The organism is Succiniclasticum sp. (genome assembly GCF_056977735.1).
Genome location: NZ_DBMCWA010000004.1, coordinates 115,344 through 157,082 on the forward strand (window position 1 = coordinate 115,344; position 41,739 = coordinate 157,082).

The window sequence follows — 41,739 nt, forward strand, 5'->3', positions numbered from 1 at the left end:
AGCGCCGACCTGGTAGAACTGATTGCCGACACCATCGACAAATACGAATTGAAAAACGTCGTCATCGACCCGGTCATGGTCTGCAAAGGCATCGACACCATCATGGTGCCGGAAGCCGCAGCCGCCATCAGGGAACTGCTGGTGAAACGGGCCCTGGTGATGACGCCTAACCTGCTGGAAGCCGCCTACCTGGCGGATATGCCGGCCATCACATCCGTAGAGGAAATGAAACAGGCAGCCGCCGTGATCCACGACAGAGGCTGCAAAAATGTGATCATGAAAGCCGGCGACCGCCTGCCCGGCGCTGACGCGATCGAGCTGGTCTACGATGGCAGGAACTTTATGGAGAAACGTCATCCGAAGATTCCCAACTCCTACAACCATGGCGCGGGCTGCACCTTCTCCGCAGCCATCACCGCCTGCCTGGCCAAAGGCCTGCCCATTACGGAAGCCGTGAAGACAGCCGAAACGGTGATCAACGCCGCCCTGCGGGGTTCTTTCCGTCTGAACCGGTGGTCCGGCGCCCTGAAGCACTGCGCCTGGAGGGAATGACCGGATGTCATTCCGCCCTGATGCCGGCCTTGCGCTTATAACAGACGGACTGTATACTGAAGAATAACCGGCAAAGTAAAAGCACGCAACGTTCCATTACAGAATGCTGCGTGCTTTTTTATTTCCTCTGGTGTTTTAAATTATATAAGGAAACCCATTGAATCAGCGTCTCCACCAAAAACGATCCTTGCACTATTCACGTACCATACAGATTTTCCTATCCCGTATAACTTTCATCAAAATATTTGTGGATGAAGAACGGTACCGTCAGGTTCATCATCAGCAGTCGTACGATCTGGTACGTCAATATAAGGGACACGTCAGCCCCCATGCTCATGCCGGCCAGGCACATCTCCGCCACACCGCCGGGTGCCATGGCCAGAAATGACGTAACGATTGGGATCCCGTAATACCGTGATAAAAGCTCTGCCATCACCACACTGCCCCCGATGATCAGCAGCGTGCCGACGATAGCGTAAGGCAGCAGCAGCCGGGTCCGGAACAGCCGTTCCTTATCCAGCATACAGCCCATGTACAGTCCGATGTTCATCTGGGCGATGTTCATCAAAATAGGCGGCGCCTTCTGCAGTTCTGCATCGAACACGATCGAAACGATCGCCGTGGCCATGATGGGTCCGATCAGCGCAGAAGTCGGCATTTTTATTTTCTTTGCCAGAAACGCTCCCGCCTAGGCAATGGGAAACAGCACCAGCCAGTGCATCCCGGGGTTTGCACCCGGATTACTCAGCAGCCCCCGGGCTGAAACGGAAGCGCCCAGCAGGTGGATCACCAGAAACGGCACGGTGATCACCACGCCGAACAGACGGATGGTCTGTTGCATGACTACCACGTTGGCATCTACCCTGGGGTCTTCATCCGCCATAAGCATCATCTGGTTCAGCCCGCCGGGCAGCATGCCCATGACACAGCTTAACAGATTGGCAAACGTGTATTTATACGTTACCCAGGCAACCAGCAGGGAGATGCCGATGGCCACAAAGGACGCGCCGAACACTCCGACAAGCTGTTCCGACATGCGCACCAGGGTCTCCCGGGTAAAATCGTGCCCGATTCCGTAACCGGCTACCATCAGCCCCGCATTGCGCCAGGATATGGGCCAGCGCATATCTTTCCAGATACAGAACTTTAAAAAAGAAGCCGCAATGATGCCGCTCAGCATGAACGGTATGGGAATACGGAAACAGAAAAGCAACAGGCCTGCGACCAGCGCAATAAGAAGACCCACACACCGCTGTTTCATGATACCGACTCCCATCGCTTATTCATCCGATCCGCCCCTGACCGGCGGCACAATCAGGAAGAAAGGCACCCCTTCGTTCCTGCCCTTACCCATCAGACAAAAACACCCTCTGCCGCATTTTTACGACAGGGGGTGTTGCCTTTTCCAATGTCATTCTATTCATTCCGGCAGTTTCCTGCAGCAACCTTCCCGCAAACCCTTGCCGGAATATCCTGTTGCTTCTTACAGCTTGTACTGCGCTTTGATCTTCCCGATAAACTTGATCAGTTCCGGTTTGCAGTTCGCCTTTTCTACAATAGCCCCCTGCTTGTCGTTCAGCATCAGGTAAAAATTGGTAGGCGTTTCATAAATGTGACGCAGCTGCACGTACTTGTAGGCGGCACGGCCCATCTTGTTCACTTCTTCATAGTGGTCAAGATAGAAGGTCATATTGCTGGGCGTACCCTCGAGACGGCTCTTGGCAAATTCTTTCTCCGCTGCGCGGCGCACGTTATGGGGAATTACATATAAAAATACAGCAAACCCGGCTGCCACCATGGCTGCCGCGGCAATATACCAGGCATTATACAGGCAGATGGCGATAATGACCACAAGGATCGCCGCAATGATATACTGCGCTTTCCTAAACTTGCTGTCATGCTTCTGGATCTCCAGATTCATCTTGCCGAATTCCACAGCGCTGTAGGTTGTATTGGTTTTGTAAATGATTCGCATTGATACTTCTCTCCCTTTGCTCTCGTTGCGTGTAAGGGTCACAGATCCCCCGCGTTACATCCCTTGCGGACATATCGCGCATACAAACCGGACCGGCAGCTCCATTACCGCTCATTGTTGTATTGTACCACATCCCACGCAAAATGCAAACAGGAAAATCAGAAAAATAAAAACCGGAGCAGAACTCTGCGATTCCACTCCGGCAAATTACAGTATTACGCTGCGTTTTTCCGTTCACTCTTATCTACTACACAGCAAACGGCACCGTCACCGGTGATGTTGACACAGGTACGGAACATATCCAGCACACGGTCGATACCGGCAACCAGAGCCAGGCCTTCCATAGGCAGCTGCACTGCCTGCAGTACCATAGCCAGCATGATGAGGCCGGCGCCGGGAACACCGGCGGTACCGATGGATGCCAGGGTACCGGTGAAGACGATCATAATCATATCGGAAGAAGTCAGGTTCACGCCAAAGGCATTGGCCACGAACAGGGAGCATACGCCCATGTACAGCGCCGTGCCGTCCATGTTGATGGTGCAGCCCAGCGGCAGTACGAATGAAGTTACTTCACGGGACAGGCCCAGTTTTTCCTGGCAGTTCTTCATGTTAACAGGCAGAGCCGCTGCGGAGGAACAGGTGGTGAAAGCCAGCATCATGGCTTCAGACATGCCGCGGAAAAATTTAATCGGGTTCACACCGCCCATTGTAGAAGCCAGCGTGGAATAAACCAGGATGCACTGCAGGGCGCAGCCGATGGCAACAGCCAGAATTACGCTTAACAGCGGGAGCAGCACCTTGGGGCCGTTTTTGCAGACAACCGGCAGCAACAGCGCAAACACGCCGATGGGAGCAAACTTCATAACCATAGCGATGATCTTGTAGCATACTTCCGCGCCCGCATCATATAAATCCATCAGGAAACGGGAACGCTTTTCATCCAGCTGGGTGATGCCGATACCTACAAGCAACGCAAAAACAATGACGGGAAGAATCTGGCCTTTAGCCATAGCGTCTATCGGGTTGGTAGGCACCATGTTCACCAGAACCTGCATAAAGGTCGGTGCTTCTTTCACCTTAGGCGCAACCTTTCCGGCAATATCCAGTCCTACACCGGGTTGGATGATGCCGGCCACGGCAAAACCAAGTACAATGGCCACGGCGGTGGTAACCAGATACAGGCAGATGGTCTTGGCGCTGATACGGCCCAGCTTTTTGCTGTCGCCGCCCAGGCTGGTAACGCCTACGATCAAAGAGCAGGTAACAACTGGTACGATCATCATCTTGATGAAGTTGATGAAGATGGTACCAATGGGCGCGATCCATTTGTTAACGAACGGCAGCCCTTCCGGGCCGATAACCAGACCGGCGCCGACAGATAAAATCAAAGCAATCAGAATTTGGACAGATAAGTTCATAAAATCCCCCTCGTTTCTTTAGATTTGTTGCTATTTTACCATTATTTCACAAATGAATCTATATTTTGGAGCAATGTATACACGTATACTTTTTAAACCTACAGTCCCGTGTTATAATTAAACAGAAGGTTTCTATATAATCAGGAAAGCAAAACAAGCGCAACAGATTCTTATACGCAAGGGGGAACGAATTATGAACAGCCCGGTTATCGGCAAAAACGCAGCAGCCAATATGTGCGAACGGATCAACAAGCTGATCAGGAACTTTGAAAAGAGCCTGGCCCCGGATGAAGTGGCCGCCATGAGCCTGGCGTCCTTCTCCAACCGCCCCGTCATCATCAAGCGGCTGGGGTACTGGAATCCCGACCTCATCGTCCTGTACGGATTCGACCCTAACACAGGGGAAGCCCTGAAGATGATCCAGCACATCTCCCAGTTTACCCTGTGCCTCATAACACTGAAGAAGCCGCCTCAGGATGAGGAAGTTCCGGAAGAAGAGGACACGGATAAAAACACCCGCCGCATCGGGTTTATTGTGAACGAGGAAGAATCCTAAATAAAAAGCCTAAATAAAAAGCGTCGGTGAAAGTTTCGCAAAACCGAGCCCGTTCGCTATTTCATGGACTCATTCGCCTGTGGCTTCGAAACTCGGGGCTTTGCCCCTCAGACAGTCTCGCCACGACGGCGAATTTCATCTCATGAAATTACGCAAACGATCTCGATGTTTTGCTTAAACTTACACCGACGCTTTTATTTTTCTTTTTACATTACTTCCTCCGGCGGGTCGTCAAACCCGACGAGCCAGGTTGCGGTAAAGCCTGCCAGATAGGCAATGAAAACACCGGCCAGATACAGCAGCACGTTGTTGGTAGCGGCAGCCAGCGGAATGCCGGAAATGCCCAGCGCATAGGAACCGATGCCGTGATACGCCTGCCATGCTCCCCCAAAGGCGCCGCCGACGCAGGCACACACAAAGGGTTTTCCCAAAGGCAGTGTGACACCGTAAATCAGCGGTTCGCCGATGCCCAGCATACCCACCGGCAACGAACTTAACACGGTACGCCGCAGGAACCTGTTTTTGCTTTTCAGATACACGGCAAAGGACGCCCCTACCTGCCCGCAGCCGGCCATGGCCGCAATGGGCAGCAGGATCGTCATGCCCATGGAGGCCAGCATGTCCGCATGGATCGGCGTCAGCCCGTGATGCACCCCTACCATGACGATGGGCAGGAACAGACCCCCGATGACAAAACCGGTGACCGCGCCTCCGGTCTGGATCGTATGCACAGTGTAATTACTCAGGAAGTCGGAAAGGATCCCGCCCAATGGCTGGAAAATGAACAGCCCTGCGAGGGATACGACCGCAATCGTCAATAGCGGCGTCAGAAAAAGGCTGGCGGATTCAGGAATGCGTTTGCGCAGCCTTGTTTCGATGAACGCTGTAGCCGCGCCGGCCAGCAGGGACGCAAAGATACCGCCCCGGCCGGGAATCAGTGGGCCGCCCATAAAACTGATATCCGCAAGGCCCGGTGCTGCCAGCAGCGCCGCCATGGCGCCGCCCAATGCCGGAGTGCCGCCGAACTCCTTACAGGCGTACAGGCCGATAAAGGCGTTCAGCACGGTAAAGATGGAATTGCCCGCCAGCTTCAGATACTGGACATAGGAATTGCCCGCCAGCTCCGGACAGACCTTCAGCAACAGGCTGATAAGACCCGTCAGCAGGCCGCAGCCGATAAAGGCCGGGATCAGGGGAATAAAGATGTGACCTACACGCTGCAGCATCCGCTTCAGTGCCGACTGGCTGTTGCGTTTTTTAATAGAAGCATGCAGTTCTTTGCCGTCGCCGATTTTGCCTTTGGGTATTTGTTTTACTGCAGGAGCCTGTGCGGACTTTTCGGTAACTGCAGATGCACTGACGGAACCGTTCCCATCAGCATCCCGTGAAGCCGGCACATTTACACCTGCCCCGCTTACCGGGTCTGACGCCTTCGCCTTCGTCTTTGCCCCTTCTGCCAGCAGCCGCCTGCATTCTTTTGCCACGTTTTCCGCCTTGCCGGGGCCCAGCACGATATGGACCTCCCCTTCGTTCATGATGACGCCCTTCACGCCGGGAATCTTTTTCAGCTCTTCTTTGGTAACCGATACTTCTTTTACACGCAGCCGCAGCCGGGTCATGCAGTTATAGGCTTCTGTTATGTTTTCCAGCCCAACCGCGTCCAGGACCGATTGGGCGATTTGTTGATTATCCATAGTTAAAACCTCAGGCCAGATCTGTTCCTGATTTTACAGAAAACGGCTGTACTGCAGATGCAGCAGTGCAGCCGTTCATCAGAACTTATGATTCTGTATTCCATTACTTTTTATGCGCCCGGTTTCCGTACCACAGGCATCCGGACACCGGTATTTTTAACAGCAGGAGCAGCTGAAACAGCAGCCGGCTGATTTGCTGCAGGCCGGGTTGCAGCCGGAGTGGCGGATACCGCAACAGGCTGTTTCACTGCCGGTACCGCAGCCGGCTTATTTGTTACAGGCGGATTCGCTGCCGGTGCCGATGCGGAAACAGGCTGTTTAACAGCCGGGGAGGATGTCGGTGCCGATTTGCTTTCAACGGGCACCGGTGTCCTCACCGCGGTACCCGGCCTCTTCACGTGCGGCATCCGTTTCGGATCCGTCTTCGCAACCGGTTCAACAGGAACCGTCCCTTTCCCTCCTACGGAAAAACCGTAGTCTAAGAGCTTCCTCGCATCCGCAAAGCGGGTATCGTGATCCTTTGATTTCAGGACGATGGCAATCAGTTCCACATTGCCGCGTTTTGCTGAAGCGGCTACACAGCCTTTGGCCGCGTTGGTCCAGCCTGTTTTGATACCGTTGGCACCCTCATAACTGCCCAGCAGCTCGTTCGTCGTCTCCGATTTATAGGTTCTGCCCGAAGGGGAAGCCCAGTGTATCACGGACTTCTGATGGTTCACAAGTTTCCGGAAATCCGGATTCTTCATACAATAAGTTGCGATCTTTGCCATATCCCGGGCCGTAGTATAGTGCCAGCGGGCCGTCAGTCCGTGGGGATTGCTGAAATGGGTCTTCCGGCAGCCCAGCTCCTTCGCCTTTTCGTTCATCCGGTCTGCAAACTTCAGGATGCTGCCGGACACGTTCTGGGCAATCACCACCGCAGCCCCGTTATCCGATTCCATCATCATTTCCCGCATCAGTTCACCGGAGAGGAGACGGTCCCCGCCCTTCATCTCCAGATAGGAATCTTCCGTGGCCGCCGCAGCCTGTGTGACTTTACACTCCGCATCCAGCCCTTTGGCTTCCAGACCCAGGATGCAGGTCATCATCTTGGTCAGACTGGCCGGCGCACGCCGCACATCCGCATTCTTTTCATAGATCACCGCGCCGGTACCGGTATTGACAAGGATAGCGGATTCCGCCAGCACAGAAGGCGCAGCCAGCGCCTGCATACTGTGAAAGATCACAAAGGCAGCCGTCAGTGCCGCACATCGAAACGAAAATAACTTTGCCATCACGGCACACCCGGGAAGTTATCGACAAACTGGATCTTGATATCCGGGAAGTTGTCAACGAACTGGATGGTAAAATCCGGGAAGTTCTCTACAAACTGCCATTCTCCCACCTTGTTGGGGAAGTTACTTACCTTCTTCACTTTCAGGTCAGGAAAATTCTTCACCACCTGCACTTTGAGGTTGGCAAAGTTCTTCACCACTTTCACCTTGCCGGCCAGACGGATGCCTTTAAAATAGCCGTCCTTGCTGACCGCGCCGTACGGGATCAGCTGTTGCGGCGCCTGTAAATCAGGTACGGTCACATGCTCCGAAGCGAACGCGGAAGCGGAGAACAGGACGGACGCAGCCATAACCGCGAGAGCAATCTTCTTTTTCATACAGGTTACCTCCCATCATACCAGATTTTTCCTTGTACTTTGAATTGTAACTCTTTCTTGTGTCTTAAAAATGGCAAAGGCAACGCAAAGCCACTTACTTTACACTGTGTAACTTCGCCACGCAGCCTCTGCCTCTGCACAGTAAAACTACGCTGCGCAGCCTCTTACTCTTCCCAGTGGATGCGGGCCGGATCGAACCGGTCAATGATCTTGCCCTCGCCCCGGGGATACCCCACCGGCAGCACGGCAAACACTTCCAGGCCTTCCGGCAGGTTCAGCGCTTCTTTAGCCGGTTCCTGCCGTTCCTTATGGGGCGCAAAGGAAAGCCACACAGACCCCATATCCAGCGCCGCCGCCTGGATCAGCATGTTTTCGCAGCAGCAGCTCATATCCAGCAGGGTCATCATGGGTTCAAAGACGTCTTTGGTACGGTAGCAGGCCACGATGGCAACCGGCGCACTGGCCACAGGCCTTGCATAAGGGGTGCAGGTTGCCAGTTTGGCCAGCGTCTCCTTATTTCGGACCACATAAAACTCCCAGGGACGCTGGTTCTTGGCGGAAGGGGCCGCCATGCCGGCCCGTATAATCTGCTCCACCGTAGCGTCATCCACATCAATATCCAGATACGTGCGCACGCTTTTGCGTTTGAAAATAATGTTCATGGTTTCTCTTCCTTTCCAAAAAAATAATTAACAATATTTATTATATCATATTTCGCAAAAAAGTTTTTACAAATCTATAGAAGGAATTCTTAAAAAAAAGTAACATTATCAACAGTTTTATGGTAAAATATTAGAAATGTCTTCCACGTATAAAATACTGCTTCCTTCGTATGCGCGATACCCAGTGTTTTCAGCAGCGAAGAAGAAGCAACATCCATCGGAGACCGGCGGAATGGCTTACAATCAGTTTCGTTATACAGTACAGCTGAATATGGAAAACCGGCGTTGCGCCGTCATCGGCGGTGGCAGCGTGGCCCTGCGCAAGATCCGGTCCCTGCTGGAAGCCGGTGCAGCCGTAACGGTCATTGCACCGGAGATCCTTCCGGAGATCGGTGCGTTGCAGGAACAGTGCCCTGCGCTGACCCTGTACCGGCGCGGGTATGAACCGGGCGATCTGGACGGCGCCTTTCTGGTGATCGCGGCTACGGACGACCGCAGCATAAACGCGGCGGTGGCACAGGAAGCACGGAAGCAAAACTGCCTGTTAAATGTAACCGATGACCCGGAAGCCGGCAATTTTTCCGTAGCAGGTACCTATGACAACGGCAGCCTGCACTTTTCGGCCGCTACGGGGGGCAACCCCCGCCTCACCCATCTGCTGCTGGAAGATCTGCAGCAGCAATACGGGGATGACATGGCCGCCTTCTGCGCGTTTCTGGACGGGCAGCGGAAAACAGTAAAACAAAGCCTTCCAAATGCCCGGGCAAGACAGGATTTCTGGAGACAGACTCTCACACTACAACTGCTGCAGGATGTCAGGCAAGGCCGCCTGCAACAGGCAAAGGAGAATATTATAAATGCAGTTAATCGTATTAGGTCTGAATCATAAGACTGCCCCTGTGGAAGTACGCGAGAAATTTAATTTTTCCCGCAGCCGTATCAAACATATCCTGCGGCTCTTCCGGGAGTCCGATGATTTTTCCGAAGCCGTTCTGGTTTCCACCTGCAACCGCACCGAGCTGTATCTGGTAGCGCAGGAACCGGACGACGGCATGGAAGCGCTGCACGCGGCCGTAAAACGCATCGCCGGCAGTTCCTTCAACAAAGAGTACTTTTACACGCTCACCGGAACCCACTGTGTGCGCCACCTGCTGCAGGTCGCCAGCAGCCTGGATTCCCTCATCGTAGGCGAAGGACAGATCCTGAGCCAGATCAAAGACGCGTACCATCTGGCCCGTACCTCCGGCACCACTTCCATCATGTTCAACACGATTTTCAACCAGGCGATCTCCACCGGCAAAAAGATCCGTACCAAGACCCAGATCGCCTACCGCAGCGTCAGCGTGTCTTCCGCTGCCGTGGATCTGGCCATGGACGTAGTGGGCGATCTTTCCTCTGCCGATATACTGGTCATCGGCGCAGGCAAGATGAGCGAACTCACCGCCCGGCACCTGCTGGACAAGGGCGCCCCTTCCATTTTCGTCACCAACCGCAGCTATGAACATGCGCAGGAGCTGGCCTCCAAATTCAGCGGCTCTGTCATCCGGTTTGATGAGTTTATCGACCATGCGGTGAATGCGGACATCGTCATCACCTCTACCGGTGCCCCCCACTACATCATCCAGCGGGACCGGCTGGCGCTGGCCCTGGAAGAACGGCTGAAGCCCAACCCCCTGGTGCTGATCGACATCGCTGTGCCCCGTGACGTGGACCCGGAAGTGACGGAGCTGGACAAGGTCGTCCTGTACAATATCGATGACCTGCAAAACGTGGTGGATACCAACAAGGAACTGCGCAACCAGGACGCGGAAGCGGCCAGATTCATGATTGAAGAAGATATTGTCGCGCTGAAGGAACGGCTGCGGTATCTCTCCATGCGGCCTGTTATGGTGCGCCTCCACGACAAGTTTGATTTCCTCCGGGAACGGATCCTGGCCAAGACACTGCGGAAGATGCCGGAGCTGACGGAAGAACAGCAGCATAAGATTGAAGTGATGAGCCAGAAGCTCATGTACAAATTCCTGCGGGACCCCATGATCAACCTCAACAAGGCCGCCGGCACGGAGGAAGAAGAGCACGTCAAAACAGATATCACCCGCTTTTTTATGTTAGATGACAAAGACGAGGAAAACCCTGACGATGAAAACAACTATAACTATTGGAACTAGGAAAAGCCTGCTGGCCCTCTGGCAGAGCAATTACATCAAAAGCTGTCTGAAAAAGGAATATCCGGACTGTGAGGTACGGTTGCAGAAGATCGTAACCAAGGGAGATAAAATTCTGGACGTCCCCCTGTCCAAAATCGGCGGCAAGGGACTCTTTACCAAAGAAATCGAAACCGCGCTGCTGGACGGCGAAGTTGATCTGGCCGTCCACAGCCTGAAGGACATGCCCACAAAGCTGCCGGAGGGACTCTGCCTCACCGCCATTACGGAACGCGCTGTTGTGGGCGATGCTTTTGTCAGCAACAAGTACAGTTCGTTTGCAGAGATGCCTGCGGGCGCGGTGCTGGGCACTTCCAGCCTGCGGCGGAAAGCGCAGCTTCTGGCGAAGCGCCCCGATCTGGATATCCGGGACCTGCGGGGAAATGTGGACACCCGCCTGCACAAGCTGGACGAAGGCCAGTACGATGCCATCATCCTGGCAGCGGCCGGCCTCACCCGCCTGGGTTACGGGGACCGGATCAAAGAGACCCTGCCCTGCGACTTCTGTATCCCCGCTGTGGGTCAGGGCGCCCTGGCCATCGAATGCCGCACGGATAACAAAGAAGTCCGCGCCATGCTGGAGTTTCTGAACCACCCTGACACCAAAAGCTGCACCGACGCGGAACGCGCCTTCCTGGGATTGGTAGAGGGCGGCTGCCAGGTACCTATCGGTGTACATGCGGATGTAACGGAACAGGGCATGCACATCACGGCCATCATCGCTTCGTTGGACGGTTCTACCCTGCTGCGGGATGAGATCGACGGGGATGCGAAGGATGCCGTTGCGTTAGGGCAGACGCTGGGAAAACGCATGCTGGAGAATGGCGGCAAAGCGATATTGGATGAAATACTTTGACGAAAGGATTAATTATATGGAACAAAAAGGTAAAGTGTATCTGATCGGTGCAGGCCCCGGCGACCCGGGCCTGCTGACGTTAAAAGGCCGTGACTGTCTGGCCGCTTGCGACGTGGTAGTGTATGACAGGCTGGCCGATCCCCGCATCTTAAGCTGGGTGAACCCGGACGCGGAACGCATCTATGTGGGCAAGGCTTCCAGCAACCATGTGATGAAGCAGGAAGATATTTCCAAATTGTTAGTCAAACTGGCTTCGGAAGGCAAGACCGTAGCCCGTCTGAAAGGCGGCGATTCTTTCGTCTTCGGCCGGGGCGGTGAAGAAGCGCTGCTCTTAAAAGAGAATAACCTCCCCTTTGAATTTGTCCCCGGCATCACCAGCGCCATCTCCGTACCGGAATACGCCGGCATTCCCGTTACCCACCGGAAGGTAGCGGCCAGCTTTGCCGTCATCACCGGTCACGAAGATCCGTCCCGGGAAAAATCCGGCATCAACTGGAAAGGCCTGGCTACCGGCGTGGATACGCTGGTCTTCCTCATGGGGGTAGAAAACCTGAAGAACATCGCGGCCAAACTGATTGAAAACGGCCGCCCGGCTGATACCCCCGCTGCCCTGATCCGCTGGGGCACCCACCCGGAACAGCGCACCCTCGTTACCACATTGGGCAACGCCTACGAAGATGTGGTGCGCGCCAATATGAAACCGCCTGCGATCTTTATCGTTGGCGAAGTGGTAAAACTGCGCGATTCCCTCAGCTGGTTTGAGACCAAGCCCCTCTTCGGCAAAACCTTCGTGGTGACACGGGCCCGAGCCCAGGCTTCCGCGCTGACGGGAAAACTTGAAATGGAAGGCGCCAAGGTTATGGAAGTGCCTGCCATCAAAATCACCGATCCGGAGGATTTCGCTCCCCTGGACGCGGCGCAGAAAAACCTGGCTTCCTACGACTGGGTCATCTTCACAAGCGCCAACGGCGTGGACCTGTTCTTCGACCGCCTGTTACAGAACGGGAAAGATGCCCGTGCCTTTGCCAATAATAAAATCGCAGCCATCGGTTCCGCCACGGCCGACATGCTTACTGCGTACGGTCTCACCGCCGACCTGATCCCCGCTTCCTACAAAGCGGAAGATCTGGTGGATACGCTGCTGCCCCAGCTTCACAAAGGCAGCAAGGTTCTTTTGGCCCGGGCCAAAGAAGCCCGCAACGTACTGCCGGACGCCCTGAAAGAAGCCGGTGCCGATGTAGACGTGGTTGCGGTGTATCAGACCGTCAGCGATTGTGAAAACAAGGAAGAACTCCTTGACGCCTTAAAGAATAAAGCCGTGGACTGCATCACCTTCACCAGTTCCTCCACTGTCACCAACCTGTTAAAAGCGCTGGACAGCGACAAAGAACTGCTGAACGGCGTCACCCTGGCCGCTATCGGACCCATCACGGCCAAAACCATGGAAAAGAACGGACTGAAACCGACCGTATGCGCCGAAACCTACACCATCGACGGACTGGTGGAAGCGCTGAATAAATTTTACAGATAAGGAAGTGTTTACATCATGACCGGATTTCCCATTTACCGTCCCCGCCGCCTGCGCGCTACCGAGAACCTGCGCAGCCTGATCCGGGAGACGAGCGTAAGCGTTAAAGACCTGATCTTCCCGTTATTTGTGGTACCGGGAACCAATGTAAAAAATGAAATTGAAACGTTGAAGAATAATTACCAGTGGTCTGTGGACCGGGTGATGGAAGCCGTTGACGAAGTTGTAGAACTGGGCATCCCCGCCGTGTTGCTCTTCGGCCTCCCCTCCTACAAAGATGAGGAAGGCAGCAGCGCCTGGGACGACAACGAACCCGTACAGAGGGCAAGCAAGGCCATCAAGGCCAAATATCCGGAGCTGGTGGTCATTACCGACGCCTGCTTCTGCGAATACACCACCCACGGCCATTGCGGCATTTTAACGCCGGACTGCGCTTCTGTAGATAACGACAAGACCCTGCCCAACCTGGCCAAGCTGGCCGTGAGCCAGGCCCGCTGCGGCGCGGACATCATCGCCCCCTCCAACATGATGGACGGATACGTGGCCACCATGCGCAAAGCGCTGGACGAAGCCGGTTACAGTCATGTCGCCATCATGGCCTACAGCGCCAAATTTGCGTCCGCCTATTACGGTCCTTTCCGCGCGGCGGCAGATTCCGCTCCGGGCAAGGGCGACCGGAAAGGCTACCAGATGGACCCGGGCAACAGCGATGAAGCCATGCGGGAGATCGCGCTGGATATTGAAGAAGGCGCGGACATCGTCATGGTAAAACCCGCCCTGGCCTATCAGGACGTGACAAGAAGAGCCCACGAAACCTTCAACCGTCCCCTCTGCGTATACAACGTCAGCGGTGAATACGCCATGGTGAAAGCAGCGGCTGAAAAGGGCTGGATCGATGAAAAACGCATCGTCATGGAAACCATGATGAGCTTCAAACGGGCCGGCGCCAAGATGATCATCACCTACCATGCATTGGATGTGGCCCGGTGGCTGAAAGAGGAAAAATAAATGAGCAACTTATCCAAATCATCTTCCGTCTTTACGGAAGCCAAACAGTATATCCCCGGCGGCGTCAACAGCCCGGTCCGTTCTTTCCGGAGTGTTGGCGGCGTGCCTCCTTTCATTGCCAGAGGCGCGGGCAGCAAACTGTTCGACCTGGACGGTAACGAATACATTGATTACGTGTTATCCTACGGCCCGCTGCTGTTAGGCCACGCCCACCCTGTCGTAACAGAAGCCGTACAGGCTGCGGCAGCCAAGGGCACCAGTTTCGGCGCTCCTACCGGCGCGGAAGTAACTCTTGCAAAACTGGTCTGCGAACTAGTTCCGTCCATGGATATGGTGCGCATGGTCAACTCCGGCACGGAAGCCACCATGTCCGCCATCCGTCTGGCCCGGGCTTATACAGGACGGGACTGCATCGTGAAATTTATTGGCTGCTACCACGGTCACAGCGACGCGCTGCTGGTGCATGCCGGTTCCGGTGCCACCACCTTCGGCGTGCCGGACAGCCCCGGTGTTACCAAAGGCACCGCGGAGACAACCCTCTCCGTTCCCTTTAACGATTTGGCAGCATTAGAAAAAGTGTTTGCGGAAAAAGGCAAAGACATCGCCGCTGTCATCATGGAACCCACCCCTGGCAACATGGGGCTGGTGCTGCCGAAAGACGGCTACCTGCAGGCCATCCGTGAGCTGACAAAAAAATACGGCAGCCTGCTGATCATCGACGAAGTCATGTCCGGCTTCCGTTCCGCCCAGGGCGGCAGCCAGTCCTTATACCACATCGATCCGGATATCACCTGCCTGGGCAAAGTCATCGGCGGCGGCCTGCCGGTGGCTGCGTACGGCGGCAAACGGGACATCATGAACCAGGTCTCCCCTGTAGGCCCCATGTACCAGGCCGGAACGCTTTCCGGCAACCCGCTGGCCATGGCAGCCGGTATTGCGGCTCTCACGTATTTGAAAGAAAATGATGTCTGCGCCACGCTGACAAAACGGAATGCGGAGCTGACGGACGCATTAAAAGCTGCGGCAGATGCAGCCGGCGTTCCGGTACAGGTACCACGCCTGGGTTCGATGTTCACCGTCTTCTTCTCCGAAAAAGAAGTCACCAACTACGAGGACGCCACCGCCTGCGATACGGACGCCTTCCGCATCTACTTCCACAGCATGCTGGAACAGGGCATCTACCTGCCTCCTTCCCAGTTCGAGACCAACTTTATCTCCCTGGCTCACAGCGAAGAAGACTTCGCAAAGACAGTGGAAGCAGCCAAAATTGCGTTTAAAAAAGTGGCAGAAAGCAAATAGTTTCATCAGCGTTATCAACACGTTAATCAGCTGTTCTTTAAAGAAATACTCTTAACTCACAAAGTAATACTCTTACCATACAAAACGGGCACCCGCTGTAACGGATGCCCGTTTTCGTTCATATAATAAAAGAGGCGCCGAAAAGATCCGGTGCCTCTTATGTATTATCTGTCTTCAGCGTCTAAAAGCCATGTGGATTTGAGACGGTCTTTCTTTTTACCTGTTACATTTCCAGCCACTTTTTAATGTCTTCGTCGGTCATGGAGTCCAGCTTGTTGGCATCCAGGCAGTCCTTTACGTCCGCCTTGGGAACGGTGCTGCGGATGGCGTCCGCGCTGCCGCGGGGGCCGCTGGTCTTGCTGGTGCAGAAGGGATATACTTTCTTGCCGTCCAGGTTCACTTTTTCCAGGAAGGAATGGATGATGTTGGGGCAGCTGAACCACCAGATGGGGAACCCGATGGCGATCTTTTCATAGCGGCTGCAGTCCGGCAGGGTGCCTTTCAGCTCCGGACGGGCACCGGAGGCTTTTTCCATGCCCGCCTTGGCAACACACAGACCGTACATGGACGGATAGGCTTTCACCGGCAGGATACGGTAGGTATTGCCTTTAACCACGGACGCAATCTTCCGGGCTGCCTTATCTGTCACGCCGGACCAGGAGTAATAGGCCACCAGCAGCCTGCCTGCCATCTGGGGCTTCCGGTTTTCAACACCGGGCCTGGGAGGCCGGCTGTTCCGGTTCGCATTATCGACACGTTTGGCAGCATTCCCTTCCGAATGATTTGTGTTCTGTTCCTTACTGCCATTCCTGTCGTTACCTTTCATAAACTTGCGGGGCGGTTTGCCGGCAGGCCGGCTGTTGTTCTTATTATAAAAGCGTTTTCCTTTAGCCATATAGTCACACTCTCTTTGCCAGTTTTAAGAAGGCTTCGTAGCCCCGTCTTGCTTCATAAATATCCGCCTTGCTGGTCGCTTCCCAGGGTGCGTGCATGCTCAGCACCGGCACGCCGCTGTCGATGACGTTCATGCCGTACAGGGCCATGATGTAGGCGATGGTCCCGCCGCCGCCCAGATCTACCTTGCCCAGTTCCGACATCTGGAAGCTGATCTTTTCTTTCGCAAAGATGCTGCGGATGTGGGCGATGTACTCTGCGTTGGCGTCGTTGGAACCGGATTTGCCCCGGGCACCGGTAAATTTGTTCAGCACCAGCCCCCTGCCCAGGTAGGCCACGTTCTTTTTATCGAAGGAAGATGCATACAGCGGATCGAACGCGCTGCTCACATCGCTGGACAGCATGGTGCTGTTGGCCAGGGTGCGGCGCAGCGCCAGTGTCGAACAATGCCCCATGAGTTCCAGCATCTCCGCTACCGTGTTTTCAAAGAACAGGCTCTGCATGCCGGTAGCCCCTACGCTGCCGATCTCTTCCTTATCCACCAGCAGGCAGCAGGTGGTGCGGCTTACGTCTTTCACATCCAGCATGGCTTTGTAGGAACCGTAGGCGCAGACACGGTCGTCCTGCCCGTAGGAAAGCACCATGCTCCGGTCGAAGCCGGCTTCCCGCGCGCGCCCGGCCGGTACCACTTCCAGCTCTGCGGACAGGAAATCTTCCTCTTCCACGCCGAACTGCTTTTTCAGGATGGCCAGCACGCCTTTCTTCACGGCTTCCTTGCCGGCGGACTTTTTGTCCTCTTCCTTCACATTGCGGCCCACTTTGATGGGCTGGTTTCCCACGATGACGTCAAGGGCTTCCCCTTCCACCACCTTGGCCGCGTTCTTTGCCATCTGGTCCTGGGCCAGATGGATCAAAAGGTCGGACACGAAGAACACCGGGTCTTCCGGCTTTTCGCCTACTGCTACCTTCACCACTGTGCCGTCCTTTTTGGCGATGACCCCATGAATCGCCAGGGGGATCGCCACCCACTGATACTTTTTGATCCCGCCGTAGTAATGGGTATCCAGCAGGGCAAAGCCGCCGTCTTCGTACAGCGGGTTCTGCTTCACATCCATGCGGGGCGAATCGATGTGGGCGCCCAGAATATTCATCCCGTTCTCAATTGGCTCTTTGCCGATGTTGAACATGGCAATGCCCTTTTTCATGTTGATGCGGTACACCTTGTCGCCGGCCTTCAGGGTCTTTCCTTTAGCGATCAGGTCGTCCAGGTCTTTGTAGCCCGCCGCCTTCATTTCTTCCAGGATGAGTTCCACACATTCCCGCTCCGTTTTGCCGTTGCTGAGAAAATCCAGATACCCTTTGCAGAATTCATGGCAGGCTTTCACCTGTGCCGGTGTATATTTTTCCCACGTGCTCTTGTTTTCCAATCTGTTTCGTCCTTTCCGTTTCCTTTGGAGTAAAAACTCAGGTCTTCCCTCTTCTGTGGTCCGGTAATGCCGGAGCCATTCCTTTCGCAGGACAACGTTACCTCTGCGGTTCCGGATCCGTCTGTACATACTGGCTGCGTTTGCGCCTCGGGTCGTAGCCCCGGCTCTGCAGAAATGCCAGCGTATCGCCGGTAAAGATCAGGGGGACCTGTTGCAGCTCTTTTACCGTACGGCTGCCGGTCAATACCATGATATCCTTCAGGTCATCCGCCACATCCTGCAGATACGCGACGGCTGCCTCATCGCCCTGCTCCAGCAGCACGGACAGGATATTGCCGCTCATGGCCACGGCATCCGCGCCAAGGGCGACAGCCTGGGCTGCCTGCCAGCCGCTGCGAATCCCGCCGGACGCGATCACCGTGTCCCAGGGCTTTACCGTATGGGCCGCATCGAGCAGGCTCCAGGCCGTGGGGATCCCCCAGTCCGCAAACTTCGCATGACGAATTCTGCTGCCCCGGAAGGCCTCGATGGCCGCAAAGCTGGTGCCGCCCTTTCCGGAAACGGTAAAGCAGGTAAAGCCCATCGCCTGCAGCTCGCGGATCTGCTCTGCCGCCATGCCGCAGCCGGTCTCCTTGATAATGACCGGAACCTGCACGCAGTCCTGCAGACGGGCCAGGCGGTCCCGGATCAGGGCAAACTGTTTGTCCCCTTCCGGCATGATCAGTTCCTGGGCCACATTGAGATGGATCTCCAGCGCGTCCGCCCCGATCATCTCCACGGCAGCCTTTGCCTCTTCCGGCGACACAAGGGCGCTGACGTTGGCAAAGAAGATGCCGTCGGGGTTTTCCTCCCGGATCACCGCGTAGGTATCCGCATGCCTGCCTTCTTTCACCGCCCCGTACTGGGAACCTACCGCCATGGCGGCACCGGTGCGTTTCGCCACTGCGGCCAGCCTGCGGTTGATTTCCCGGACGTCCGCCGTGCCGCCGGTGATGGCGTCGATCACAACCGGAACCGGCAGTGTAAGGCTGCCGATCCGCGTGCTGAAGTCCACCCGGTCCGGATCCACGGGCGTCAGACAGTTGTGAAGGAAATGCACATCCTCCAGACCGGTGCTGCGACCGCCGTCTCCCAGTTCAAGGGCATATTTTATATGGTCCAGTTTACGTTGTTCCCGTGTCATACCGATCCTCTGCTCAACTTATCATAAAACCAAAAAAGAGGACGGAAAAACTCCGTCCTCTGCAATGCAGGATTATTTATTCAGACCTTCCAGCTGTTCCGCCATAGCGTTATTGGAGAAGTTTTCTTCCGGATTGCCATCCATGTAGGCTTTCATTTCGGCTTTTTCTTCATCTTTTTTCGCACGGGTCAGGGACAGGCCGACTTTGCGTTTTTCCTGGTCGATCTTGATGATCATCGGGGTTACGACCTGGCCGATCTTCAGCACGTCTTCCGGTTTTTCCACGCGGGTGTCCGCCATTTCGGAAACGTGGATCATGCCTTCTACCCTGTCGTTCAGACGTACCAGCGCGCCAAAGGGCAGGAAGCGTTCTACGGTGCCTTCTACCACATCGCCAACCTGGAAGCCGGCAGCGGCAGCTACCCACGGATCTTCCAGCGTTGCTTTGATGGACAGGGAAACGCGGCGGTTTTCTTTGTCAACTTTCTTGACAAATACTTTTACCGTGTCGCCTTCTTTGGCAACGTCTTCTGCTTTTACGCTGCGGTCATAGGACAGCTCGGTATTGTGTACCAGGCCTACCAGACCTTCAATGACTTCAACGAACAGGCCGAATTCGGCAACTTTTACTACCTTGCCTTCATAGGTCTCGCCTTCTACGATCTCTTCGAAAGCGGCCGCTTCTCTGGCTGCACGTTCTTCTCTCCGGGCAGCGATGCGGGCTTCCCGGTTCGCCAGCCATTCCTGATGCTTCTGTTCTTTTTCTGCTTTCAGCAGGTTGCGGCGGGAAACAACGATGCGTTTCTTTTCCGGATTTACTTCGATGATCTCGGCTTCCATTTCTTTCCCTACGTACGGGGTAAAGTCGTCAATGTGACGCAGTTCTACGTGGGAAGCAGGCATAAAGCCTTCTACGCCTTCTACCGCAACGGCCAGGCCGACAACCTGTCTCGGTTTTTCGGTATCTTTGTCGCGGCCGCGGGCTTTGATCACGCGCAGCACCTTAACGGTAGCCGGGCGTCTTTCACCTTCCGGCAGTTCCTGAACGGTTTTCCAGGCAGCTTCTTTTTCTGCACGGATCTTGGACAGACGGATGAATTCTTCAGAAGAAGAACCGGGTACTACTACCGCTTCCACTTCGTCGCCAATCTTTACTGTTCCCATCAGTTCTTCCGGGTTTGCATCCGTCGCCCAGTCAGCCCAGGCGATCAACCCTTCACGTCTATAGCCAAAAGAAATATAAACGCCTTCTTTATCTACCTGAATTACTTTGCCGGTAACGAGTTTCCCCGGATGCACGCCGTAATCTTCCATACTGGCATCGAGCATCGCCTCGAATTCGTTACCCTCTACTTTGTTGATTTCCATGTTTTCCATCGCTTTGACAGCCTCCTTAATTATACGTTCCGGAGTGGATGCTCCGGCCGAAATACCTGCTTTCCTGCACCCTTTGAACATTTCCGGGGAAAGTTCGCCGGCAGTCTCGATCTGATAGCACCGGGGGCAGATGGCGCTTACCAGCTCGGTCAGATGCCTTGTATTGGCACTGTTCCTGCCTCCAATCACGACAAAGGCGTCCACCCCGGCAGCCAGTTTTGCCGCGGCTTCCTGCCGCTGTCTGGTGGCCAGGCAGATCGTCCGCTCAACCCGGTATTCCCCGGGCCTTGCAGCCTGCAGCGCCTGCAGTATTTCCTCAAATTTCGCCAATTCAAATGTGGTCTGAATGATGACGCAATATTTGGAAACAAAGGGCACTTCGCCAATATCCTCTTTGCGTTCAATTATTATAGCATTTTTTCCTGCATATGCCAATATGCTTTTTATCTCCGGATGATTTTTTTCTCCGACGATAATCGGCAGGTAACCCTGCTCAAAGGCTTGCTGTGCCTTGTTTTGGCTCATTTTTACGTTGGGGCAGGTGGCATCTAAAATTTTCAAATTTTTTTCAATTGCCTTTTGATAAAGGTCGGGTCCGACCCCGTGGGAGCGGAAAATGACCGTTTCCCCTTCCGTAAATTCGTCCAGCGAGTCTTTACATCCTACTCCTCTGGCCGCCAGGTCCGCTGTGACCTGGGAATTGTGGACCAGCTGGCCCAGGGTTGCCGCCGGCAGGCTGTCCGCAGCGCTTTCTGCCATTTTTACGGCCCGTTTGACGCCGTAGCAGAAGCCGCAGGGGTCAGCTACTTTGATTTCCATCTTCCAATGCCACCGCCTTTCGGAGAACCAGGACTTCTTCGCGCCAGCGCGCGCCCAGTTCATCCAGACTTTCGCGTCCGGTCCCCATGGCCGGATCGTATTGCATCGGCTTGCCGAAGATGACCCGTACTTTGGGCCAGCCCGGATGCCGTTTCAGATCTGTACCGTAGATATAGGCCGGAACGATCTGCGCTTTCTGTTTCACCGCCATCATGAAGGCGCCGCCGCCGGCCCGTCCCAGTTCGCCGGTCTTGCTCCGGGTGCCTTCCGGGAATACGACCAGTACTTTGTTTTCTTTCAGTATCGTCAGGCCTGTTTTGATGGCTTCCCGGTCTTTGGCTCCCCGTCTGACGGGAAAGGCTCCCAGTTTGCGGATCAGGGCGCCGAACCAGGAGGGTTTGAAGAGTTCTGATTTGGCCATAAAGTGGACTTTCCGTGTGGCTGCCGCGCCCAATACGGGCGGGTCCAGCAGGCTCAGGTGGTTGCTGGCGATGACGACGGGGCCTTCTGCCGGGATGTTTTCCCTGCCGAAGACTTCCCAGCGGAGCCAGAGTCTGAAGAGCCAGGGGAAGGTCGCGTAACAGAAATCGTATAGTGTCATGTGAAAAATTCCTTTATGAAACAATGCTGTCAGGAAAAGACTTCGCAAACACGTCACCAATTGCTATTTTATGGACTTATTTGCCTGTGGCTTCGAAACTCGGGCTTCGCCCTCAGACAGTCTCGCCACGACGGCAAATTTCGTCTCATAAAATTACGCAATTGTTTCCTATGGTTTGCTCATGTCTTTTCCTGTCCGCATTATTACAACAAATCTCTTTTACTGCTTTTCTTTTACTAATTCTAATACTTTATCCGTCACTTGTTCGATATTCATTTCAGAGGTATCTAAATAGATGGCGTCGTCGGCCTGGCGCAGGGGGGATATTTCCCGTTCGGTGTCCTGTTTGTCGCGGGCGGCGATTTCTTCCTGGAGTTTTTTGTAGTCTACTGTTTCGCCTTTGGCTTCCAGTTCCAGTCCGCGGCGGCGGGCCCGTTCTTCTACGGTGGCCGTCAGGAAGATTTTGCACTGGGCCTGGGGGAAGACTACGGTTCCGATGTCACGGCCGTCCATGACGATGCCGCCTTCTTCGCCCATGCGGCGCTGCTGGTCTACCATGGCGGTGCGCACTTCGGGTACGGCGGCTACTTTGGAAACGAGTCCGGTTACTTCGGCCGTGCGGATGGCGCCTGTGACTTCCGTTCCGTCTACAAATACGCGGTTTACGGCGTTTTCCGGGCGGAAGGTGATTTTGATTTCATTGGCCAGTTTTCCGGCCAGTTCGGGAGTGAATTCGTTTCCCGTCTGCAGCAGTTTCCATGTGACTGCGCGGTACATGGCGCCGGTGTCTATGTAGGCGAAGCCGAGTTTGCCGGCTGCCTGTCTGGCGATGGTGCTTTTGCCTGCGCCTGCAGGCCCGTCGATGGCGACGACGAATCCGTTACTCATGGTTATATCACCTCATCAGTTATTCGTGCAAGGAAAAGACCTCGCAAACACGTCACCAATTGCTATTTTATGGACTTATTTGCCTGTGGCTTCGAAACTCGGGCTTCGCCCCTCAATGGCTCGTGCGCAACGCATCACGCTATGCCTTCGGCTTGCGTTCTGCGGCGCACTGCAAGTAGATAAAAGTGTCCAATCAGCTTCGCCCTACGGGCTTGCTTCTTGGGCTTTTATCGTAACAGTCTCGCCACGACGGCAAATTTCGTCTCGTGAAATGACGCAATTATTTCCTAATGTTTGCTCATGTCTTTTCCTTACTTTATATTTATAATAATGATTTATTTATTACTCAAAACCATTCGTGCCGCATGCAGGCCGGCTACGTAGCCGCTGCTGAAGGCTGCCTGCAGGTTGAAGCCGCCGGTGTAGCCGTCTACGTCTATCACTTCGCCGGCGAACCAGAGGCCGTCGATGCGTCTGGCTTTCATGGTCCTGGGGTCTATTTCCTTCAGGGAAACGCCGCCGGCTGTGACGATGGCTTCTGCCAGTGGTCTTGTGCCTACAAGGGGGATGGTAAAGTGTTTCACGGCACGGATCAGTTCCGTCCGTTCTTCTTTCGATATCTGGCTCACTGGTTTCGTTCCATCCAGGAAGGCTGAATCGAGAACCGGCGCTACGAGAGGCTGTGGCAACAGTTTGCGTACGACTTCTGCCAGCCGTAATTTACTGAATTCCTGAAAGTCACGGATGATCCGGGCATCCAGTTTATCTTCCTGCAATGCCGGTTTCAAATCAATGGAGAGTTCCAGTTCCGACTGGCTGAAGTGCTGCAGGCGGGCTACTTTCCGGCTCATGGTCAGGCAGATGGGGCCGGCAATACCGCCCCGGATAAACTGCAATTCGCCGAATTCTTTGGCCACGGTCTTGCCGTCTGCCATTACAGATGCTTCTACATTTTTCAGGGACAGTCCTTCCAGGTCTTCGGTAAAGCCTTCTTCCGGTTCCAGGGGAACCAGTGCCGGAAGCAGCGGTTCGATTGCAAGTCCCAGCGTTTCCAGTACCGGGACAAAGTTGCCGTCGGAACCGGTACCGGGATAGGAGGCCCCGCCGGTGCAGACGATCACGGCGGCTGCATCCAGTGTATGTTCCGCGCCCAGCTTTACTTTGCCTCTGGTAAGGCTGCGGAAGTCCTGCCCGTCTTTACGGCCATCCTGTTCTACGTTGCGGTACCGCACGCCGGTCACCTGCATGACAGAACCCGGTCTCACAACAAACCCGGATGCCTGCACGCCGGTCACCAGCCGGCCGCCGGCTTTCTGCAGCGCATCGGTCAGTGCGGCAATGACATCTTTGGCCTTCCCAGATGCGGGAAAGACCCGGCCGCCCCGTTCCGTTACGGTTTCCAGCCCGCATTCCTGAAAGAAGCGCAGCAGGTCTTCATTGCTGAACTGCTGCAGCGCGCTGAACAGGAATTTGCCGTTGCCCGGCAGGTTGGGGATGAAATCTTTCACCGGGCAGCTGTTGGTGATGTTGCACCGACCTTTGCCGGTGATCATCATCTTTTTGCCCGGTTCCCGCATTCGTTCCAGTACGACTACGGATGCGCCTTGCCGCGCGGCGGTTATGCCCGCCATGAGGCCTGCCGCGCCGCCGCCTATCACTACTACGTCTGGCATATATACTCTCCCACAATCAGCAAAATGCAAATTTCAAACTCAGACCATCCTCAGCAATTGTTCAAAAATAAATTGATTATTTTGTCACAGTTCTTATTCTTTCTTTTTCCTTCTCTCGCCGCCGGGCCGGGCTTCTGTTACTCTTTTTGTCCTGCCTTCGCCGAAAGACGGTTTTTCTTCCGGTCTGCGTTTTGAACTGGTCTCAGGTTTACGTACCGGCTTCGCCCCGGTTTTATGCCCCGGTTGGCCTTCTGCCCTGCGTTCTGATTTACGTTCCGCTGCACTTTCCGGTTTCCCTTCCGGATCGCGTTTCAGGCCGCAGGCAGCCCGCAGCTCTTCAATTTCTTCATTAAATAATTCGCGGCAGTCGCCCCGTCGGAGTCCGTCCAGGGTCAGAGTGCCCATCATCACGCGCCGCAGATACCGCACCGGGAACCCGATGGCATCACACATGCGCCGAACCTGCCGGTTCCGTCCTTCGTGGATCGTCACGTTAAAATGCGTCAGGTTTTTCTCGTAATCATAGGCTTTCAGGTCCACCAGCGCCGGCGCGGTCATGCCGTCTTCCAGCTTCAGGCCCACCCGGAGCATGTCCAGTTTTTCCTGAGGTACGATGCCCGGCACCGTCACCTCATAGGTCTTATTAACTTCATGGCTGGGATGGGTCAGGGCCTGAGCCAGCTCCCCGTCATTGGTCAGCAGCAGCAGCCCTTCCGTATTGTAGTCCAGCCTTCCCACCGGGTACACCCGCTGGGGAATATCTTTTACGTAATCCGCTACGGTCTTCCGGCCTTCCGGGTCCTTCATGGTGGTCACCACACCACGGGGCTTGTAAAACAGCAGATAGGTCTTGCGTTCCCGGTGGATAGGATGCCCGTCAACCATGATGAAGGCATTGGGTCCTACCTTGGTACCTAATTCCTTCACCACTTTGCCGTTCACCTTTACGCGACCGGCAGTAATATATTCTTCCGCTTCCCGGCGGGAAGCCACGCCGGCCTGGGCCAGCACTTTCTGTAATCTCTCTTCCATGACTTATTCCTCCGCTGCCTCCATGTCCAGCAGGGAAAGCTGCTGGGGATGCCGGGCCGCGTCTTCCGCCAGTATGTCCGGCATGGCAGGCAGGTCCTTCAGGGACTTCAGCCCAAACACTTCCAGAAACCGTTTGGTCGTCTTGTACAGAATGGGGCGGCCTGCCGTTTCCTTGCGGCCTGCCTCCGCGATCAGTTCCCACTCCAGCAGGGTGTTGACAACGCCGTCTACCTTTACCCCGCGGATGGCTTCCATCTCCGCCCGCGTAACCGGCTGGCGGTACGCGATGATCGCCAGCGTCTCCATGGACGCATTGGTCAGCTTTAATTCCTGGGTACTGGCCAGCTGCAGGATCGCCTCGTGGTGGCACGCCTTGGTACAAAGCTGCCAGCCTTCCGCCACTTCCCGCAGTTCCAGCCCGCGGCTTTCATTCGTATAGTCTTCCTGGAGCCGTCCCAGCAGCTCCCAGGTCTGGGGCCTGTTCAACCCCAGCAGTTCCGCCAGCTGCGGCACACCGAGAGGTTCCCCTGCCGCAAACAGCAGCGCTTCCAGCTGTCCCAGCTTATACTCCTGCTGCATCCGGTTCCCCTCCTATCAGTACCGGCTCCGGCACGGTACGCAAAAATAAATAGATCGGCGCAAAGGCCTGACTCTGGCTGATGCGCACCACCTGTAAACGAAGCAGTTCAAGCACCGCCAGAAACGACGCCACCATCTCGCCACTGCTGCCCGATTTCACAAAGGCCTTTTCAAATTCAATGCCTTCGGGATACTCTCCCAGCAGCCTGATGATCTCCTGCATCTTGGTTCCCACGTCATATTCCTGCCGCTCCACCACGGCCATCTGTTGCCGCAGCGGGCCGGTCAGCCCGGCCAGGGCCAGCAACAGGTCGCTCACCGGATACGCATGCAGGTTCCGCAGTTTGCTGTCGGCAAAATACGGCTTGCGGGTATGCTGCCGGGCCGCCGTCTGTTTCATCGTCTCCAGCTGTTTTGCCACCGCCTTGATGCAACGGTATTCCAGCAGCATCTGTACCAGCATATCCCGGGGGTCCGCTTCATCCTCGTCCTCCAGCTCTGTCTTGGGCAGCAGCATGCGGGACTTGATCTGCAGCAGCAGGGAGGCCATCACCAGAAACTGGCTGGCCGCTTCCAGATCCGTTTCCGTAAAGGAATGCAGATAGGAAATGTACTGGTCAGTGATGGAAACTATAGGGATATCGTAGATATCCATCTTATTCTTTTCAATTAAATGTATCAACAGGTCCAGAGGCCCTTCAAAATCAAGGACCCGGACCACCGGATCAGTCATAAGAGGTTCTCCTAAAACAGTATGCTCGCAATCCCGTAACAGATCTTCAGGTACCAGGAAGCCAGGGGCCCGATGATCATATTGGAGATACCGCTGTACACGATGAGGACCAGGACGATAAAACCGTACTGCCCTACAAAGCGTTCAAATTTGTACGCTGTTTCGTAGTCCATAAAGGTCTCCAGAATCTTGGAACCGTCCAGCGGCGGGATCGGGATCAGATTGAAGAACGCGAACCAGACATTGTACAGCATGAGCCAGTACAGGAACTGGTTCACCATGTTGCTGGACATGCCCAGACTGCCCCGGGCCGTCATAATCAGAACCGCCACGAAGCACAGGAACAAATTGGCCAGCGGACCGGCCGCGGAAACCTTCAGCTGTCCGGAACGGTAATCCTTATAGTACCGGGGATCGATCTCCACCGGTTTGGCCCAGCCGAAGCCGCACAGCACCAGCATCAGGGTACCCACGATATCCAGATGGGCCAGCGGGTTCAGGGTCAGCCTGCCCTGCAGGCCGGGCGTGGGATCCCCCAGGCTGTCGGAAACGCAGGCATGGGCGTATTCGTGAATGGTCAGCGCAATCAAAAGCGCCGGAGCACGGAACATTAACGTAGAAAAGTCTAACACAGGCGTGTCCTCCGTTTTTTATTTATTTAATATGAAGAAAATTTTGTACACATATAACCAATTTATTATAGCGCAAAAGCAGCATGTTGTCTATGAATTAAGTGTAAAATCGACAGGACCTGCAATTTAAAGACAAACAACAAAACAGCCGCAGAATAATCTGCGACTGTTATAAAAACGGGTTGCCGTATGCAATTTCAAACACGACAGGCAGACGCCTTATTTCCCGATCTTCGCTTCCAGACGGGCAAGAGCTTCTTTCAATGCGGCAATCTCATCTGCCTGCCGCGCGTTTTGCCCTTCTAACGATGTGATCTTTTCGTCCTGGGCCGCTATCTTCCTGGCCATGGCGGCCTTGCTGGTGGAAACGCCCTTATCCAGCGCGAAGCTCACGCCTACATTCAGCAGGTTTTCTCCGTTGCCCATGCTGCCGCCCATGCTGAACATCACCTGGTCGGTAGGACGGTAGAACAGTCCTAACGCCATAGCGTTGGCATCCCGGTAATTACCGAAGCCCGCCGCCATGCTGAACTTGCCGTCCGTGTCCATCGGATGGAGCGCTGCCAGTGCCGCCGCGCCGGCGCCCACTTTGTTGATCTTGCTGTCCACATTGTCGATACGGTGGCTGACCTCATCCAGGCCTGCGCCGGTTCCAACTGTCAGTGCAGCCAGTTCCGTATCCAGCGCGCTCAGGTTATCACCTACGCTGTTAGAAGCTTTCACATAATTACCGTCCGCAGCAACCCGGGTTTCGTTGTACACAGTGTCGCCGGTTACGATGCCTGTATTAGCGGATTCCACTTTGCCGTCCGTCTTCACCGATACTGTGTACGTGTCGACACCGCTGACATCCGAATTCGCAACGCTTACCGGACCTTCCCCGACGACATTGATGGCGTCTTTGGCAAGGTCTTTTACTGCTGACTTTCCTGTTTCAGTCAGGTTATCCATGTCCGCGTTGGCTTTCGTGTCAACAAAATTGTCAATCGCCTTTTCTGCGGCAGTAACACGTCCATCAAGCCCAGCTATCGCACCGTTCATCGTGCTGATGGTTGCGGCCGTTTCTTCTTTGTAGGTATTGAACTCAGCTTTGTCAAGTTTGCCGGTTTTTAAATCGCTGATGTCCTGTTGAATTACCGGTATTGCCTTTTCTGCGTCAGTAACACGTCCATCAAGCCCAGCTATCTTACCGTTTTCTGTAGTTTCAAGATCCGCAATTGTTTTGTAAATATTTGGTATTATTACATTAATATTACTATCAATCGCACTTTCGGCAGCATCCATTCGGAGGTCAAGTGCAGATATCGCAGCGGTTTCTGCAGTTTCAAGATCCGTAATAGCTTGGGCCGTTACATTGATTGCGTCCTGTACCGTTTTACCACCCCAGTCCCCTGCAAGCAGGTCTTCGGTTACTTTTATACGACCTTCCAGTTCCGCTTTAACTGCAGTTAAAGAGGCAGTCGTTGCGCCGCCCCCCTTATCCAAAATATCAGAAGCTGCAATATAACCGTAGGAATCTGGTGTTAATTCTCCACCAGAATAAGATATACCTTCTACCGGAGCAGCAAAGCCTGTAGCCATCACGCCGCCGGAAAGCAGAGCAGTCATAACAGCAGTTGCCAGAGCTTTCTTTGTCATTTTGAATGTTTTTCTCATAGCAATGTCACCCCCGTAAACTAAATGGCATTATGGTTAGAAATTACATTATTTTGTAACATCTCTGGTTAAATTATACTAAAAATTCATGCAACATGCAAATCCTTTATAGTTATCTTACCTACTGCCCGCTCCTCCGTAAAAACATGCCGGTGCCTTTTTCCGAGCGGAAAATATTATAATCGTAATCATTTACGCAGAACCATCCCTCGCCTTTCGTTCCTTTTACACGGATCCAGGTGGCATCCCCTTTTCCGCCGGCAGCTGTTGTTTCATATGCATTTTATTTATCTTCAAACTTATGATATAATAAATTTAAGCAAACTTCAGTCATTCTGAAACTTTTATCATAAAGGAGCGTGTTACCCATGCCATCACGTTATGACATAAATCATTTCAGCAACCACCTCTGGCGCAACATGAACATCCGCGTCTACGGAACTAAAGGTTGGCCGCTGCTGGTGTTTCCTACCCAGGATTCCATGTGCGACAATTACGAGAACTTCGGGATGATCGATGAGCTGGCCGAATACATTGACGAAGGCCGGTTCCAGCTGTTCTGTGTGGACACCGTAGACAGCGAAAGCTGGTCCGACAACTACGGGGACAAGGTGCTGCGGGCAGAGCGGCAGGAAAATTATTACCGGTACATCACCGAGGAAGTCGTGCCCCTGATCCACGAGCACAATCACTCAGGGTTCCGGCCCCTGACCACGGGCTGCAGCATGGGAGCCACCCACGCCGCCATCGTGTTCCTGCGCCGTCCCGATCTGTTTGAAGGGGTCATCGGGTTCTCGGGCTGCTACGACGCCCATTATTTTTTCGGCGCCTGGATGAACAACACCCTCTACGACAACTCCCCCGCCACCTTTTTGCCGAACCTGCCCGCCGGGCATCCGTATATCAACCAGTACAACCAGCGTGTCATTATCTTATGTGTAGGCCAGGGCGCCTGGGAAGACGAAGGCATCCGCTCCCTGCGCATACTGGACGAAGCCTTCCGGGCCAAAGGCATCGCTGCCTGGTGCGACTTCTGGGGTTACGATGTCAACCACGACTGGCCCTGGTGGAAGAAGATGTATCAGTATTTCCTGCCCCACGTGCTGAACCACTGCCGGGCCCACGGACTGGAAGATGAATAAACCTGAACAATTGGCGGAACCACTCTCACCGCCGGGAAGGACCACATCATGATGAACTTTATTTTTATCTCTCCCCAGTTTCCCCGCACCTATTGGAACTGGTGCGACCGGCTGAAAAAAAACGGAGCCAACGTGCTGGGCATCGGCGACACCCCCTACGATCAGCTGCAGCCGGAACTGAAACAGTGCCTGACGGAGTATTATAAAGTTGAAACGCTGGAAGACTACGACCAGGTGTTCCGGGCCGTTGCTTTCTTCAGCTTCAAATACGGAAAGATCCACTGGCTGGAATCCAACAACGAATACTGGCTGGAACATGATGCCATGCTCCGGACTGATTTCAATATCCTCTCCGGGCCGGATGCGGAGGAGATCGAAGCCTACCGCAGCAAAGCGGCCATGAAGCCCTATTACAAAAAGGCCGGCGTGCCCACGGCACGGCAGACCCTGATCACCACCCGGGACGAAGCGGAAACCTTCATTAAAAAGGTGGGCTACCCTGTCATCGTAAAGCCGGAATACGGCGTTGGGGCCGCGGCCACCTGGCGACTGGAAAATGCGGATGATCTGGAGGCCTTCTTTGCGGAGAAGCCGGAAGACTCCTATGTCATGGAAGAATACGTGCATGGCTGGATCTGTTCCTACGACGCCATCGTGGATTCCCAGAGCAACGTGCTGTTTGAATCCATGAGCATCTCCCCGCCCATCATGGATATCGTGAACGAGCAGACCGAACTGGTCTTCTATGTACCGCCCAGCGTGGAACCCCAGCTTCGGGAACGGGGCCGGGCCACGGTAAAATCTTTCGGTGTGAAGAGCCGTTTCGTGCATATGGAATTTTTCAAGCTGACCAAAGCCAAAAAGGGACTGGGCAAAGTGGGAGATTTCGTAGGGCTGGAAGTGAACATGCGCCCCGGCGGCGGTTACATGCCCGACATGATGGACTTCGCCCACTCTACCGACGTGTACCAGCTCTGGGCCGATATGATCTGCTTCGATGAACGACGCCTGCCCGAACAACCGGACCAGCAGTACTGCGTATTCTTCGGACAGCGGGACCGGTTCCGCTATGTACACAGCAAGGAAGAAATCCTGGCCAGATACGGCGACCGGATCAAAATGTGTGAACGGATGCCCGACATCCTTTCCAGCGCCATGGGCAACCAGATGTACACCGCCCTGCTGGCGACCAAAGAGGATATGGATGAATTTGTGGCGTATGTGGGTGAAAAAGAAAAGGACGCCATCGATTACGAAGGCGCCTATGAGCAGGAAGAATGCCATCAGGCAGACTGAAAGTCGCGTTGTGGGCAAAGCTTCGAAAACTGTTCACGTTTGTGATTCCATGGACTCATTCGCCTGTGGCTTCAAAACTCGGTGCTTCGCACCTCAGACAGTTGAAGCCACGGGCGGCTCATTTCATCTCATGGAATTACACAAACGTTCTCAATGTTTTTTTCAGCTTCGTCCACAACGCTCAACATCTATGCTGCTTAAGTAGTATAAAAAAACGACGGATTGCTCCGTCGCTTTTTATTTATGTATCACTGATTAAATCAATACTGGTGCTCCCACATCACGCGGACGATCTTGTCCTTGGCGCCGAAGCCGTACTTGCCGCCGCGGTGAATATCCGACAGGCCTGCCATAAAGCTCAGGGAGTCGTTGTTGCCCAGCAGCTTGTCATAGGTCAGCCAGGCGTTCTTCACTTTATAATCAGACTTGTCGGCCTGATCCAGTTTCCAGTAGGAACCGTGGAAGCCGATCTTGTCGCTGGCGCTGGCGTAATAGTTGATGTTGCCGTAGTATCGGTCCGCACTGGCTCCCATGGCGTTGCCCATGATATCGTTATGATAGGTCCAGCCGGCCTGGTATCTGCCGTGACCGTACCAGGGGTTCCCGGTATGGCCCGCTTCCAGCCGCATATCCCAGGCTCCGTCGTAGCTGAGACGCGGAATATAAATGCCGGCGGTAAAGGCTTTCTTCGCCGGGAACGCATGAGCCTGGTCCTCGCCGTACAGTTCGCCGTAAATCTGCAGGCCCGGCATACGCCAGCGGAAATCCAGACCGGCGATGTCGTTCCATTTATCATCATGGTATGCGTTATGGCCGTACATCCATTTCCAGATATCGCCTTTGCGGAAGCCGTTGCCTTCGCCGCCCAGCATGGAGCCACGGGCCATGCCCAGGGTGAAGTTCTTCCAGACCAGGTCGGCCCGGAACCCTAACAGCCAGGGATGCTCATGATCCTTGACGCCGCCTTCGGTACGCGCCTCCCCGTCCAGACGGGACGCAAAGGCGGTAAACTTGGTCTGCCCCAGGAACTTCAGCGCGCCACGGCTCTTGGGCTGCAGCTCGTTGCTGATCTTCAGCATGGTGCGGGGACGGGCATTATTGCTGAACAGGAGGTTCCCCGTCGTACCCTGGCCCCAGGCAATGGCCTGTTTGCCGATGTCGATATTCCAGATACCCACGCGGGTAGTCAGATACCCCTCGTCCAACGATGCCGTGCCGTGATCCCTGTCGTCCCAGGCCGCCCGGACCGTGGCAGACAAAGCCATATCGCGGCCCAGATTGCCGTCCATGTACACAGACGCATTGGCATTGAAACCGTCCTGGTAGCGGTGTCCGTTGCGGTTCTGGCTGAAGGACTGCCAGCGGGTATTTTTCAGATTCTTATAGGTATAGCCTTCCTTGCTGTGCAGATCGGTCCCTGCCAGTTCCAGCTTCGTGCTCTGCACCTTGAACCCGGTCTCCGGTTTTTCTCCATTATTATAAGCTTCGATCTGGGCGATTTCCGGTGCCAGTGCCTGTTCCAGACGGGCGACCATGTTCACCACGTAATCTGCCGCTGCCGGATCCTTTTTCAGACCATCCTTCGCCTCCAGCGTCCAGCGGGCCATATCCATGCGGGAATAGGGACGGGTACCGTACAGCATGGATTTGAGATAGCCCATGCCGTCCAGCTTTTCAATATAATCATAATAGATGCTGCCAACCGGCATGTTCGTGCTCACCGGCAGCTTGCTGTTGGGATATTTCACCGTATTGATCTTTTTTTGCGGCGGCGCCGACAGCAGCGGCACATCCGCAGCAGAATTGTCTGCCTCCACACCTGCGGAAGACTCCCGGGCAGCCGGAGCGGAATACGAAACCCGTTCCTGATCCGCGTTAACGCGCTGCGGGGTTTCCGATACCCTGCCTGTAACAGGCTTCACTCTTGCATCTGCCACCGGGGTGGTGGTATCCGGCTGTGCTTTCCGTACACGGCTGCCATAATCCACCGTACGGTCGCCGGCCTGCACGCTGCGCACGCGACTGCTGTCCGCCGTAGCCGCAGCATCTACTTTTCGTACTCTGGAAGACAGCGCTCCGTCATCCGGGGCTGCCAGAACCGGCGGGCAGGAAGCCATACCCAGGATCAGGGCTGTCATGACCAGACTTAATGATTTGTTCATAACGTTCACCACTTAACTTTATTTGCCAGAATTCAGCATATAATGTACTACATAAAAATTGTATTACACAAAAATTCATTTTATTATATCACACTTTTACCAAAAGCAAAAGTAAATTATAACAACCATTATTTCGCTGCCATCCGGGCAGCTGTGTAATCATAAAAATTTGTTTTGGATTCCTCCGATTTTTAAGGTCTGTTTGTTGCTGCCGGGATGGTTTTCCCAATAGGACAAAAAATAGGAACTATAACATTTTTCTTTGTTACCATTAAAAACAAAATTTATTAAACTATACAAAATAATTATTTTCTCGTTTTTTACAATTATTCCTTTTATCTGTTGAGTAAATACAGCAATAATGCTATAATGCTTTCGAATTATATTTATATTTTGCGGAGCTTAACCAGTTATTTAAAATAACATTTTTACTTCTTATATTGCATTCAGGTACTCCTTACAAATTCTAATACATCTGAACAGGGAGGCATACCTATGAAAAAACTATCCCTGCCCCTTCTTGCTGAAACCGTCGTAACCAAACGCAAGGCCCTGAACCTGACCCAGAAGCAGGTAGCAGAAAAAGCCAACATGAACCGTTCCATGCTGAGCAAGCTGGAATCGCAGGAGTATACTCCGTCCATCGAGCAACTGCAGGCGCTGGCGGAAGTACTAAACTTTGAGCCTACCGATATGTTTACAGAAGAAACGGAACCCCTGCCTGCACCGGAACGCAGCTACAAAATCGCTGTAGCGGGCACCGGCTATGTAGGCCTGTCGCTGGCCGTACTGCTGGCCCAGCATAACGAAGTGACCGCGGTAGATATCATCCCGGAAAAAGTGGAAAGCTTAAACAATTACATTGCGCCCATCCAGGATGACTACATTGAAAAATATCTGGCAGAAGCAAAAGAAGGCAAACGCACCCTGAACCTAAAAGCCACGCTGGATGGCTCCGCAGCCTACAAAGACGCGGACTTCATCATCGTCTCCGCCCCTACCAACTACGATCCGAAGCAGAACTTCTTTGACTGCTCTGCCGTAGAAGCCGTGCTGAAGCTGGTAAAAGAAAGTACCAAAGACAGAGAAGTCAAGCCCACAATCGTTATCAAATCCACCATCCCGGTAGGGTACACCAAACATGTGCGGGAAAAGATGCAGATGGACAATATTATTTTCAGCCCGGAATTCCTTCGGGAATCCAAAGCCCTCTACGATAACCTGTACCCCAGCCGCATCATCGTCGGTACAGACGATATCACAAAAAATGAAGCCCGCACCTTCGCCTCCCTTCTGCAACAGGGCGCTATTAAAAACCCAGTCGATGTACTGTTCATGGGGCTTACGGAAGCCGAAGCAACCAAACTGTTCGTCAACACGTATCTGGCACTGCGTGTCTCCTACTTCAACGAGCTGGACACCTATGCGGAAATGAAAGGGCTGGACACGGCTGCCATCATCAAGGGCATCTCGCTGGATCCCCGGGTGGGCGATTACTATAACAACCCCTCCTTCGGCTACGGCGGTTACTGCCTGCCCAAGGACACCAAACAACTGTTAGCCAACTACAAAGATGTGCCGGGGAACCTGATCAAGGCCATTGTGGAAAGCAACCGTACCCGGAAAGACTATATTGCGGACAAGGTGTTGGAGATTGCCGGAGCCTACGGCGGCAGCGAAGCTTACTCTACGGAAAAAGAAATCCGTCTGCAAGAAATCATAGTAGGCGTATACCGCCTTACCATGAAATCCAATTCCGACAACTTCCGCCAGTCTTCCATCCAGGGCATAATGAAGCGGATCAAAGCCAAAGGCGCTACGGTCATCATCTATGAACCTACGCTGGAAAACGGCACCACCTTCTTTGGCAGCAAAGTCATCAATAACATTAAGAAGTTTAAATCCATGTGCGGCTGCATCATTGCCAACCGCTATGACGCAGTACTGGATGACGTACAAGACAAGGTTTACACGCGGGACCTGTTCCGAAGGGATTAACGACTCTACATGTATGAACATAAACGCATTCCTATATACAAAAGCCCGGCACTCGGCCGGGCTAATTATATCCACCGCTTTTTCGCTGCCATCCGGACAGCTGTGAAATCATAAAATTTTACTATTAAACAGTTTTTTTAATAACAATTCACTTCTCAGCTTCAGTGTCACCTCGGTGATATTTTTGTTTTCCATTTGCTTGACTTAAATATCACTACAGTGATATAATAATGTCAAATGATAAAATGACTGGAGGAAGCCTGATGGAACATTTGTATGCAGGATATTCTGAGAGGGGGCATTACGAATGACGATCCGCGCATACCAGGAAACATATCTGAGTAAGGCGCAGGCCGCACTTGGTGATGCCTTTGACTACGCTATTAACACCTGCGGCATCCCAGGTGAAAGTTTCATAAAATTCTTCGCCGCGAGTTCTGTCAGCAAACGGATAGAGAATGGGGAACCGCTTTTTCTTGCAGGGAAAAGCGGAATCGATATTGCGTCAGATGTCATGCTGGAAACAACCGGCAAACAGTTAGAGTCTGAACCGCAGGAGCATTTCGGACGGTCACGGGAATACTGGATCGGCTGGGCCGTATGCTACTACCAGTGGTATTCCGCGAGAAGCTTCAAAGAAATCTTTGCGGTTCTGTCTTTTCATGATCTGCAGAACATGTACTACACACTACATGAAGCCGATATAACCAAATTCGCTGTTATCGCGGATGAACAGGTTCGGGATCACTTTAAGGATACGAATCTGAAACGCATCCGCACAGTCTACGGGTGCACCCAATCCGAGCTTGCAAAACGCTCCGGCGTCAGTCTCCGCTCCATCCAAATGTATGAACAGCGGAACAAAAACATCAATAAAGCAAGCGTCGAATCGCTTTACCGTATCTCCAAAGTTCTCGGCTGCACCATCGAAGATCTGCTCGAAAAATAAAACCTTTTCAATACTTCTCTTACTTTTTTTCGTACTCAGCCATCCACTACTACTAATCATTATTCAGCGACTTTAATGCAACCTTCTATAACCCAGTCCACAAGCTTGCGAGTTTTGGAATCAAATGCAACACCGATTTTATACAAATCCCTGTCATCCGCCACAAACGGCAACGCATAATCTTTACTTTCGATTTGCTCTAACGCAACAGAAGCTGTAGTATCACACTTATAAAACAGTAACCCTCTCAACCGAACAAGAACCTTTGTGCTGAACTACTCGAATTTTTCGATTAGTTGCATTTACTTCAATTCGTGAATTTTATAAACTTATTTTAAATTGTAATTAATGTTAAATCTTTGAAGCGAGATTATTATAACAGTCAAATGTAAATCTATAAACAATATAAAATCTTAATGTACCCTGAATTCATCGAGAAACACTCCTGCTTCTTCCATTTCATATTTTACAAGTATCTTCAATAAACTCTCATTTCAAAAAACTAAGGTAATTATCTTATGTCTGTATATAATTTGATAGGAACTATCTTATTGGGCGCTCACTTTGTAAATCCCCAATATAACAACCATTATATAGCAAAAGCCCGACTTTCAGTCGGGCTAAACCTATTCCTTCATCACCCTGTCAATATCCTGCAGGTCATGGAACATACGGTCAACAATCGCCGTATCACCACATAAACGATACAACAGATAATAATTATGTCTTCGCAACCTAATTTTCCTATAATCACTAAGCTCCAAATCTTCCAACGGCTTTAGTATCCCAGCAACCTTCGAAAGCTCCTCTATTGTTTCGTCATAATCATCAAGAATGGCTTTTGCAGCTTGTCGATTTAACTTTTCAACAAGCAAATAGTAAACAAAATTATCCAAGTCGTCCTGCACATCATCCGCAACTACTACTTTCCACGTTTTCATAAGCCATACTTTTCCCTTATGTTAGCTGATGCCTGGTGTGCTTCCAACACACGTCCTTCCTCAGCATTTTTCCGTGCAATCGCCAACTGATCCACTATTTCTTCACGCGTAAGATGTTTGTAAGGATTATATCTTTCCTCGCGTACCTTCTCCTTAGCCGAAAGACGTTTCACAAATTCATTTATAACTAACAGATCTGCTTCCGGAAGATTCTGCATCATAGAAACAGTTGATTCATATGTTGTCATAATGTTTTACCCCCTTTTGGCAGTATTTTTCTTGTCATCATTAATTTCTTTGCAAACCTTTGTTCGTGTTTATTTTATCACATACTTCTTAAAAAGTAAAGTAAAAAACTTTTCAGTGTGAACAAAAATAATAGAAGCCCTAACTTCTCTCCACTCACACACGCCGTTTCCCAAACCCCGAGACGACAGAACAGGCAACAGCGTAATGCTGCTTCAGGTTCGCGGAAGACTTCTTCACACAATTAACATGAGGCTGCATAGCCTCCTCATAGGAAACAGTTTCCACGAACGAAGATTCCGAAGCAGGCACAGACGAAGAGTCAGGCTGGTTTCCGGCGCCAGCCAAGGAAGCAGCCAATGCCCGGGCAGATAAAAGCGCATAGTGGATCCCGCCGCCGGTAAAGGCATCGTTCAGCCCGGCTGCGTCTCCCAGCAAATAGGTACGTGTTCCAATCCGGAGCAGAACATCGTCCCCTTCCGGAATAAAGGCACCCGAAAACCGGAGCGGCGACACAATTCCCAACTCCGCACAGAATTCAGTGAGGCGCTTATGACATGTTTCCATAGCATCAGCACCCAGATTATGGTAACCGCAGCCCACAGTGGCATCTTCTCCCCGGGGAATATACCAGCAATATCCCTGGGAGCCCTTCGTCAAACGTCCCACAGCCTCCCTCCGGATCAGCGGGACTGCCGCTTCCAATGCCAGATAAACCCGCGGCTGCCTTCCGGTCAGCAGACGCCGCACATTAGACACAGCGCCGTCTGCACCGATCAGATACCGGTAGCGCAATGTAAACATTTCTTTTGTCTGAAGGTCAATACACTCCGCCAGCCCGGCCTCATCATTCACGGAAAGAACCTTTGTATGATACAGGATCTGCCCGCCTTCTGCCAGAAAGCGGTCACGGATATAATCATCAAGCCGTTTGCGGGCAGCGCCCGGAAAGTGATACTGCCGCCCGGGTCAACGCCCAGGGCTTCCATGATTAACTTCTTTGCCAAAGCTTTGCCCCTAATTCGCAAGTAACCGCTCAGCGAAGCGGCATGGGGGATATCAACGCCGGCAGTTTCTCCGGCCACTGTCCGCAGATAACCGCGCAGCGCAGCACCCGGGCTCTTTTGCGACGTCATCCCCGCCTCACCCGGTACATCGGCTGTCGGTCTGCAACCCGGCATGGCTCTGCGAAGCTCATTCCTTTCGTCCCACACGCACATAGACTCTATCCGCATGGGAACAAGACCCGCTTCATCCACCGTTTGCCCAAAGATGTCATAAAACGCTGCTTCGGCATCAACAACCAGATATTCCGTTTTCTGAATTTCAAGATGAGGTTTGTTTATATAGTGTTCCTTCTTTTGTTATTTTTCTTTCTTCTATGATATTATGATATAATGTTTGCATAAAACTTATAGGAAAGGAGGTTCCCTTATGCAACCATCTTCCCCTTTCGCTCTTCCTGACTGGCTTGCAATTACGTCTCTTGTGGTTTCTATTCTTTCTCTTTTTATAGGTTGGTTTGCCGTTTATCAAGCTAATGCATCTGCGAAGAGAGCAGAAGAATTAAACGCCCAAACACAAGAATCTTTAAAGCAAATATCTTCTAGTGTAAAAACTATTGAAAATATTGTGAATATCCAACAAGCCCAACAGATGAGTGTAATCGCAAAGACTCAAGAACGACTGGTTGATGTTGTAACGAACACCACAAATGCAAATCAAAATGCGTATATAGAAAGTTTAATTGACAAGAAATTATCCAGCATGAGCGCAGACGAACACTATTACTAATGACCAAGCCGCTGTTAACATTATAATAATTAATTATTAGTATTAAGAAATGCCAAAACAAATATAATTGTGATGACGGATTATTACCGATGATTTCATTGCCCATAAATATTAAGGAGGTTCATATGCAAAATAGAATTGATATTAAAGCTGTAAAGTTGAATGCCGTTGGCACACTTTTGAATAATCCAGAAACCGGTTTGTCCAGAAATAAAATTATTCTTGTTACCAGCGCTTCGTTGATCTATGGGACTTTTGTTGATCAGAACGAACTTACCGTAGATGCCAAAAGTGCAGAATTAGCATTACATAAGATAACACTGGATGCTGCCAAAAGCGCTTTTCAAGAAAGCCCTGAAGAAACGATAAACAATTCTGTTTCTATCATTTTAAAGAATGTTACCATAATACCCTTTTCTGCACCGAATGTTAAAATAAACTTGGCAACGTTAAGTGTTTTTTCTGACCAAATCGTTGGATATACTTATGGAGATTTTTCAGAAAGCCAATAATCTATTTCTCATCTACTAAAACAAACCGTTTCTCGCTATTAATAATTACCAGAAATTAGTATAACGTAATAGAATTATTAACCCAGAACCTGACAATGCCAGACTACATTTCTACCCAAACACGCCCAGCTTCTTTAGCTCTATAACAACGCTGCGCATTGTATATGCCCACTGTTATGCAAACTGAATTATAGCGCAGTTAGTATTCTTTTCCTTTCAGATTACTTCGAATTACCCTATTTCTCTACCAACTCTTTAACTTGGCTCTCCGTCATATACTTTTGGTTTAATGTCCATGCTCTGTCTGGCCTATCCGTAATATATACAACGCCACTTTCTTTCTTTTCATCATCCCAAACAATGTTCGTTATAATAAAGTCTTTCATTTCCATATGAGAATAAATATCAAAACTGCTTCCCAACAGCGTATGCTCTTCAGGACCGCTCACAAACTTGTATATGACATTGTCTTTGCCAATCAAATTCTCCATACCTATGTTATCCTGAGTTGGGTGAAACCCTCCTATGCGAAAATGATTAAAAGGATGATTCCAAATTATCTCTTTGTTTTCAATAAGGCATGTCTTCAGTTCTGCAAAAAACTGGGCAGAATCATAATCAAAATCAGCGTCTGGCTTGAAATGTACTGCCAAAATTGTTTCTAATTGCAAAAGTGTTTCCCAAAACAAAATCGTTTCGTCAACCTTTTCATAATCAGGTTTAATATCACCTTGATTCGATGTTATTAACTTACCATTAATTTTTATTTTTCCATTAAGTAAGTCCCTGAAAATATGCAAAGCCCTAACTGCATCCTCTACTGTATCCGCCTTTTCCGGTTTAACATTACAAATAAATCTTACCGGTTGATCGACATTAGTTTTTGAATTTTCAGTATTTACATCTGATACCAAGGGATTATACATATACATTTCAATCGTCAACGCCGGAAAATCAATACTTGTATACTTTTCTTCTACTAAGCTGTCATACGCCTGTTGCTGTATACTAATCTCAACTATATCCCCCTCCATACTTTCAAAAACAAATTTTACCGCTTTCAACAATGGATTAGGTTTTATAATTCTTTCATATTCAGCATTGTTACTAATCAAAGGATTACCCATCAGCATGCTATCCGGAATTAGTTTTTCTTCATTACCGACCTTAAGATCCTTAATATGAATACTACGTTGCGTCCTATACAGATATTCCGGAAGCTTTGCTGCTGGAAGTATACTTAATACTTTACGTAAATCCGCATCTTCTTTATCTAAATCCAAATTAAATGCACCTTTAATTGCCTTCCCAGCTTTAACTGCTTCTGATCTTGGTATTGTTATATAATTACCATTTATATCTTTCCCAAATGTAAAGTTAGACGGCAGTTCTTTTTTAATCAGTTCTATAACTTCCTGTGGTATGTCCGTTTTTTTATTTTTAAATGTACCCGTAAAGCTACCCAGCATACTATCAACTCCCAAATCACAAATTATCTGCAAAACAGCTGCTTATTTCAACTTTTGCCATAAGCATATGCTTTTCTTCATCCATCATGGACAAGGAATTTATAGTCGTAATCGTTTTTCGTGCTGCTTCCTCATCCGGCACCAATATATAACGTACATCCTGCCATTCAAACTGAAGCCAACATTCTTTATGACTTCGCAAAACCTTGGAAAAGATTTCTTTAGCATGATTATTGGTCATCTCCTGTGGCAGAATTAAATCTAAATCTTTTGGGAATCTGTCAGAAGGGATATATCTCCATTCACATTCATCTTGATAAATGTAATTCA

General features: G+C 52.1%; 38 protein-coding genes and 3 pseudogenes (1 of these 41 cut by a window edge). 14 read left to right on the forward strand and 27 right to left on the reverse strand.

Going from position 1 to position 41,739, the window contains the following annotated elements; all coding sequences use genetic code 11:
* A protein-coding gene (gene thiD, locus ACZOWY_RS03555) for a bifunctional hydroxymethylpyrimidine kinase/phosphomethylpyrimidine kinase (RefSeq protein WP_484392994.1) crosses the window boundary here: on the forward strand, positions 1-552 show its 3' portion. 246 nt of this gene lie to the left of the window's left edge; the window shows 552 of its 798 coding nt (coding positions 247-798); its start codon lies off the left edge, out of view; it ends in the stop codon at positions 550-552.
* Between the two features lie 217 nt (positions 553-769).
* Here thiD and ACZOWY_RS03560 read toward each other — a convergent pair.
* The 3 genes and pseudogenes from ACZOWY_RS03560 to ACZOWY_RS03570 all read right to left on the reverse strand — a co-directional run bounded on the left by ACZOWY_RS03560 (position 770) and on the right by ACZOWY_RS03570 (position 3,948).
* Positions 770-1,828 (reverse strand): annotated as a pseudogene (locus tag ACZOWY_RS03560) (AbrB family transcriptional regulator).
* A gap of 207 nt (positions 1,829-2,035) precedes the next feature.
* Positions 2,036-2,527, reverse strand: coding sequence for a YcxB family protein (locus ACZOWY_RS03565; RefSeq protein WP_484392997.1), 492 nt, complete (start codon positions 2,525-2,527; stop codon positions 2,036-2,038).
* Between the two features lie 215 nt (positions 2,528-2,742).
* A complete protein-coding gene (locus tag ACZOWY_RS03570) occupies positions 2,743-3,948 on the reverse strand; it encodes a dicarboxylate/amino acid:cation symporter (protein WP_484393001.1) in 1,206 nt (401 codons plus the stop codon).
* A 193-nt stretch (positions 3,949-4,141) separates the two neighbouring features.
* Between ACZOWY_RS03570 and ACZOWY_RS03575 the strand changes: the two genes are divergently transcribed.
* Positions 4,142-4,504 carry a hypothetical protein gene (locus ACZOWY_RS03575; protein WP_484393002.1) on the forward strand — a complete coding sequence of 121 codons (363 nt, stop codon included), beginning with the start codon at positions 4,142-4,144 and terminating at the stop codon, positions 4,502-4,504.
* Positions 4,505-4,710: 206 nt separating this feature from the next.
* On the opposite strand, the gene ACZOWY_RS03580 is transcribed toward ACZOWY_RS03575, so the two are convergent.
* The 4 genes from ACZOWY_RS03580 to ACZOWY_RS03595 form a co-directional block, all read right to left on the reverse strand.
* Positions 4,711-6,198: a PTS transporter subunit EIIC gene (locus ACZOWY_RS03580; RefSeq protein ID WP_484393005.1), complete on the reverse strand. Its 1,488-nt coding sequence runs from the start codon at positions 6,196-6,198 to the stop codon at positions 4,711-4,713.
* Positions 6,199-6,308: 110 nt separating this feature from the next.
* Positions 6,309-7,472 carry a D-alanyl-D-alanine carboxypeptidase family protein gene (locus tag ACZOWY_RS03585; protein ID WP_484393008.1) on the reverse strand — a complete coding sequence of 388 codons (1,164 nt, stop codon included), beginning with the start codon at positions 7,470-7,472 and terminating at the stop codon, positions 6,309-6,311.
* Positions 7,472-7,849 carry a 7(1) septoil knot domain-containing protein gene (locus ACZOWY_RS03590; RefSeq protein ID WP_484393009.1) on the reverse strand — a complete coding sequence of 126 codons (378 nt, stop codon included), beginning with the start codon at positions 7,847-7,849 and terminating at the stop codon, positions 7,472-7,474. The genes ACZOWY_RS03585 and ACZOWY_RS03590 overlap by 1 nt, the downstream gene beginning before the upstream one ends.
* Positions 7,850-8,013: 164 nt before the next feature.
* Positions 8,014-8,511, reverse strand: a complete 498-nt coding sequence (locus ACZOWY_RS03595) for a nitroreductase family protein (RefSeq protein WP_484393011.1) — start codon at positions 8,509-8,511, stop codon at positions 8,014-8,016.
* Between the two features lie 232 nt (positions 8,512-8,743).
* On the opposite strand from ACZOWY_RS03595, the gene ACZOWY_RS03600 reads away from it, so the two are divergent.
* The 6 genes from ACZOWY_RS03600 to hemL are packed head-to-tail and all read left to right on the forward strand — an operon-like array spanning position 8,744 to position 15,406.
* The gene (locus tag ACZOWY_RS03600; RefSeq protein ID WP_484393014.1) at positions 8,744-9,400 is read left to right on the forward strand and encodes a precorrin-2 dehydrogenase/sirohydrochlorin ferrochelatase family protein; all 657 of its coding nucleotides are present in this window, start codon (positions 8,744-8,746) and stop codon (positions 9,398-9,400) included.
* A complete protein-coding gene (hemA, locus tag ACZOWY_RS03605; RefSeq protein ID WP_484393016.1) occupies positions 9,369-10,679 on the forward strand; it encodes a glutamyl-tRNA reductase in 1,311 nt (436 codons plus the stop codon). Before ACZOWY_RS03600 ends, hemA begins: the two co-directional genes overlap by 32 nt.
* Complete coding sequence (gene hemC, locus ACZOWY_RS03610; protein ID WP_484393017.1) at positions 10,651-11,571, forward strand: hydroxymethylbilane synthase; 921 nt, start codon at positions 10,651-10,653, stop codon at positions 11,569-11,571. The genes hemA and hemC overlap by 29 nt, the downstream gene beginning before the upstream one ends.
* Before the next feature lie 16 nt (positions 11,572-11,587).
* The gene (gene cobA / locus ACZOWY_RS03615) at positions 11,588-13,102 is read left to right on the forward strand and encodes a uroporphyrinogen-III C-methyltransferase (protein WP_484393019.1); all 1,515 of its coding nucleotides are present in this window, start codon (positions 11,588-11,590) and stop codon (positions 13,100-13,102) included.
* A gap of 15 nt (positions 13,103-13,117) precedes the next feature.
* A complete protein-coding gene (gene hemB, locus ACZOWY_RS03620; RefSeq protein ID WP_484393021.1) occupies positions 13,118-14,107 on the forward strand; it encodes a porphobilinogen synthase in 990 nt (329 codons plus the stop codon).
* Positions 14,108-15,406: a glutamate-1-semialdehyde 2,1-aminomutase gene (gene hemL / locus ACZOWY_RS03625; protein ID WP_484393024.1), complete on the forward strand. Its 1,299-nt coding sequence runs from the start codon at positions 14,108-14,110 to the stop codon at positions 15,404-15,406.
* 223 nt (positions 15,407-15,629) lie between these two features.
* On the opposite strand, the gene ACZOWY_RS03630 is transcribed toward hemL, so the two are convergent.
* The 12 genes and pseudogenes from ACZOWY_RS03630 to ACZOWY_RS03685 all read right to left on the reverse strand — a co-directional run bounded on the left by ACZOWY_RS03630 (position 15,630) and on the right by ACZOWY_RS03685 (position 28,900).
* The gene (locus ACZOWY_RS03630) at positions 15,630-16,301 is read right to left on the reverse strand and encodes a flavodoxin (RefSeq protein ID WP_484393027.1); all 672 of its coding nucleotides are present in this window, start codon (positions 16,299-16,301) and stop codon (positions 15,630-15,632) included.
* 4 nt (positions 16,302-16,305) lie between these two features.
* Positions 16,306-17,727: an aminopeptidase gene (locus ACZOWY_RS03635; RefSeq protein ID WP_484393030.1), complete on the reverse strand. Its 1,422-nt coding sequence runs from the start codon at positions 17,725-17,727 to the stop codon at positions 16,306-16,308.
* 97 nt (positions 17,728-17,824) lie between these two features.
* A complete protein-coding gene (gene fni / locus ACZOWY_RS03640; RefSeq protein WP_484393031.1) occupies positions 17,825-18,910 on the reverse strand; it encodes a type 2 isopentenyl-diphosphate Delta-isomerase in 1,086 nt (361 codons plus the stop codon).
* A 72-nt stretch (positions 18,911-18,982) separates the two neighbouring features.
* Positions 18,983-21,106, reverse strand: coding sequence for a 4-hydroxy-3-methylbut-2-enyl diphosphate reductase (ispH, locus tag ACZOWY_RS03645; RefSeq protein ID WP_484393034.1), 2,124 nt, complete (start codon positions 21,104-21,106; stop codon positions 18,983-18,985).
* A complete protein-coding gene (locus ACZOWY_RS03650; RefSeq protein WP_484393039.1) occupies positions 21,087-21,707 on the reverse strand; it encodes a lysophospholipid acyltransferase family protein in 621 nt (206 codons plus the stop codon). Before ACZOWY_RS03650 ends, ispH begins: the two co-directional genes overlap by 20 nt.
* Before the next feature lie 219 nt (positions 21,708-21,926).
* Positions 21,927-22,595, reverse strand: a complete 669-nt coding sequence (gene cmk / locus ACZOWY_RS03655; protein ID WP_484393041.1) for a (d)CMP kinase — start codon at positions 22,593-22,595, stop codon at positions 21,927-21,929.
* A 335-nt stretch (positions 22,596-22,930) separates the two neighbouring features.
* Entirely contained in the window at positions 22,931-24,268 is a 1,338-nt protein-coding gene (locus ACZOWY_RS03660) for a BaiN/RdsA family NAD(P)/FAD-dependent oxidoreductase (protein ID WP_484393043.1), read from the reverse strand.
* Between the two features lie 324 nt (positions 24,269-24,592).
* Positions 24,593-25,300, reverse strand: a pseudogene (locus ACZOWY_RS03665) (pseudouridine synthase); the annotation flags it as partial.
* Between the two features lie 3 nt (positions 25,301-25,303).
* Entirely contained in the window at positions 25,304-25,879 is a 576-nt protein-coding gene (gene scpB / locus ACZOWY_RS03670) for an SMC-Scp complex subunit ScpB (protein WP_484393046.1), read from the reverse strand.
* Positions 25,863-26,612 (reverse strand): segregation and condensation protein A, encoded by a 750-nt coding sequence (locus ACZOWY_RS03675; protein ID WP_484393047.1) that lies wholly within the window; start codon positions 26,610-26,612, stop codon positions 25,863-25,865. The genes scpB and ACZOWY_RS03675 overlap by 17 nt, the downstream gene beginning before the upstream one ends.
* 11 nt (positions 26,613-26,623) lie before the next feature.
* Entirely contained in the window at positions 26,624-27,244 is a 621-nt protein-coding gene (locus ACZOWY_RS03680; protein WP_245763675.1) for a site-2 protease family protein, read from the reverse strand.
* A 219-nt stretch (positions 27,245-27,463) separates the two neighbouring features.
* On the reverse strand, positions 27,464-28,900 hold the full coding sequence (locus ACZOWY_RS03685; RefSeq protein WP_484393050.1) for a YadA C-terminal domain-containing protein: 1,437 nt from the start codon (positions 28,898-28,900) through the stop codon (positions 27,464-27,466).
* A 368-nt stretch (positions 28,901-29,268) separates the two neighbouring features.
* On the opposite strand from ACZOWY_RS03685, the gene ACZOWY_RS03690 reads away from it, so the two are divergent.
* Both ACZOWY_RS03690 and ACZOWY_RS03695 read left to right on the forward strand, forming a co-directional pair.
* A complete protein-coding gene (locus ACZOWY_RS03690; RefSeq protein ID WP_484393054.1) occupies positions 29,269-30,042 on the forward strand; it encodes an esterase family protein in 774 nt (257 codons plus the stop codon).
* 51 nt (positions 30,043-30,093) lie between these two features.
* The gene (locus tag ACZOWY_RS03695; RefSeq protein WP_484393093.1) at positions 30,094-31,338 is read left to right on the forward strand and encodes an ATP-grasp domain-containing protein; all 1,245 of its coding nucleotides are present in this window, start codon (positions 30,094-30,096) and stop codon (positions 31,336-31,338) included.
* A gap of 260 nt (positions 31,339-31,598) precedes the next feature.
* Here the strand turns inward: ACZOWY_RS03695 and ACZOWY_RS03700 are convergent, their stop codons facing one another.
* A complete protein-coding gene (locus ACZOWY_RS03700; protein ID WP_484393058.1) occupies positions 31,599-33,500 on the reverse strand; it encodes a capsule assembly Wzi family protein in 1,902 nt (633 codons plus the stop codon).
* Between the two features lie 495 nt (positions 33,501-33,995).
* Between ACZOWY_RS03700 and ACZOWY_RS03705 the strand changes: the two genes are divergently transcribed.
* Both ACZOWY_RS03705 and ACZOWY_RS03710 read left to right on the forward strand, forming a co-directional pair.
* Positions 33,996-35,498: a nucleotide sugar dehydrogenase gene (locus ACZOWY_RS03705; protein ID WP_484393060.1), complete on the forward strand. Its 1,503-nt coding sequence runs from the start codon at positions 33,996-33,998 to the stop codon at positions 35,496-35,498.
* A gap of 307 nt (positions 35,499-35,805) precedes the next feature.
* Complete coding sequence (locus ACZOWY_RS03710) at positions 35,806-36,447, forward strand: helix-turn-helix domain-containing protein (RefSeq protein ID WP_484393064.1); 642 nt, start codon at positions 35,806-35,808, stop codon at positions 36,445-36,447.
* 59 nt (positions 36,448-36,506) lie between these two features.
* On the opposite strand, the gene ACZOWY_RS03715 is transcribed toward ACZOWY_RS03710, so the two are convergent.
* The 5 genes from ACZOWY_RS03715 to ACZOWY_RS03735 form a co-directional block, all read right to left on the reverse strand.
* Entirely contained in the window at positions 36,507-36,698 is a 192-nt protein-coding gene (locus ACZOWY_RS03715; protein WP_484393067.1) for a PD-(D/E)XK nuclease domain-containing protein, read from the reverse strand.
* 375 nt (positions 36,699-37,073) lie between these two features.
* The gene (locus tag ACZOWY_RS03720) at positions 37,074-37,388 is read right to left on the reverse strand and encodes a type II toxin-antitoxin system RelE/ParE family toxin (RefSeq protein ID WP_484393071.1); all 315 of its coding nucleotides are present in this window, start codon (positions 37,386-37,388) and stop codon (positions 37,074-37,076) included.
* Complete coding sequence (locus ACZOWY_RS03725; protein WP_484393073.1) at positions 37,385-37,636, reverse strand: hypothetical protein; 252 nt, start codon at positions 37,634-37,636, stop codon at positions 37,385-37,387. The genes ACZOWY_RS03720 and ACZOWY_RS03725 overlap by 4 nt, the downstream gene beginning before the upstream one ends.
* Positions 37,637-37,790: 154 nt before the next feature.
* Positions 37,791-38,549, reverse strand: a complete 759-nt coding sequence (locus ACZOWY_RS03730; RefSeq protein WP_484393095.1) for a geranylgeranyl reductase family protein — start codon at positions 38,547-38,549, stop codon at positions 37,791-37,793.
* Entirely contained in the window at positions 38,486-38,869 is a 384-nt protein-coding gene (locus ACZOWY_RS03735) for a hypothetical protein (protein ID WP_484393075.1), read from the reverse strand. Before ACZOWY_RS03735 ends, ACZOWY_RS03730 begins: the two co-directional genes overlap by 64 nt.
* A gap of 199 nt (positions 38,870-39,068) precedes the next feature.
* Between ACZOWY_RS03735 and ACZOWY_RS03740 the strand changes: the two genes are divergently transcribed.
* Both ACZOWY_RS03740 and ACZOWY_RS03745 read left to right on the forward strand, forming a co-directional pair.
* Positions 39,069-39,428: a hypothetical protein gene (locus ACZOWY_RS03740; protein ID WP_484393077.1), complete on the forward strand. Its 360-nt coding sequence runs from the start codon at positions 39,069-39,071 to the stop codon at positions 39,426-39,428.
* Between the two features lie 125 nt (positions 39,429-39,553).
* The gene (locus ACZOWY_RS03745; protein ID WP_484393079.1) at positions 39,554-39,940 is read left to right on the forward strand and encodes a hypothetical protein; all 387 of its coding nucleotides are present in this window, start codon (positions 39,554-39,556) and stop codon (positions 39,938-39,940) included.
* Between the two features lie 236 nt (positions 39,941-40,176).
* On the opposite strand, the gene ACZOWY_RS03750 is transcribed toward ACZOWY_RS03745, so the two are convergent.
* Both ACZOWY_RS03750 and ACZOWY_RS03755 read right to left on the reverse strand, forming a co-directional pair.
* Positions 40,177-41,409, reverse strand: a complete 1,233-nt coding sequence (locus ACZOWY_RS03750) for an abortive infection system toxin AbiGii family protein (protein WP_484393083.1) — start codon at positions 41,407-41,409, stop codon at positions 40,177-40,179.
* A 16-nt stretch (positions 41,410-41,425) separates the two neighbouring features.
* A pseudogene (locus ACZOWY_RS03755) lies at positions 41,426-41,739 on the reverse strand (hypothetical protein); the annotation flags it as partial.

What these genes read in the sequence shown, in the direction of transcription:
- ACZOWY_RS03725 (WP_484393073.1), bottom strand. Translation starts at nt 37,636, where the DNA reads ATGACAACATATGAATCAACTGTTTCTATGATGCAGAATCTTCCGGAA.
- ACZOWY_RS03740 (WP_484393077.1), top strand. Translation starts at nt 39,069, where the DNA reads ATGCAACCATCTTCCCCTTTCGCTCTTCCTGACTGGCTTGCAATTACG.
- hemA (WP_484393016.1), top strand. Translation starts at nt 9,369, where the DNA reads ATGCAGTTAATCGTATTAGGTCTGAATCATAAGACTGCCCCTGTGGAA.
- ispH (WP_484393034.1), bottom strand. Translation starts at nt 21,106, where the DNA reads ATGGAAATCAAAGTAGCTGACCCCTGCGGCTTCTGCTACGGCGTCAAA.
- ACZOWY_RS03585 (WP_484393008.1), bottom strand. Translation starts at nt 7,472, where the DNA reads ATGGCAAAGTTATTTTCGTTTCGATGTGCGGCACTGACGGCTGCCTTT.
- cobA (WP_484393019.1), top strand. Translation starts at nt 11,588, where the DNA reads ATGGAACAAAAAGGTAAAGTGTATCTGATCGGTGCAGGCCCCGGCGAC.
- ACZOWY_RS03685 (WP_484393050.1), bottom strand. Translation starts at nt 28,900, where the DNA reads ATGAGAAAAACATTCAAAATGACAAAGAAAGCTCTGGCAACTGCTGTT.
- cmk (WP_484393041.1), bottom strand. Translation starts at nt 22,595, where the DNA reads ATGAGTAACGGATTCGTCGTCGCCATCGACGGGCCTGCAGGCGCAGGC.
- ACZOWY_RS03675 (WP_484393047.1), bottom strand. Translation starts at nt 26,612, where the DNA reads ATGACTGATCCGGTGGTCCGGGTCCTTGATTTTGAAGGGCCTCTGGAC.
- fni (WP_484393031.1), bottom strand. Translation starts at nt 18,910, where the DNA reads ATGACACGGGAACAACGTAAACTGGACCATATAAAATATGCCCTTGAA.
- ACZOWY_RS03695 (WP_484393093.1), top strand. Translation starts at nt 30,094, where the DNA reads ATGAACTTTATTTTTATCTCTCCCCAGTTTCCCCGCACCTATTGGAAC.
- hemB (WP_484393021.1), top strand. Translation starts at nt 13,118, where the DNA reads ATGACCGGATTTCCCATTTACCGTCCCCGCCGCCTGCGCGCTACCGAG.
- ACZOWY_RS03595 (WP_484393011.1), bottom strand. Translation starts at nt 8,511, where the DNA reads ATGAACATTATTTTCAAACGCAAAAGCGTGCGCACGTATCTGGATATT.
- hemC (WP_484393017.1), top strand. Translation starts at nt 10,651, where the DNA reads ATGAAAACAACTATAACTATTGGAACTAGGAAAAGCCTGCTGGCCCTC.
- ACZOWY_RS03575 (WP_484393002.1), top strand. Translation starts at nt 4,142, where the DNA reads ATGAACAGCCCGGTTATCGGCAAAAACGCAGCAGCCAATATGTGCGAA.
- hemL (WP_484393024.1), top strand. Translation starts at nt 14,108, where the DNA reads ATGAGCAACTTATCCAAATCATCTTCCGTCTTTACGGAAGCCAAACAG.
- ACZOWY_RS03580 (WP_484393005.1), bottom strand. Translation starts at nt 6,198, where the DNA reads ATGGATAATCAACAAATCGCCCAATCGGTCCTGGACGCGGTTGGGCTG.
- ACZOWY_RS03590 (WP_484393009.1), bottom strand. Translation starts at nt 7,849, where the DNA reads ATGAAAAAGAAGATTGCTCTCGCGGTTATGGCTGCGTCCGTCCTGTTC.
- ACZOWY_RS03630 (WP_484393027.1), bottom strand. Translation starts at nt 16,301, where the DNA reads ATGGCTAAAGGAAAACGCTTTTATAATAAGAACAACAGCCGGCCTGCC.
- ACZOWY_RS03705 (WP_484393060.1), top strand. Translation starts at nt 33,996, where the DNA reads ATGAAAAAACTATCCCTGCCCCTTCTTGCTGAAACCGTCGTAACCAAA.
- ACZOWY_RS03690 (WP_484393054.1), top strand. Translation starts at nt 29,269, where the DNA reads ATGCCATCACGTTATGACATAAATCATTTCAGCAACCACCTCTGGCGC.
- ACZOWY_RS03565 (WP_484392997.1), bottom strand. Translation starts at nt 2,527, where the DNA reads ATGCGAATCATTTACAAAACCAATACAACCTACAGCGCTGTGGAATTC.
- scpB (WP_484393046.1), bottom strand. Translation starts at nt 25,879, where the DNA reads ATGCAGCAGGAGTATAAGCTGGGACAGCTGGAAGCGCTGCTGTTTGCG.
- ACZOWY_RS03700 (WP_484393058.1), bottom strand. Translation starts at nt 33,500, where the DNA reads ATGAACAAATCATTAAGTCTGGTCATGACAGCCCTGATCCTGGGTATG.
- ACZOWY_RS03650 (WP_484393039.1), bottom strand. Translation starts at nt 21,707, where the DNA reads ATGACACTATACGATTTCTGTTACGCGACCTTCCCCTGGCTCTTCAGA.
- ACZOWY_RS03720 (WP_484393071.1), bottom strand. Translation starts at nt 37,388, where the DNA reads ATGAAAACGTGGAAAGTAGTAGTTGCGGATGATGTGCAGGACGACTTG.
- ACZOWY_RS03570 (WP_484393001.1), bottom strand. Translation starts at nt 3,948, where the DNA reads ATGAACTTATCTGTCCAAATTCTGATTGCTTTGATTTTATCTGTCGGC.
- ACZOWY_RS03735 (WP_484393075.1), bottom strand. Translation starts at nt 38,869, where the DNA reads ATGCGGATAGAGTCTATGTGCGTGTGGGACGAAAGGAATGAGCTTCGC.
- ACZOWY_RS03710 (WP_484393064.1), top strand. Translation starts at nt 35,806, where the DNA reads ATGACGATCCGCGCATACCAGGAAACATATCTGAGTAAGGCGCAGGCC.
- ACZOWY_RS03750 (WP_484393083.1), bottom strand. Translation starts at nt 41,409, where the DNA reads ATGCTGGGTAGCTTTACGGGTACATTTAAAAATAAAAAAACGGACATA.
- ACZOWY_RS03745 (WP_484393079.1), top strand. Translation starts at nt 39,554, where the DNA reads ATGCAAAATAGAATTGATATTAAAGCTGTAAAGTTGAATGCCGTTGGC.
- ACZOWY_RS03600 (WP_484393014.1), top strand. Translation starts at nt 8,744, where the DNA reads ATGGCTTACAATCAGTTTCGTTATACAGTACAGCTGAATATGGAAAAC.
- ACZOWY_RS03660 (WP_484393043.1), bottom strand. Translation starts at nt 24,268, where the DNA reads ATGCCAGACGTAGTAGTGATAGGCGGCGGCGCGGCAGGCCTCATGGCG.